The organism is Bradyrhizobium sp. OAE829 (assembly GCF_040546575.1).
In the GTDB taxonomy this organism is placed as follows: domain Bacteria; phylum Pseudomonadota; class Alphaproteobacteria; order Rhizobiales; family Xanthobacteraceae; genus Bradyrhizobium.
The window spans coordinates 1171826-1226653 of the sequence record NZ_JBEPOE010000001.1 but is presented as its reverse complement, the minus strand read 5'-3'; the positions used below and the strand labels follow the sequence as shown (position 1 = coordinate 1226653).

Annotated in this window: 58 protein-coding genes (1 of these 58 running past the window's edge); 28 read left to right on the top strand and 30 right to left on the bottom strand. The window is 62.8% G+C overall.

From position 1 onward, the window contains the following. Positions 1 to 557, bottom strand: partial view of a hypothetical protein gene (locus tag ABIE49_RS06105; protein ID WP_192734032.1) — the 5' portion only. It extends 157 nt beyond the left edge of the window; 557 of the gene's 714 nt are visible here — the first part of the coding sequence; its start codon is at positions 555 to 557; the stop codon falls past the left edge of the window. Positions 558 to 773: 216 nt separating this feature from the next. Between ABIE49_RS06105 and ABIE49_RS06100 the strand changes: the two genes are divergently transcribed. Continuing rightward, positions 774 to 1103: a DUF6949 family protein gene (locus ABIE49_RS06100; RefSeq protein ID WP_192734031.1), complete on the top strand. Its 330-nt coding sequence runs from the start codon at positions 774 to 776 to the stop codon at positions 1101 to 1103. Between the two features lie 89 nt (positions 1104 to 1192). Beyond that, positions 1193 to 1723 (top strand): gamma carbonic anhydrase family protein, encoded by a 531-nt coding sequence (locus tag ABIE49_RS06095; RefSeq protein ID WP_192734030.1) that lies wholly within the window; start codon positions 1193 to 1195, stop codon positions 1721 to 1723. Between the two features lie 8 nt (positions 1724 to 1731). Here ABIE49_RS06095 and ABIE49_RS06090 read toward each other — a convergent pair whose 3' ends face one another. Beyond that, a complete protein-coding gene (locus ABIE49_RS06090) occupies positions 1732 to 1911 on the bottom strand; it encodes a hypothetical protein (RefSeq protein ID WP_192734029.1) in 180 nt (59 codons plus the stop codon). Then, on the bottom strand, positions 1908 to 2144 hold the full coding sequence (locus ABIE49_RS06085) for a hypothetical protein (RefSeq protein WP_192734028.1): 237 nt from the start codon (positions 2142 to 2144) through the stop codon (positions 1908 to 1910). Before ABIE49_RS06085 ends, ABIE49_RS06090 begins: the two co-directional genes overlap by 4 nt. A gap of 114 nt (positions 2145 to 2258) precedes the next feature. On the opposite strand from ABIE49_RS06085, the gene ABIE49_RS06080 reads away from it, so the two are divergent. Beyond that, entirely contained in the window at positions 2259 to 2747 is a 489-nt protein-coding gene (locus tag ABIE49_RS06080) for a hypothetical protein (RefSeq protein WP_354066621.1), read from the top strand. Positions 2748 to 3202: 455 nt separating this feature from the next. Here ABIE49_RS06080 and ABIE49_RS06075 read toward each other — a convergent pair whose 3' ends face one another. The 3 genes from ABIE49_RS06075 to ABIE49_RS06065 all read right to left on the bottom strand — a co-directional run bounded on the left by ABIE49_RS06075 (position 3203) and on the right by ABIE49_RS06065 (position 6267). Beyond that, positions 3203 to 4015, bottom strand: coding sequence for a dienelactone hydrolase family protein (locus ABIE49_RS06075; RefSeq protein ID WP_192734265.1), 813 nt, complete (start codon positions 4013 to 4015; stop codon positions 3203 to 3205). A 671-nt stretch (positions 4016 to 4686) separates the two neighbouring features. Further along, positions 4687 to 5202, bottom strand: coding sequence for a hypothetical protein (locus ABIE49_RS06070; RefSeq protein WP_192734027.1), 516 nt, complete (start codon positions 5200 to 5202; stop codon positions 4687 to 4689). A gap of 168 nt (positions 5203 to 5370) precedes the next feature. Continuing rightward, a complete protein-coding gene (locus ABIE49_RS06065; protein WP_192734026.1) occupies positions 5371 to 6267 on the bottom strand; it encodes an alpha/beta hydrolase in 897 nt (298 codons plus the stop codon). 163 nt (positions 6268 to 6430) lie between these two features. On the opposite strand from ABIE49_RS06065, the gene ABIE49_RS06060 reads away from it, so the two are divergent. After that, complete coding sequence (locus ABIE49_RS06060) at positions 6431 to 6772, top strand: hypothetical protein (RefSeq protein ID WP_192734025.1); 342 nt, start codon at positions 6431 to 6433, stop codon at positions 6770 to 6772. Positions 6773 to 6922: 150 nt separating this feature from the next. Here the strand turns inward: ABIE49_RS06060 and ABIE49_RS06055 are convergent, their stop codons facing one another. The 4 genes from ABIE49_RS06055 to ABIE49_RS06040 all read right to left on the bottom strand — a co-directional run bounded on the left by ABIE49_RS06055 (position 6923) and on the right by ABIE49_RS06040 (position 10258). Beyond that, entirely contained in the window at positions 6923 to 7552 is a 630-nt protein-coding gene (locus ABIE49_RS06055; RefSeq protein ID WP_192734024.1) for a transglutaminase-like cysteine peptidase, read from the bottom strand. 331 nt (positions 7553 to 7883) lie between these two features. Beyond that, on the bottom strand, positions 7884 to 8498 hold the full coding sequence (locus ABIE49_RS06050; protein ID WP_192734023.1) for a PilZ domain-containing protein: 615 nt from the start codon (positions 8496 to 8498) through the stop codon (positions 7884 to 7886). A 96-nt stretch (positions 8499 to 8594) separates the two neighbouring features. Beyond that, positions 8595 to 9758, bottom strand: a complete 1164-nt coding sequence (locus tag ABIE49_RS06045) for an MFS transporter (protein WP_192734022.1) — start codon at positions 9756 to 9758, stop codon at positions 8595 to 8597. A 113-nt stretch (positions 9759 to 9871) separates the two neighbouring features. Further along, the gene (locus ABIE49_RS06040) at positions 9872 to 10258 is read right to left on the bottom strand and encodes a hypothetical protein (protein ID WP_192734021.1); all 387 of its coding nucleotides are present in this window, start codon (positions 10256 to 10258) and stop codon (positions 9872 to 9874) included. A 147-nt stretch (positions 10259 to 10405) separates the two neighbouring features. Between ABIE49_RS06040 and ABIE49_RS06035 the strand changes: the two genes are divergently transcribed. Next, positions 10406 to 11179 carry an enoyl-CoA hydratase-related protein gene (locus ABIE49_RS06035; RefSeq protein WP_192734020.1) on the top strand — a complete coding sequence of 258 codons (774 nt, stop codon included), beginning with the start codon at positions 10406 to 10408 and terminating at the stop codon, positions 11177 to 11179. Here ABIE49_RS06035 and ABIE49_RS06030 read toward each other — a convergent pair. Next, positions 11166 to 11726 carry a PAS domain-containing protein gene (locus tag ABIE49_RS06030; protein ID WP_192734019.1) on the bottom strand — a complete coding sequence of 187 codons (561 nt, stop codon included), beginning with the start codon at positions 11724 to 11726 and terminating at the stop codon, positions 11166 to 11168. The two genes, ABIE49_RS06035 and ABIE49_RS06030, sit on opposite strands and share 14 nt — an antisense overlap. 478 nt (positions 11727 to 12204) lie before the next feature. On the opposite strand from ABIE49_RS06030, the gene ABIE49_RS06025 reads away from it, so the two are divergent. Next, a complete protein-coding gene (locus ABIE49_RS06025) occupies positions 12205 to 13035 on the top strand; it encodes a rhomboid family intramembrane serine protease (RefSeq protein ID WP_192734018.1) in 831 nt (276 codons plus the stop codon). Positions 13036 to 13238: 203 nt separating this feature from the next. After that, positions 13239 to 13667 (top strand): CBS domain-containing protein, encoded by a 429-nt coding sequence (locus ABIE49_RS06020; protein ID WP_192734017.1) that lies wholly within the window; start codon positions 13239 to 13241, stop codon positions 13665 to 13667. Positions 13668 to 13670: 3 nt separating this feature from the next. Here ABIE49_RS06020 and ABIE49_RS06015 read toward each other — a convergent pair whose 3' ends face one another. Then, positions 13671 to 14732, bottom strand: a complete 1062-nt coding sequence (locus tag ABIE49_RS06015; protein ID WP_192734016.1) for a patatin-like phospholipase family protein — start codon at positions 14730 to 14732, stop codon at positions 13671 to 13673. A gap of 233 nt (positions 14733 to 14965) precedes the next feature. Here ABIE49_RS06015 and ABIE49_RS06010 point away from each other — a divergent pair, with 233 nt between their 5' ends. Continuing rightward, positions 14966 to 16033, top strand: a complete 1068-nt coding sequence (locus ABIE49_RS06010) for an RgsD C-terminal domain-containing protein (protein WP_192734015.1) — start codon at positions 14966 to 14968, stop codon at positions 16031 to 16033. A 49-nt stretch (positions 16034 to 16082) separates the two neighbouring features. Here ABIE49_RS06010 and cutA read toward each other — a convergent pair whose 3' ends face one another. Continuing rightward, positions 16083 to 16424 carry a divalent-cation tolerance protein CutA gene (gene cutA, locus ABIE49_RS06005; RefSeq protein ID WP_192734014.1) on the bottom strand — a complete coding sequence of 114 codons (342 nt, stop codon included), beginning with the start codon at positions 16422 to 16424 and terminating at the stop codon, positions 16083 to 16085. A gap of 273 nt (positions 16425 to 16697) precedes the next feature. Between cutA and ABIE49_RS06000 the strand changes: the two genes are divergently transcribed. Then, positions 16698 to 17570: a universal stress protein gene (locus tag ABIE49_RS06000; protein ID WP_192734013.1), complete on the top strand. Its 873-nt coding sequence runs from the start codon at positions 16698 to 16700 to the stop codon at positions 17568 to 17570. A 61-nt stretch (positions 17571 to 17631) separates the two neighbouring features. Here the strand turns inward: ABIE49_RS06000 and ABIE49_RS05995 are convergent, their stop codons facing one another. Beyond that, positions 17632 to 18261: a response regulator transcription factor gene (locus ABIE49_RS05995; RefSeq protein ID WP_192734012.1), complete on the bottom strand. Its 630-nt coding sequence runs from the start codon at positions 18259 to 18261 to the stop codon at positions 17632 to 17634. Then, positions 18251 to 19930 carry an ATP-binding protein gene (locus ABIE49_RS05990; protein ID WP_192734011.1) on the bottom strand — a complete coding sequence of 560 codons (1680 nt, stop codon included), beginning with the start codon at positions 19928 to 19930 and terminating at the stop codon, positions 18251 to 18253. Before ABIE49_RS05990 ends, ABIE49_RS05995 begins: the two co-directional genes overlap by 11 nt. Positions 19931 to 20219: 289 nt before the next feature. On the opposite strand from ABIE49_RS05990, the gene nhaD reads away from it, so the two are divergent. Beyond that, positions 20220 to 21623 (top strand): sodium:proton antiporter NhaD, encoded by a 1404-nt coding sequence (gene nhaD / locus ABIE49_RS05985; RefSeq protein WP_354066618.1) that lies wholly within the window; start codon positions 20220 to 20222, stop codon positions 21621 to 21623. Positions 21624 to 22572: 949 nt separating this feature from the next. On the opposite strand, the gene ABIE49_RS05980 is transcribed toward nhaD, so the two are convergent. The 3 genes from ABIE49_RS05980 to thrS all read right to left on the bottom strand — a co-directional run bounded on the left by ABIE49_RS05980 (position 22573) and on the right by thrS (position 25482). After that, positions 22573 to 23136 (bottom strand): nitroreductase family protein, encoded by a 564-nt coding sequence (locus ABIE49_RS05980; RefSeq protein ID WP_192734010.1) that lies wholly within the window; start codon positions 23134 to 23136, stop codon positions 22573 to 22575. Between the two features lie 100 nt (positions 23137 to 23236). Next, a complete protein-coding gene (locus tag ABIE49_RS05975; protein WP_192734009.1) occupies positions 23237 to 23437 on the bottom strand; it encodes a hypothetical protein in 201 nt (66 codons plus the stop codon). Continuing rightward, positions 23437 to 25482 (bottom strand): threonine--tRNA ligase, encoded by a 2046-nt coding sequence (thrS, locus tag ABIE49_RS05970; RefSeq protein ID WP_192734008.1) that lies wholly within the window; start codon positions 25480 to 25482, stop codon positions 23437 to 23439. The genes ABIE49_RS05975 and thrS overlap by 1 nt, the downstream gene beginning before the upstream one ends. A gap of 189 nt (positions 25483 to 25671) precedes the next feature. Here thrS and ABIE49_RS05965 point away from each other — a divergent pair, with 189 nt between their 5' ends. Both ABIE49_RS05965 and ABIE49_RS05960 read left to right on the top strand, forming a co-directional pair. Beyond that, the gene (locus ABIE49_RS05965; protein WP_192734007.1) at positions 25672 to 26175 is read left to right on the top strand and encodes a hypothetical protein; all 504 of its coding nucleotides are present in this window, start codon (positions 25672 to 25674) and stop codon (positions 26173 to 26175) included. After that, on the top strand, positions 26112 to 27563 hold the full coding sequence (locus ABIE49_RS05960) for a caspase family protein (protein ID WP_192734006.1): 1452 nt from the start codon (positions 26112 to 26114) through the stop codon (positions 27561 to 27563). Before ABIE49_RS05965 ends, ABIE49_RS05960 begins: the two co-directional genes overlap by 64 nt. 13 nt (positions 27564 to 27576) lie before the next feature. Here ABIE49_RS05960 and ABIE49_RS05955 read toward each other — a convergent pair whose 3' ends face one another. After that, positions 27577 to 27891 (bottom strand): GrlR family regulatory protein, encoded by a 315-nt coding sequence (locus tag ABIE49_RS05955; RefSeq protein ID WP_354066617.1) that lies wholly within the window; start codon positions 27889 to 27891, stop codon positions 27577 to 27579. A 181-nt stretch (positions 27892 to 28072) separates the two neighbouring features. Next, positions 28073 to 29362: an alpha/beta hydrolase gene (locus ABIE49_RS05950; protein ID WP_192734004.1), complete on the bottom strand. Its 1290-nt coding sequence runs from the start codon at positions 29360 to 29362 to the stop codon at positions 28073 to 28075. 331 nt (positions 29363 to 29693) lie between these two features. Between ABIE49_RS05950 and ABIE49_RS05945 the strand changes: the two genes are divergently transcribed. After that, the gene (locus ABIE49_RS05945; protein WP_192734003.1) at positions 29694 to 31067 is read left to right on the top strand and encodes an APC family permease; all 1374 of its coding nucleotides are present in this window, start codon (positions 29694 to 29696) and stop codon (positions 31065 to 31067) included. 77 nt (positions 31068 to 31144) lie between these two features. Beyond that, a complete protein-coding gene (locus ABIE49_RS05940; protein ID WP_192734263.1) occupies positions 31145 to 32326 on the top strand; it encodes a hypothetical protein in 1182 nt (393 codons plus the stop codon). Between the two features lie 18 nt (positions 32327 to 32344). Here the strand turns inward: ABIE49_RS05940 and yidD are convergent, their stop codons facing one another. Beyond that, positions 32345 to 32719, bottom strand: a complete 375-nt coding sequence (gene yidD, locus ABIE49_RS05935) for a membrane protein insertion efficiency factor YidD (protein ID WP_354066616.1) — start codon at positions 32717 to 32719, stop codon at positions 32345 to 32347. A 258-nt stretch (positions 32720 to 32977) separates the two neighbouring features. Here yidD and ABIE49_RS05930 point away from each other — a divergent pair, with 258 nt between their 5' ends. Next, positions 32978 to 33898 (top strand): COG3904 family protein, encoded by a 921-nt coding sequence (locus tag ABIE49_RS05930; RefSeq protein WP_354066615.1) that lies wholly within the window; start codon positions 32978 to 32980, stop codon positions 33896 to 33898. A 120-nt stretch (positions 33899 to 34018) separates the two neighbouring features. Here ABIE49_RS05930 and ABIE49_RS05925 read toward each other — a convergent pair whose 3' ends face one another. Further along, the gene (locus ABIE49_RS05925) at positions 34019 to 34462 is read right to left on the bottom strand and encodes an iron-sulfur cluster assembly scaffold protein (protein ID WP_192734002.1); all 444 of its coding nucleotides are present in this window, start codon (positions 34460 to 34462) and stop codon (positions 34019 to 34021) included. 234 nt (positions 34463 to 34696) lie between these two features. Here ABIE49_RS05925 and folE point away from each other — a divergent pair, with 234 nt between their 5' ends. The 3 genes from folE to ABIE49_RS40015 are packed head-to-tail and all read left to right on the top strand — an operon-like array spanning position 34697 to position 36168. After that, positions 34697 to 35401, top strand: coding sequence for a GTP cyclohydrolase I FolE (gene folE / locus ABIE49_RS05920; RefSeq protein WP_192734001.1), 705 nt, complete (start codon positions 34697 to 34699; stop codon positions 35399 to 35401). 28 nt (positions 35402 to 35429) lie between these two features. Further along, positions 35430 to 35858: a phosphoribosyl-AMP cyclohydrolase gene (gene hisI, locus ABIE49_RS05915; RefSeq protein WP_354066614.1), complete on the top strand. Its 429-nt coding sequence runs from the start codon at positions 35430 to 35432 to the stop codon at positions 35856 to 35858. Next, complete coding sequence (locus ABIE49_RS40015) at positions 35788 to 36168, top strand: DUF7684 family protein (protein ID WP_502915866.1); 381 nt, start codon at positions 35788 to 35790, stop codon at positions 36166 to 36168. Before hisI ends, ABIE49_RS40015 begins: the two co-directional genes overlap by 71 nt. A 96-nt stretch (positions 36169 to 36264) precedes the next feature. On the opposite strand, the gene ABIE49_RS05910 is transcribed toward ABIE49_RS40015, so the two are convergent. Next, positions 36265 to 36891 (bottom strand): hypothetical protein, encoded by a 627-nt coding sequence (locus tag ABIE49_RS05910; RefSeq protein WP_192734000.1) that lies wholly within the window; start codon positions 36889 to 36891, stop codon positions 36265 to 36267. A gap of 236 nt (positions 36892 to 37127) precedes the next feature. Next, positions 37128 to 38111, bottom strand: a complete 984-nt coding sequence (locus ABIE49_RS05905) for a Bug family tripartite tricarboxylate transporter substrate binding protein (RefSeq protein ID WP_192733999.1) — start codon at positions 38109 to 38111, stop codon at positions 37128 to 37130. A 285-nt stretch (positions 38112 to 38396) separates the two neighbouring features. Between ABIE49_RS05905 and ABIE49_RS05900 the strand changes: the two genes are divergently transcribed. The 8 genes from ABIE49_RS05900 to ABIE49_RS05865 all read left to right on the top strand — a co-directional run bounded on the left by ABIE49_RS05900 (position 38397) and on the right by ABIE49_RS05865 (position 44584). Further along, positions 38397 to 39185, top strand: a complete 789-nt coding sequence (locus ABIE49_RS05900; RefSeq protein WP_192733998.1) for a FadR/GntR family transcriptional regulator — start codon at positions 38397 to 38399, stop codon at positions 39183 to 39185. Beyond that, positions 39182 to 39628 (top strand): ribose 5-phosphate isomerase B, encoded by a 447-nt coding sequence (rpiB, locus tag ABIE49_RS05895; RefSeq protein ID WP_192733997.1) that lies wholly within the window; start codon positions 39182 to 39184, stop codon positions 39626 to 39628. Before ABIE49_RS05900 ends, rpiB begins: the two co-directional genes overlap by 4 nt. A 48-nt stretch (positions 39629 to 39676) precedes the next feature. Next, positions 39677 to 40471, top strand: coding sequence for a transporter substrate-binding domain-containing protein (locus ABIE49_RS05890; protein WP_192733996.1), 795 nt, complete (start codon positions 39677 to 39679; stop codon positions 40469 to 40471). 8 nt (positions 40472 to 40479) lie between these two features. Further along, on the top strand, positions 40480 to 41289 hold the full coding sequence (locus ABIE49_RS05885; protein ID WP_354066613.1) for a transporter substrate-binding domain-containing protein: 810 nt from the start codon (positions 40480 to 40482) through the stop codon (positions 41287 to 41289). A gap of 19 nt (positions 41290 to 41308) precedes the next feature. Further along, positions 41309 to 41992, top strand: a complete 684-nt coding sequence (locus ABIE49_RS05880; protein ID WP_192733995.1) for an amino acid ABC transporter permease — start codon at positions 41309 to 41311, stop codon at positions 41990 to 41992. After that, a complete protein-coding gene (locus ABIE49_RS05875) occupies positions 41989 to 42645 on the top strand; it encodes an amino acid ABC transporter permease (protein ID WP_192733994.1) in 657 nt (218 codons plus the stop codon). Before ABIE49_RS05880 ends, ABIE49_RS05875 begins: the two co-directional genes overlap by 4 nt. After that, positions 42623 to 43378: an amino acid ABC transporter ATP-binding protein gene (locus tag ABIE49_RS05870; protein WP_192733993.1), complete on the top strand. Its 756-nt coding sequence runs from the start codon at positions 42623 to 42625 to the stop codon at positions 43376 to 43378. The genes ABIE49_RS05875 and ABIE49_RS05870 overlap by 23 nt, the downstream gene beginning before the upstream one ends. A gap of 177 nt (positions 43379 to 43555) precedes the next feature. Then, positions 43556 to 44584 carry a transglycosylase SLT domain-containing protein gene (locus ABIE49_RS05865; RefSeq protein ID WP_192733992.1) on the top strand — a complete coding sequence of 343 codons (1029 nt, stop codon included), beginning with the start codon at positions 43556 to 43558 and terminating at the stop codon, positions 44582 to 44584. 153 nt (positions 44585 to 44737) lie between these two features. Here the strand turns inward: ABIE49_RS05865 and ABIE49_RS05860 are convergent, their stop codons facing one another. After that, positions 44738 to 45970, bottom strand: coding sequence for a caspase family protein (locus ABIE49_RS05860; RefSeq protein WP_192734258.1), 1233 nt, complete (start codon positions 45968 to 45970; stop codon positions 44738 to 44740). 261 nt (positions 45971 to 46231) lie between these two features. Here ABIE49_RS05860 and ABIE49_RS05855 point away from each other — a divergent pair, with 261 nt between their 5' ends. Beyond that, positions 46232 to 47398: a DUF2336 domain-containing protein gene (locus tag ABIE49_RS05855; protein WP_192733991.1), complete on the top strand. Its 1167-nt coding sequence runs from the start codon at positions 46232 to 46234 to the stop codon at positions 47396 to 47398. A 182-nt stretch (positions 47399 to 47580) separates the two neighbouring features. Here ABIE49_RS05855 and ABIE49_RS05850 read toward each other — a convergent pair whose 3' ends face one another. From ABIE49_RS05850 to ABIE49_RS05830, 5 genes are all read right to left on the bottom strand, one after another. Beyond that, positions 47581 to 48159, bottom strand: a complete 579-nt coding sequence (locus tag ABIE49_RS05850; protein WP_192733990.1) for an Hpt domain-containing protein — start codon at positions 48157 to 48159, stop codon at positions 47581 to 47583. 24 nt (positions 48160 to 48183) lie between these two features. Continuing rightward, entirely contained in the window at positions 48184 to 48729 is a 546-nt protein-coding gene (locus ABIE49_RS05845) for a response regulator (RefSeq protein WP_192733989.1), read from the bottom strand. Positions 48730 to 49006: 277 nt separating this feature from the next. After that, the gene (locus ABIE49_RS05840; protein WP_192733988.1) at positions 49007 to 49786 is read right to left on the bottom strand and encodes an NAD kinase; all 780 of its coding nucleotides are present in this window, start codon (positions 49784 to 49786) and stop codon (positions 49007 to 49009) included. Between the two features lie 122 nt (positions 49787 to 49908). Next, entirely contained in the window at positions 49909 to 52062 is a 2154-nt protein-coding gene (locus ABIE49_RS05835) for a CHASE2 domain-containing protein (protein ID WP_502915985.1), read from the bottom strand. Positions 52063 to 52087: 25 nt separating this feature from the next. Continuing rightward, positions 52088 to 52750, bottom strand: a complete 663-nt coding sequence (locus ABIE49_RS05830) for a hypothetical protein (protein ID WP_192733987.1) — start codon at positions 52748 to 52750, stop codon at positions 52088 to 52090. A gap of 327 nt (positions 52751 to 53077) precedes the next feature. Here ABIE49_RS05830 and ABIE49_RS05825 point away from each other — a divergent pair, with 327 nt between their 5' ends. Beyond that, a complete protein-coding gene (locus tag ABIE49_RS05825) occupies positions 53078 to 54664 on the top strand; it encodes a S10 family peptidase (protein WP_192733986.1) in 1587 nt (528 codons plus the stop codon). The last annotated feature ends 164 nt before the right edge of the window (positions 54665 to 54828 follow it).

Genomic DNA, 54828 nt, shown 5'->3' with positions numbered 1-54828 from the left:
GTGCAGCGCGCGTTGAGGCCTGGCGCGCCGGCGGTGAACAGATCCTCGTTGGCATAGGGCGAGCCGTCGCGAAACGCGCGCATCGCCAGTCCGTCGTCGATCGGCGTTGCGGCCTGCTCAAGATAGCGCGGATAGATGGTGCGGACGCGGACGTCGGGCGCCAGCGTGTCGTGGTGCGCCGAGATCGACAGAAAGATCCGGTCGATCGGCTGCACCTTTTCTTCGACCGTATCGGCGCTCATGTGCTTCGGCGCCTCGGGCGCTTCGAGCGAAGGGAATGTGAAGCTGAGATCGACGCGTTCCTGTGGACCGGAATGGCGCTGGATTTTCCTGCGGATCGCCGACGTCGGCACGTTGAAGAGGGTGCCGCCCACGCTGACCGGTAACCGCGACGGCGCGTTGGCTGCACCGTTGCCCCAGGTCGGCCACAAGAGATAGGCCACGAGCCCGATTGCGCCGGCGGTGATGATCGCCGCCACCACGATCAGGACCATGTGCGAGCGCGGGTCTTTCCGCGTGTCGCGGGCGATGTGCTGGGCCGTCGAAAGCAGTGTCATGAAAGAAGTATCGGTCGAGTTCGAGGCTGAGGCCGAATCACCCGGCGAATATGCCACGGGCGGCGGGATTTCCGTATGATTTCACCGGCATCGGGCAAGCGCGAGCCATGCGGGATTGTGGCCTTCGGCTGTTAACCTTTCCTTAAGGATGCTGTGGCGGCGGGTCCCCGATTTTGCGAAAGCAGGGCGCGGTTTGTTCTGTAGCGGATGTGTTCCATGTCGCCCGATGCGTTGAATTCCCTGTTTTCCCTTTGCATCGGTTTTGCGCTCGCGGGCGCGTTGACCAGCGGCTACCAGGCCATGGCGGCGCGGCCCGCCGGTTTCGGGCTGCTCGGCAATGGCGTGGCGCCGAAGACGTTTGCGGCGGTTCCGTTCCTGGTTTTTGCTGCCCCCTTCATCATCATGCGCAATACCCTGCGCGGCGCCAGGATCGAGCGCCGCCGCTTCGAATTCGTGATGATGGCGACCGTGCTCGCGGGCTTCTGGAGCCTGATGTCCGGCACGTTCGTCCTGATGACGCTGCGGGCCGCAGGCCTGTTCGCTTAGAGCCTGGTCGCCTGAGGCGTATCCGGCCCTTTGCTTGATCATGCGCTGGCGGCTGTGCCAAGGTCTTCGCAAACGGAGACCTGATCATCATGGCGATCTACGAACTTGACGGGCAGGGGCCCGATCTTCCCGCGGACGGAAGCTATTTCATCGCCGATACCGCCACCGTCATCGGCAAGGTGCGTCTGAAGAACGGGGCCAGCGTGTGGTTCGGCGCGGTGCTCCGCGGCGACAATGAGTGGATCGAGATCGGTGAAGGCTCCAACGTGCAGGACAATTCGACCTGCCACACCGATCCCGGCTTTCCGCTGACGATCGGGAAAAACTGCACCGTCGGCCACAACGTCATCCTGCATGGCTGCACGCTCGAGGACGGCGCGCTGGTCGGGATGGGCTCGATCGTGATGAACGGCGCGAAGATCGGCCGCGGCAGTGTCGTCGGCGCGGGATCCGTTATCACCGAGGGCAAGGAATTTCCCGAGCATTCCCTGATCATCGGATCGCCCGCGCGCGTGATCCGCACGCTTTCGCCCGAGCAGGCGACGGCAATGGGACGTGCGGCGAAGTCCTACGCCATCAACGGACCGCGCTTCAAAAAAGGTTTGAAGAAGATCGGCTGAACGCAGCGTCAGGTATCTTCGGATTCGTCTTCAGACTCTTGGGCCTCGGCCGCGCCGGCAATTTGTTCGTGCCCGGCGGCCCAGAGCGCATGCTGTTCGCTGCCGTCCTGATACGGATTGGCTTCCGCCGGAATGTTCTCGCGCGCGGCGCGCTGACCCTGCTCGAATGGATCGGGATCGGTCGTCATGACGTTGCCTTCCGGGCTTTTGATTTCTTCTGTTTTACAGGTGTCTCTGTTTTGGCGCCGGAAAGTCTTGCGCTCTTGCGAAGTGCGTCCCTGAGATCGATCGGGATGCCGTGCTTCTTTAAAACGTCGGCAAAGGCTTCATCGGCCAGTTCCTGAATCGTCGCCATCCGGTCGCGTCCAAGCTGGGTCAGCTTGTCGAACGTGTCGTCGTCGAAAGCGATCAGTTTGCGCACGCGTCCTCAGCTCCGGCAAAGTGGCGGATACGTTTGCATAATGGTCCGCCCCCGAAAACGTTCCGGCCGGAACAAGCCTGTTTCGCCGTCGTTGAACCAGGAAAGGAGTTCTCGATGACCAAACCAACCGCATTTGCAGCAATGATCGCGCTCACCATCCTGACCGTGCCTGCCATTTCGTTGGCGCAAAACGCAGGCGGCGGCAGCGGAAGTGCTGGCGGCACAAGTGCCGGCGGCGCCGCGAGCGGCTCGACGACAGGAAGCAGCAGCGCGGTCGGTACGCCCAATGCTGGATCGGCGGGCGCCGGCTCGACCTCCATCCATGGCGTCCCACCCGGCCCGGCAAACCCGGCAGGTCTGAACAATTCGGGCAACGATCCGAGCGGCACAGGCAACGCGGCCAGGCTTCCCGCTGCGCCCGGCACCAACAGCGCCGGCACCGCCCAATCGTCGGGCCCGGCCGTGAACACTGGGGCCGGGGTCACGACCGGTGCTGCGGGCACAGGGTCGATGGAGCGACCGCATGCGGATGTCGATGCCGCCATCCAGCAGGAAAACAGGACCATCGACCGCAAGGTCAAGAGCATCTGCCGCGGCTGCTAGTTGCACGTTGCCGGTCGCGAGAAGTGCGAACACAGGCCGCGCGATTGCGTCGGTTCAGGTTGCAACTAATCCCGGCCTGGCGGGTTATCGGGATGATTTCGGCGGCCCCGGTGTTTAATCGCCGAGGCCGCGTTTGGTTTGCTTGGTTTGCTGGTACGTCGCTTGCATCACCTTGGGGATGCTGAACATGCTCTCAGTCCCGGCTTTGACGTTGGTGCTCCTGGGTGTCGTTGTAAGTCTGGGAGCGGCCGTCGTCTGGATACTCTGGGAAATCGAGCAGACGGTATCCAGGCCGCATCGCAACAGCGATCGCGTCGGATAGGCCGTCTGTTGGAATAGCGCGCAGCCATTTGCTGCGCGCCATTTTTCACGTCTGGTTTGCCCGCAGGTATTCTTGAGTTTTGACGCGTTTTCTTCACGCGAACCGGTGTCCACTTCGCTCGAAAACGCTCTCGCTAGCCCAGCACGCCATATTTCTTGAACCAGGCCTGCATCTGCGCCCACGCGTCGTCGGCCGCTTCCTTGCGATAGCTGGCACGGTAGTCGGCGTGGAAGCCATGCGGGGCGCCCGGATAGATCTTGAACTCGGCGGTCTTCTTGTTCGCCGCCAAGGCGGCCTTCAGGGCTTCCACGGTCGCGACGGGAATGCCGCTATCGGCTTCACCATAGAGGCCGAGCACGGGCGCCTTCATCTCGGGCGCGAGCTGCGTCGGGCTCTTCGGCCAGAGCGGGTTCGGCGGATCGACCGGCGGGCCGTAAAACGCGGCGCCTGCCTTGAGCGCGGGACTATGGGCGGCGTATTCCCAGACCGTCCGTCCGCCGCGGCAGAACCCGATGATGCCGAGCCGCGAAGTATCGCCGCCTTGCGACTTCGCCCACGCCACCGTGCTGTCGAGGTCGGACAGCAATTCGGCGTCCGGTTTCGAATTCACGATCGGCAGCAGTTGCGGGATGTCGGTGACCTTGGTGAGATCGGTGCCCTTGCGGAAATAGTAATCCGGCGCCACCGCGAGCACGCCGAGCTTGGCGAGGCGCCGCGTCACGTCCTTGATGTATTCATGCAGGCCGAAAATCTCCATCGCCACCAGCACGACCGGCGGATTGGCGGCGCCTTCGGGACGGGCGAAATAGCCGGGCATCTCGCCGTCGGCCACCTTGATCCTGGCATCGCCGGCGTTGAGGCCGTTGGTGTCGGTCTTGATGACGTCCGCCCGCACCGGCCCGGCGGCGAGCGTATAGCCGGCCGTGACGGCGGCCGTCGCGGTCATGAAGCTGCGGCGGGAAAACGGCGCGACTTTCGTCAGTCCGATGACATCAGCGGTCGGCAGGGGTTCGGCACTCATTGGGGAGGCTCCTTGGATGGCGTCTTCCGGCGCAAGGGGGTCCTTCGCATAGCGATCAAGTCTACGCAGATTGCGTAGACTTACCTGCGCCGAAACCGCATCAAAAACAAACGATTAGTGTGCGGTCCTCATGTTTCAGGATCGCATGGGTTCAAGAGAGCCGCATTCAGCAAACAATGCCGGCCAAAGGCAAATCACCTGCCTGCGAGCTAAATCTGAATCAGGATTTCGGAAACGCCGGAGCGAGGGATGGAGGGGGGCGCAAAAAACAAGGCCGTCGACGCAGTATACCGTCAACGACCTTGCCAGCCCCGGATATTGAAATCGGCTCACGCCATCCGGTGAACTGCAGCATGCAGGAGATTCCCGCGGCCATATGTGAAGCAGTTCACACTCGGAACACAAAATTGGCAGGAAAGCGGGTTTTTGGTGGCATGTGGTTGAGAACTGCCGCCGCTTTGGCCTGCAGCCGGGCACGGCGGACCGGGCTGAATGTGTCACGATCAGCGACGCAAAGGGGACTGATCACGCTGGCAAGTATCGCGAGGGCGCCCGGTCTTTGCGAGACGGGTCGCGGACCCCGTCCGGGCCTAGCGTCAGCCGTTCGACCTTCCGCGCTTGAGGGCGCTCTTGTTCGCGCGCGGCTTTGCCGCGCTGGATTTCCTGACCGACCGTTTGCGGGCAGAGGGTGGAGCGGCCGGTTCGGCCGCCTGCGCGCTCGCGAACGATTGCCGCAAGCCGTCGATCGATTCCGTCAGGGTGCCGACCTGTTCGGAGAGCTTTCTGGTATCGGCCTGCTGCGCAGCGAGCAGGCGGCGCACCGTCAGCAATTGATCCTGGACCACCTGGAGCTGATCGATCGATTCCTGCTGGGTGGCTTCGAGGCCCTTGGTTTTCTCGACCAGCTGTTCGGACGCCTGCGCGGTACGCGCCTGCAATTGCCTGACCGCAACGACGCGGTCGGTTTCAGGCGCGCTGCCGGTATAGGCCCGCCACAGCGTGATCGAGCCTATTCCCAGCACGACGATGACGAGAGCCGCAGCGCCGATCGCAATCGGCTGGCCACTGATACGCGCAAGCGCACTGGTATTCCGGGGAGCGGGTTCGATCATGAGACTCAAAATCCGGACGTAATTTCAATACCATCGCTTACCACAGGCTTGGCGGCGCCGAAACCCGGGATTCGCCCGATCGAGTTGGGATTCCGGGTAAAACATCAACAATCCCGGGCTTTTGCGCTGGAAAATGGCCTTGGATGGCCCGCGCGGCCTGCACACTCTCTACGACGGTTGTTGCAGATGCGCGCGGATAAATTGCCCCGCCTTCGCCAGGGCCTGGCGACCGTCCGCCAATCTCGCATTCCAGACCGGCCACGCGTGGATCATGTGCGGCCAGATCTCGAGGCTCAATTCGACGTTGGCCGAACCGGCGGCGGCCGCCAGCCGTGTGGCGTCCGCCAGCAGGGTTTCGGCCGAGCCGACCTGGATCAGGAGCGGCGGAAAGCCGGCGAGATCCGCAAATAGCGGCGAGATCAACGGATCCCGGCGATCGAGCGGCGACGGCGCATAGGCGTCCGCGAGTTCGGCGAGATAAGCCCGGTGGATCAGCGGGTCGATCGCATCCTTGGTGTCGAGCGTGGCGCCCGACATCGTGAGGTCGGTCCAGGGCGAGACCAGCCAGGCGCAGCCGGGCAGCGGCTCGCCTTCGCCGCGCAACCGGCCGATCAGTCCGAGCGCGAGATTACCGCCGGCGCTGTCGCCACCGACGGCGATGTTTGCCGCCGGTATGCCTAGCTTGCGCAAGAAGTGCCACGCCGTCAGCGCGTCCTCATGGGCGGCCGGGTAAGGGTGCTCGGGCGCGCGGCGGTAATCGATCGCGAGCGAGCGCGACCGTGCCGCACGGCCGGCTTCCGTCACCATCCGGCGATGGCTCACGATCGAACCGGAGCAATAACCGCCGCCGTGAAAATACAGCAGCACGCGCGACGGGTCGCTGCCTGATAAAAGCGACCACTCGCCGGGCACGCCGTCGCAGTCGACGGCGTCACACTTCACATCAGCAGCCACCGGCCAGGTCGATCCGACCTCGTCGAGCCGCTGGCGCCGCTCCGCCCATCCGACCGGTCGCGGTTTCGAACCCAGCAATGCGCGGATGGCGTCGATCTCGTTGTGGGGCACGGTCGGTTCCTCCGAAGCGCGCCATCATCTCATATCTGGCGCGGCACAAAAAGTTGCGGCATGCCTTGGGCGAGGGCGACTGGAGCTCACTTGTAATGCTGCTCAACGACGCGCAATCTTGCCCTCTCATGGGTCCGACGTTGCCCGATGGCCGGCATCGATCATGATCAGGAATGGAATCTATCTGGCGACCACAAGGTTTCAGGACGGCGTGGAAGCCTACAACCGACACGTGATGGTGCTGCGCGACGGCACGATGCGTGGGGGCGGTGGATTCTATTATACCGTCGGAAGCTACACCTGTTCTGACGGAAGGTGGAAAGGTGAAATGACCAGCCGGGAGCATACGCCGATTGACGGTACGTTTCCCTGGGCAGGAAAGGAAATCAGCATCGGATTTTCCGGAACCTATTCCGGGGAAGGTGCTGAGTTCGACGCTACGGCATTGGCTGGCAAGCGAAGCTTTCGCTTCAAATCGATCTACCGGCTGCTGCATGCCGACTGAACGCGAGCTACTTGCTGAGGGCGAAGCGCTCTTCATCCCCCAAAAAGGTTGCGGCCAGCCATTGGGGGATGGCTGGCCGCGCGCGAACCGGTCTGGGACGGGGAGGGGTGGGGATGTGACCGGGTCGCGGGTTGGTAAATTCCTTTGTCGTTAGCGATCGCGAGAACTGGCGGTGGCGACCGCGGGGCGATTGTCACCGAGCGACACCCACAGATTAGGGTCGCTCTGCGACTGACGCTTGACGAAGCGGTAGCCGGTCTCCGTCCAGGCGAGGACGCTTTCGTTCTGGTTGTCGAGCACGAATTCGCCCTTGTCGGTTTTGACCGTGAGCACCGCGTGGCCTTCGCCCTTCTTGTCGCGCACCACCGTGATCAGCAGCGCCTCGCGCGGCCAGCCGGCATCGATCAGCATCTTGCGCTTCAACAGCACGTAGTCCTCGCAGTCGCCGTAGCCGTCTGTCGGCAACGACCATTTCTCGATCACACCCCAATGATCTATGTCGGTGATCGGCTTGATGGTCTCGTTGACCCACTTGTTGACTCTCAGCAAATCTCGCCATGCCGTCTGCGACAGCACGATGTCCCGCGGCTGTGATGCGCCGCCGCGGCAGTCGCCGGGATTCTCGGCGCAGAATTCGACCCAGCCGATCGGCGAACGCGTGGTATCGCCAAGGCTGGCATAGAGCGCGTCACCGGCTTTCGCCTGATAACTCGTAGAGACGCTCATCCCCAGCAGGATGGCGGCAACCGCCAATCCCTTCCCCTGTCCCCTGAACAACATTGTGGCCCCCGTTTCTTGTTGGGACCATGTTTCGCACAAAGGATTTGCGCCGCCGCTAAGTCAGCCAAGTACATTTGACGCGAATACAAGTAAAAGGCGCAGCGAATTCGATCTATACTTGAATAAAATTCGCCTAAAATTTGAAACAACTGCAATTGATTCAAATTTTACGCATTAACGCGCCAGGCGCTGCCGCAGCGGCATTTGTGACTGCAAAAGCCGCCGGCGTTAACCTGCTCTGGCAGGCGCCAAAACACACAAAGGCGGTATCCGGCAACGCGGATACCGCCTCTTGAGGTCGATAAATCGGGGATTTTGGGCGGCTGGCGCTTTACCGCGCGCTAACCGCGTCTTCGAGCGTGTCGGCAATCTGCTCGTGGACGAACTCGAGCGCGAAGCCTTCTTCGAGATTTCGCACCACGCGCGACTGCACCTTGCCCAGCATGACCAGCGATTTCAGCGGCGGGCGGTTTTCCGCGGCAATCGCCGCACCCGACGCCGAGAGGTCGATGATCCGGCAGGTCATCTTGCTGCCGTCCTCGAGCGTGAGCAGCGCGATCGGGTTGCGCGGCACGATGCGGTCGTGGCGACGGTCTTCCGGCAGATTGAGGATGTCGCGGTTGGCGAGCCAGGTGAGCTGGGCGGCGAGCTTGTCGCGTTTGCGCGCGGTCGCGCCCACGGTCATGGCAAAACCGTTGTCGATGATGCGGGTGATCTTGCCCTCGACCCGGCCGATATGGTCGAGATAGGCGATCACGCGGTCGCCGACATTGCCGATACCGGGCGCCAGCAGGGCCAATCCGCCCGGCGACATATTGATGATCTGGCAGGGAAATTCACGCCGGTCCGGCAGCATGTAGCGGCCGAGCAGGTGGACTTTCACGCGCTGGAAGCGCCGTCGCTCTTCAGCGACCGGGACAGTGGATTTTTTTTGCGCAAACGACATTCTTCGCCACCCGACGTCCGGTCCTTCGGCGTCAGGAAGACCCTAAGGCCGACAGGGTTAATGATGTGTTATCGCCGGTTGCATCAAGTATGTGCATCAAGCTGTATGTGTCCGTGCCGTCGCGATCCGGTTGAACGTCCACAGCAGCAGCGGGCACAGCAAAACCATTACCGCGCCGAAGTCGAATGCGGTGGCGGCGGTCCCGGTCCATTTGGCGAGGCTGCCGCCGACAAACGGCCCCAGCATCATCGCCGCATAATAGACCGTGAAGAACAGGCCCATGCCGATCGCGCGGGTGGAAGGCTGCAGCACCTGCGCCGGCAGGCTCATGATTGGCCCTGACGGCAGCGCGCAGATGATGCCGAGCGCGACGACGGTCAGCAGCACGGCGCCGGAGCGTGGCAGCACCAGCATCAGCAGCGCGAACACGATGCAGCCGCCGACAAGAACAGTCTGCGGGCGCTTGGTTCGATCCGCCAGAAATCCGCCTGCCGGGCCGGTGAGCGCCGCCAGCCACAGCACGATGCTGATGGTCGATCCTGCTGACGCGATCGACCAGCCGCGTTCGACCAGCAACAACGGTCCGAAGCTGAAGATCATTGCAAAGCCGATATTGTAGATGCCCCAGAGCAACCCCGCGACGATCACCGCGATCGTTGCGTTGCGGTCGAGACGCGCGGGAACGCCGGAGACCGCAGCCGCATTCGGCGGCGATCGATAGCCCGCGGCAAGCAGAACGATCCCCGATCCGATCAAGGCTGCGACCGCAAAATAGACCGCGCTGACGCCCCAGGCGGTGCCGGTCGCGGGCAAGGTCAACAACGAAATCGCAATGCCAGCCGGCCATGAATTGACAAAGATCGCCATCGCGGTTGCGATCTCGCGACCGGCGAACCAGTCAGCGACCATCTTGCTCATCTGCACGTTGAGCAGCACGCCGCCGGCGCCCGCGATCAGCCGTCCCGCCATCTGCACGTTCCAGGAATCCGACAGCGCCATCGCAAGGCCGCCGATCATCATCAGCGCGAGCGCGGCAAGCACGGTGGTCTTGTCGCCGAACCTTTGCCCGATTGCGCCGCCCGGCAACGCAATCGCCACGCCCGGCGTGAAATAAAGACCGATCAGCAATCCGATATCGGCAAGGCTGACGCCGAAACTGGTGCCGAGCAGGGGTGCGACCGCGGCCACGCTCTGAAACTGGAAGGCCATCGTGAGGCGAACCACGAACAGGATCGCAAGAACGCCCCAGCGATTGCGCAATGCCCCACTCCCGGAAAAACGCCTCACCTTCAAGAGCTGCAGCGCAAGCTCTGGCCGCACCCGGCCTATGTCAATGCGCGCACGGATTTCGGGTTCGCCGACCGAGCGCGCAGCTACTTCTGGACCAGCTGGTTGAGATCCCGCTTGATCGAGTTCAGCAGCGACTCCAGCCGTTCCTGCCTGAAGGCGGGTTGCTCCGGCAAGACAGCTTGAACGGCCGGCTCCGCGACGGCGGCTTGAACGCGCTTCTCGGTGATGTCGGGCTTCGCGGTGATGTCGGGTTTTGCGGGAAAGACGGGTTTTTCGGGGAAATTCTGCCGAGCCGCTTGAACTTTACGGGCAGGCCGCTTGGGAAATACCGATCGAACGGGCTCTTCGGCCTGCGCACCGGCTTCGACGAACTCGCCGTGCAAAACGTCCTCGCGCCGTCCCATCAGCCACAGGACCGCCCAATAACAAACCGCCAGTAAAATCACGCAGAAAATAATGATCTCAAACATCGCTCACGTCCAATCCGGTCAGTATCCCGGTAAAGGCGGTTTTCGGTCAAGACCGCTGAAAGCGATTGTTTGTCAGTGCGTTGTTTCGGTACCATCATGCTTAATGTCAGGCCCGGCAGGGCCGGCCAAATTTTGGGGAGGGATGCGATGCCGGGAGTGAAGCGGGACCGCGACGATGCCGTCGGCGTGCTGACACTGGACGAACCTGCGACGCTGAATGCGATGACGCCCGATCTGTTGGGCGATCTTGCGCTCGCGATCGGTGAGATGACCGAGGATCCGGGGGTACGGGCGCTGGTCTTGACCGGCGCCGGACGCGGCTTCTGCTCCGGCCAGAACCTCAAGGCCGCCGCGATCCTCGGCGACGACATCGTCGACGGCGTGATGCGGTATTACTGGCCGGCCTTCAAGGCGCTGCGCGAATGCAAGGTGCCGGTCGTGGTAGCGGTCAATGGTGTGGCGGCCGGCGGCGGCTTCAGCCTCGCGATGGCGGGAGACGTGATTGTCGCGGCGCGCTCGGCGAGCTTCATTCAGGTCTTCAGCCGGATCGCGCTGGTGCCTGATCTCGGCTCGACCTGGCTACTGCCGCGCCTCGTCGGCCGGCAGCGCGCGCTCGAACTGATGCTGACCAACGAGCCGCTATCGGCCGAGACGGCCCGGGAATGGGGACTGGTCCGGGAAGTGTTCGATGATGCCGCGCTTCAGGGCGGCGCGCTGGCGCTGGCGCGCAAGCTCGCTAGCGGTCCGACGCGGGCGCTGGTTGCGACACGCCGCCTGATCGAGGAGAGCGAACACTCAAGCTATGCCGATCAGTTCCGGCGCGAAATCGAGATGCAGGCCGAGATCCGCAAGAGCGCGGATGCGCTGGAGGGGCGCAACGCGTTTCTTGAAAAGCGCGCCGCGCGGTTCAGCGGCCGGTAATTCCCTCATACACCATGAAGCCGCGCGCGATGGCGAGCTTGCGCAAGGCGCGGGGAACGAGCTTCTCCGGCCGGTGCAGATAGCGCCACGACGTCAGCTTGAAATCCTTCAGCGTGCCGAGATCGTCCTCGAACGGCGCCAGCAGGCCGGTGACGCTGATCGGCGCGTGCGCGCGGCTGTTGAACGGCAGCAGCAGCAATTCCAGATGCGCGGTCCGGCCGTCTTCCGACGTCGCGGTGATGCCGGCGACGGCGGCCAGCATTTCTTCGGCGACGTAAGTCACGATGTCCTGGACCTCGCGGCGGCTCTCTTCGGCGAACAGCGCCGAGAAGCTGCTGTCCTTTGCATCGCGGCCGAGCAGGGCGCAGACCCGGGTTCCGGCGACGCGGAAGGGGAAGCCGGCTTCGCTTTCGTAACCCAGCACGAAGATGTCGCCCAGCAGTTCGCGTACCGCTGATGGTTCGATCTCGCTGCGGTCAGGTGCCCGCGCGTGGCCGCGTTTTGCGTCCCAATAGGCAAAAAACTGACGGCTCGATGGATGTTTCATACGTTGGCCTCGCCCCCGCCCGTGGCAGGGCGGCACATATCTGTCCCGATTTTGCTCACGTGCTGTCCCTTCTGTGTTGTGCAGGACAGGCTGTGCAGCGTCCATGCCGTGGACGCGGTTTGGCGGGTTTGGCGGCGGCTTTGCGTTGTTAACGTTAAATTAACTATGCGATTGGCGATCCAGCGGCGGCCTGCGTAGAGTGGAACGCATCGGGCCCGGACGGCTTATCTCCGACTTGCCGGCTCGGTTGGTACACAGGTGGCGTCAAACAGTTTGGTCATCGCGCGGGGAGGGGTGGGGATGTTCCCCTAAGCTCCAGGGGCGCGAAAAGATCGGCGACGAGGGAGGATGTTCTCAGCATCCTCCCTTTTTCTTTTTTGGCACAGCAGTTCCGTGTCCCGGACGCAGTGCAGCGCCTTTGACGGTTCGGACGTTTGTGCACTTGCACAGCGCGGGCAAAGCCGCCTATCTGGGCCGAATGCTCCCCAAAGCCGCTCTGAAGGTCCCTGGCCCCTTGGAATCCCAGCCTGAAACCCAGCTTGAAGCCCCGGAAGGTCCGCGCGAGCCGATCCTGACCCTGCCGGGTGCGCTGACGGCCTATGTCGCGCTGATCGCGGTCATTCACCTGCGTGTGCTGCTGCCGCCGGAACTCGAGAACTGGACCATCGACGTCTTCGGTTTCATTCCGAAACGCTACGATTCGACGCTGCTCAACATCGATTTTCCCGGCGGCACGGGCGCCAAGGTCTGGACCTTCGTCACCTATTCGCTGCTGCACGCCAACCTCACCCATATCGGCTTCAACGTGCTGTGGCTGTTGCCGTTCGGCAGCGCGCTGGCGCGGCGGTTCGGGGCGGTCAGGTTTTACGTGTTCATGGCCGTGACGGCCGCGGCCGGTGCGCTTGCGCATCTGCTCACGCATGAACACGCGATCGCGCCGATGATCGGCGCGTCGGCGTCGGTGTCCGGCACCATGGCGGCCGCCATGCGCTTTGCCTTTGTGAAGGGAAGCTTTCTGTCGTTCAGCCGGGGGGACGCGGATGCAGCGGCGAAGGTGCCGGCGCTGTCGCTCGGACAGGCCTTTCGCGACACCCGCGTGCTGGGATTTCTGGCGGTGTGGTTCGGCGTCAACATCATCTTTGGCGTCGGATCGATTTCGATCGGCGCCGACGGCGGCACCGTGGCGTGGCAAGCGCATATCGGCGGATTTCTCGCCGGCCTGATGCTGTTTTCGCTGTTCGATCCGGTGCCGCGGATGGCAACGCATGCTGCAGATGCGTCATCGCAAGACGAGGCTGACCGCGTCTGATCGTCGCTTGCGGCGCACCGCGATTTCATTCATCATCTTCACATGTCGTGACACAAGACAAAGCCCGCTGCCGTGCAGGACAGCTGAGCTTGTAAACCGTGCCTGAAACGCTCTTGAAGCCAATACGGCGCGGAACTGTTGATTGAAGACTCGCGAACAAGTCGAACCCCCAAAAGGGGTGCGCACCGATTCAGGAGGCGGCAATGACGGTACGTGCAATTCTCGATTCCAAAGGCCATCACATCCTGAGCGTCGAGCCGGACGTCAAGCTCTCGGCCGCGGTCAAACTCCTTGGCGAGCGCAAGATCGGCGCCGTGCTGGTCATGAACCAGGGACGCCTCGAAGGCATCCTGTCGGAGCGCGACATCGTCCGCGTGCTCGGCGAGCGTGGCGCCAAGGTGCTGGACGAGCCGGTCAGTGCCGTGATGACGCGCAAGGTGGTCAGTTGCCGGGAGTCGGACACGGTCAGCGGCATCATGGAAATGATGACGCTGGGCAAGTTCAGGCATCTGCCTGTCGTCGAGGAGGGCAAGGTGGTCGGCCTGATCTCGATCGGCGACATCGTCAAGCGCCGTGTCCACGAATATGAAGCCGAGCAGGAAGCGCTGCGCGACTACATCAAGACCGCCTGAGCGCTATTCTTTCTCTGGTTCGGCCTTTTCGGTAGGCGTGGCGGTGCCAGCCGCTGGCGGCGCCAGAATGTGGATCGCTTCCTGGATGGAATCGATGGCGCGCTCGGCGGCGCGCGCGCCATGGGCGATCAGATCGTCGGCGCGGTGAAAATCGAACAAGCCGATCTTGGCGACACGGGGCGAGATCAGGAGATCCGGCGGATCGCCTGCCAGCCGCGCGCGGGTGATGCGGTCCTGCATGATGTTGAAGGCGTCCACCATGACGGTGGAGATTCCCGGCCGTCCGCCGCCGCCGAAGAACTCGCGCTTCATGGTGCGCTCTGCCGAGAAAAACCTGCCGAAACCGCGCTTTGCTGGTTCGGCTTCAGGTACTGCCTCAGGTGCGACCGAGACGTTAAGGTCCGCCGCCGCGCCGTGGGAATAAATCGTTGTTGCGTGGGTGAAGATGTCGCTGGAGAGATTGGCGGCGATGACGATCTCCGCGCCGAGGGCGCGTGCCGCCGACACCGGAACCGGGTTGACCAGCGCGCCATCGACCAGCCAGCGGTCGCCGATCAGGATCGGCGAGAATATTCCCGGCAGCGCGTATGAGGCCTGCATCGCGTCGATCATGCGGCCATGGGTCAGCCAGATCTCGTGGCCGGTGCGCACTTCGGTTGCAACAGTGGCGAATTTCACCGGCAGGTCCTCGATCAGGCCCTGGCCCATCGTCGTCTCGAGTTGGGCGGCAAGCCTGCTGCCGCCGATCAGGCCGGAGCCGTTGAGACGGATATCGAGATAGCCGAAAATATTGCGCGGCTGCAGGCCGCGCGCCCATTCTTCCACCTTTTCGAGATTGCCGGAGGCGTAGCCGCCGCCGATCACCGCACCCATCGACGTTCCCACGACGACATTGGGATGGATACCGTGCGCGACCAGGGTCTTGATGATGCCGATATGGGCGAAGCCGCGCGCGGCGCCACCGCCCAGCGCCAGCCCGATCACCGGCCGGCGGATGCTGCCGAGTCCTACCTCGTCACGGCCGTCGGAGCCCTTTTGGCCGCGGCCCATCCAGTTATCCAACACGAAAAACTCTCCTGCGGCTCAAGCATATTCGCCGCGGCATGGCCGCACCAGAATCATGTCAATCAATTCCAGATGCTTGGTTTATGCCCGGCCAAAGCGGCCTAGGCGGGGATTATGACTGGACCACGACCGCGGGATCAACATCGGGTTTAGGTGCGGGTTCCTCGCTTAGGGGGTACCCCGGGACGCTCTGCAGGCTTGAATTTGCCGCGTTTTCAGTGAAAAGCATGGCCATGGCTTGGCGAGGCAATGGCATCGGCGGGGACGGGAGCGCGTGGCGGCTTTTCCCGCGGCTTCTGCTTGCCCCAATGCTTGCCTTGGTGTTGCTGGCACCTGGCCCTGCTTCGGCCCAGATGTTCTCCGATCGCCCGCCGCCGGTGCCGCCGGGTTCGATTCCGGATGCGCCGTCGGGCCCTGCGATGAACCTGGCGCCGCCCGGCTCTGTACCCACCCTGCCGCCAACGCTGACGCAGCCGACCCTGGTGCCGCCGTCGATCGCCACCGTCCCGCCAGCGGCGCCGCCGCCGGGCGCCTCGCCGCCCGGCCAGGCCGTGCTGTCCCTGACGGCGCGCTACGGCAAGGATTTGCCGGTCATCAATAGCGGACTGGTGTGGCGGGTATTCGCCGACAAGCCGGACGATAACGGCACCTTCCGCCTGATCCGCGAGGACCGCGGTGCGACCCCGAACATCGTGCTGCCGCCGGGCAATTATGTCGTGCATGTCGCGCTCGGCCTCGTCAGCGCGGTGCGGGCGGTGAGCCTGAAGTCGGAGACCGATCGCGAATCCTTCGTGCTTCCGGCCGGCGGCCTGCGCATCGAAGGCCGCGTCGGCACCTCCAAGATTCCGCCGAACCAGATTTCGTTCGCGATCTACAAAGGCAGCCAGTTCGACGGCGCCGAGCGGACCTCGCTGTTGCCCAACGTCGCCGGCGGCGACGTCGCGCTGCTGCCGGAGGGCACCTACTACATCATCTCCAACTACGGCGACGCCAATTCCGTGGTCCGTTCCGACATCCGCGTGCAGGCCGGCAAGCTGACCGACGTGATCGTCACCCATCGCGCCGCGGTCATCACGCTGAAACTGGTCAGCGACAGGGGCGGCGAGGCGCTCGCCAACACCGCATGGTCGGTCATCACGCCGGGCGGCGACGTCATCAAGGAATCGATCGGCGCATTTCCCCGCGTCGTCCTGTCCGAAGGCGAATACCGCGCCATCGCCAAGAACGAAGGCAAGGTGTTCGAGCGCCCGTTCAACGTGGTGAACGGTGTTGATGGCGAGGTCGAGGTGGTGGCGCGGTAAGTCGTGAGCAGGGTCGCTGCTTTGCAGCCCTCGCTCCATGCTTATCAAGTCAGGACACCTGTTCTTCTATCCATCGAAGATAGTCGTCCGAGCCGTTCTTGATGTCGAGCATGATGATTTGCGGGATATCGTAGGTGTGCTCGCGCTTGATCAGTTGTTCAATCTTGGAGAAGTGGGCCGCGATAGTCTTGATTGTGAGTGTGTATTCATTGTGGTTGTGAATTGTTGCCTGCCAACGATAGAAACTGTCGACTTCTCTTATCTGCACGGCGGCGGCGAGACGTAAATCGACAAGCTGCTTGGCGATCTTGCGCGCAAGAAAATCTTGCTTTGTTGACGTGAGAATAAGGACGGGCAATTTGCGTAGCTCTACAGTGGCGGGCGCGGGCATTTACGCCGTAAAGGGCATTGCTCGTCAAGCACGAAAGCTATGAGCGTGGAGAGCTTGGCCGCGCGCCTGACTTCGTACGCAAGCGCGTAGGTAGTTCTCACCATAAGCGCGCGAGCATTAATACCTACGCTGAACTGGACGCATTTCGCGCCGCCGCGTGCTACGTACTATCCACAGCAGGCAAGGCGGAGCATCAAGATGCACCGCTGAAAGCCCAACGAATTGGTGCGTCCCGAACGACAGGAGTGCGCCGGCGTGAATGCGCCAAGTCGAATGAGCAGCAAGAAGATTCTTTTGGCGACGGATCTCAGTGCGCGCTGTGACCGCGCGCTTTGCCGGGCGGCCATGCTTGCAGCCCAGTGGCAATCGTCGCTGATCGTCTTGCATGTAGTTGAGGACCGCGACGTGAGTATCCCGAAGACAGCAGGTTTGCCGTCGTGGAGACGCTCGCCAGATCCGCTTGATACAGCCAGAAAACACCTCCTGGCCGATGTCGACGCACTTCCGGCCCGGCCAACGGTGCGAATCGCCGAAGGAAATCCGGTAGAGACCATTCTGTGCAATGCCGACGCTGAGAATTGCGATCTGATTGCAATCGGCATCGGAAGAGACGAGTCGTTCGGCCATTTCATTCTGGGCAGGACCGCGGATCGACTACTTCGTCGGGCTCGGGTTCCGCTCCTTGTTGTCAAGGAGCGTCCTCGCAGGCCCTACAGGAATATTGTTTTCGCTACTGACCTCTCCGCTTCCTCCCGTTATGCCCTGGAAACAGCCGGACGCCTTTTCACTGGACAAAGGCTGACAGTTTTTCATGCGTACACCCCAGCGTCCGAATTGATAACTGAATCAGTATCGCATCGACAATATCGTATGGAAGTCGAGCAGGAAGTGCAGGCGTTCTTGGCAGGAGTCGACAAAACAGCACCCGGTTGGCAACAGCCTCATGTGCTGATCGAGGATGGCGCACCAAATTTATTGCTGCGTGACTATGTGCGAGACAAGGATGTCGACCTGATAGTGCTTGGTACGCACGGGCGGAGTTCCTTCCTCGAGTTGTTTCTTGGGAGCACGGCAAAGGTGATCATGGATGACGTGGCCTGCGATGCGCTCGTCATCCGGGAACCGCGCGCATCGGTCGATACGTAACCGAGTATGTTGTCTGCACGGAATTGCATTGATCGCCTTCCCCTGAGATGGCGATGATTACCTACGGTTTTGGAAGTGCACTCCGTCCCTGTAGGCTTATGCTCATGCGCGCCAGATGCGACAGCGTCCGCGCGCCCATCTTCTGCAGCACAGCTGCGCGATGATGCTCAGCTGTCCGCGTGCTGATCCCGAGTTTTGTAGCGAGCACCTTCGTCGGCATCCCTTCAGCCAGAAGGACCATCACTTCCTGTTCGCGGGCCGTGAGCGATCGATACCTGGCTTCGATGGCCGCATACGCTTCTTCCTCGGCGGCGATTTCGCTGACGCGCTGCTGTGCTTCCTCCAGAGTCTGAAGGAGTTCGGCCGGCTCGAACGGCTTCTCGAGAAAGTGCAATGCGCCCGCCCGCATGGCCTTGACGGCGAGCGGCACGTCGCCATGGCCGGTGATCATGACCACTACCGGACTCATCGGCCCCTGTTGCAAGTGATGTACGAGATCCAGCCCGCTCATTCCCGGCAAGCGTAGATCAACCAGCAGGCACAACGGCCTGCTCAGCTTGACCTCCGAGAGGAACTCTTCGGCCGAGGCATAGGTGCGCGCTTCCATGTCAGCCGTATGCAGCAGCACTTTGAGGGCTTCGCAGACATCGGATTCATCGTCGATGACGTGTACGACGCGCTTATGTCCCATGGCCCACCTCTGCGCTCAGGGGAAGGTCGATCGTGAACCGCGCGCCGCCATCTGGCCGGACGCGCTCCCAATCGATCGTCCCTCCATGCGCGCTGATCAACTCGCGTGACAGCGCCAGGCCGAGCCCCATACCGCTCGGCTTTGTCGTGACGAACGGCTCGAACAGGTGTTTCGCCACGACGTCGGATACGCCCGGCCCATTGTCCTCGACCTCGATCCGTACCCCCTTGTCCAGCGTTGCCACGCGAATGGTAACGCAGCCGGGCAATCGGCTCGCTTCCGCGGCGGCGTCGATGGCGTTGTTGATCACATTGATCAGGCTTTGCTCGAGTTGAAGCGCATCAACGGTGATCGGTGGGACGGACGCAGCTTCAAGCCGCACCGAGACGCCGTGCGCCCTTGCGTCATCCTCGGCCAGAGCCACCACCCTTCGTGTCAAGGCGCCGAGATCAGTAGGAGTTGGCCTGAGCGTACCGCGCGAGACGAAGTCCCGCAGACGCTCGAGGATGTCTTTCGCCTGGCGCAGCTGAGCCGTTGCCTTCTCAAGGGACGCCGCAACCGGCGCCGGCTCCGCAGGCTTGTCAGCCAGAAGCTGCCGGCCGACGTGAAGGTACATGGCGACGTTCGACAGCGGCTGGCTGATCTGGTGCGCCAGGGAAACGCCCATCGCGCCGGCCGTCGCATGCCGCGTCATGCGCGCCACTTGGGCATGCTGCTCGCGCAGCAGCTCATCCGATTTGCGGCGTTCGTCGACGACAGCGCCGAGCAGCAACCCATTGAACGCGAGCGCCAGCACCAGGAGCTGGTAACCCATGAAGGTGCTTGCGGGATAGCCGCCCCAGCTGATGAAAGCCAGCAGCAGAAGATGGACCACACATACGCCGATTGCCGCTCCCGCGAACCCGGTGCGCATCGCGATCCAACTCACCGGGAGGAACAGCAGATAGAAGAAATGGTATTCGTTGGCTCTCTCGAAGGAGAAGATCAGCCACAATGCGACCAGGACCCCGGCCAGAAAGACTCCGGAGTCGATCAGCAGTACTGTGGGTCGTATCTCTCCCAAACGCTGGACTGACCCGAACACGGTCATGGCAACAGGCAGGATGATGATGATACCGACGGTGTCTCCGACCCAAAGATGCGGTACCGCTTCCCAATACTGCCTCACCGGCAGGTCGCCGAACCACACGAGAAAACCGCAATAGAGGCAGGCTATGACGAAGGTGCCTGCTGGCGCCGTCACCAGCAGCGCAATGACATTGCGCAGGTCGGATCGACCGACTGCGAAGCGGAGGCCTCGCGTGAGACCCGCGGCCAGTGCGGCATACCCAATCGCAACAACTGCGCTCGTTGCAACGGTGGAAGCGACGCTTTTGGCGGCTCCGTAGATGAAGAGATCGACCAGCAACGCGGCCAGGAACAGCACCGGCGCATAAGCGACGCCTTTGAGCAGCAACAGACCCAGGCTTAGCGCCTTCACCGGATTCCACAGCGTGATGCCGAGGCCTTCGAGTTCATGGACGCGCGTGAGCCATTCGAGCCCGATATAGGCGGCAATAAAGACGCCGCCGATCGCGACGTACTGCGCCGACGCCAGTTCCTGCGGCCAGCCAGCACTCCAGCGCGAGCCCGCAGTCGCGCTAGCTGATTTGCGGACGACGTCGCCCAACGCATTCCTCCGTCGTCCAGTGAACGATTTTTTGCTCCGGCAAGAATGCGCTTCCTTCAATCGGCGCGCAAGCGCGTGCGTACTACTCACCATGAGTCCGTAGGTAATATTCCCTACGCGGCGCCGGGCGCATGTCGCGTCGCTGCATGTTACGCCTTATGCCCAGCAGACACGATCCACTCACGCCAGCAACGGCACCCGCCGTACTCGAACGCGATAGTGGAAAGCCGCAGGGCGGAGGTACATGACCCACGCAGCCTACTTCATCAGATCATCGTCGACGGGCCTGATGACGCCGCGTCTTGCTGAACGGCTGCGGATGCTCGCCGTTCCGGTATTTGCCTTGCTCCTGTCCGCTCCCGCGCCGCTCCATGCTGCCGAGGCAGCGGCGGTGCGTATCGACCTGACACAGCATCCCGTCGGCTATCTGGCGCTGCTGATCTTCTTCGTGGCCTACGGATTCGTGGCCGTCGAGGAAGCCATTCAACTGCGCAAGTCGAAACCCGTCATGCTGGCGGCGGGCCTGATCTGGGCGCTTCTCGGCGTAGTCTACGCCGCGCATGGTCAGAGTGCCGCGCTCGAAGCCGCTGCCAAGCATGTGATCCTCGACTATGGCGAGCTGATGCTGTTTCTCGTGGTGGCGATTACGTATGTCAACACGATGCAGGAGCGGCGCGTCTTCGCTGCGGTGAGGGTAAAACTGACCAGTACGAAGCTCTCTTATCGGCAGCTTTTTTGGCTGGTCGGCGGGCTCGCGTTTGTCTTCGGCCCTATCATCGACAATCTGACCACGGCGCTCGTCATGGGAGCCGTTGTGGTGGCCGTCGGGGTCGGCAACTACCAGTTCATCGTTATGGGCTGCATTGTCATCGTGGTGGCCGCTAATGCCGGCGGTGTCATCTCGCCGTTCGGCGACATCACCTCGCTGATGGTCTGGCAGAAAGGCAAGCTGGGGTTCCTCGAATTCTTCCATCTCTTCCTCCCGGCGCTGGTGAACTTCGTTGTACCGGCGGCGCTAATGCATTTCGGCGTGCCGAAGGGAATGCCGGAACCGGTAAGCGAAACCAGGCGACTCAAGCACGGCGCGGGCGTTGTGATCGGACTGTTCGCGGCCACCATCGCGACCGCCGTCTCGTTCAAGACCTTGTTCAGCTTGCCGCCCGCGCTCGGGATGATGCTGGGTCTCGGATACCTGCAAATGTACAGCTATATCCTCCAGCGCATCGGGCGACGCCGCGGCGACCAGGACATGGCGTTCGACTCCTTCCGGGAGATCAGGCGTCTGGAGTGGGACACGCTGCTCTTCTTCTTCGGCGTCATCTTCGCGGTCGCTGGGCTTGGCGTCGCCGGCTATCTCGCGCTGTTGTCGAATTTTCTCTATGGCGATCTCGGACCGACCGTTGCGAACATCGCCATCGGCGTACTGGGCGCGGCGTTCGACAACATCCCGCTGATGTTCGCGGTGCTCACCATGAACCCGGATATGTCGAGCGGCCAGTGGATGCTCGTCACGCTGAGCACCGGTGTCGGGGGGAGCCTCGTGTCAATCGGCACGGCGGCAGGCGTGGCGCTGATGGGATTGGTGCGTAACCACTACACGTTTCTCAACCATCTTCGATGGTCCTGGGCCATCGCGCTCGGTTACGTGGCAAGTATCCTCACCCATCTGTGGATCAACGCCGCGCTCATGTAGCCTAGCGCAGCGTGGAACACCTGCTTCGAATTCGTCACGGATTGCCTCGGAGATATGATCGCGGCAGCTATTTTTGCCACGGCTTAATTCGCGATGACTGAATGCATAATACCATCACAATTTTTTGCAGGTCGGAAACTGCAAAATCGTGGCCTGCGTCGCGTCGCGCGCAAGCGAAATCTCACGGGCCGGGTGCGACAAAACAACCCGACGGGCAAATCAGTTCTGTTTTACGGAAATCATGTCAACTCCATAATTTCCGAAAATCAAAAACATTTCCCTTTCCTTCGACCCAAATCAGCGGCACATTCTCATCCATCCCGTCCCACTCAGAAGGGCGTCGGCCGTCGTCACGACGAGGGGCGGGTTGCGGTGGACGTTGAGGTTGCGATTGACGGTCGTGGCTGAAGCGTACGGCGAAAGCGTGTGGTCCTGGCGCCCGTAACGGCGTCAAGTCTTTCGGGAGCTAACGCTTCCGAGGGGCGACGGTGGCAATAGAGGCCGTCTCACCGGGGAGAGCGCGTCATAAGCCGTAAAGCCATTGCGCAGGGAATGTCGGATGTTCTCCGCTGCCCTGTATGCTCGTGTGCAACCTACTTAGCACAATCGCACACGAGACCGCGGGTGCAGCGCGCATCCGGCATTCCCTGCGCCCTCTGAATTTCGAGGGCGGGAAGTTTCTTGCAAAGCTCGGGCGCAATGTGCCGCGAGAAGGCGAAAGTGTATCTTCCGTCATTGTCTGCAACAAACGCGGAGCGTTTGTGCATGAGAGCGCAGCGAAGCAATCCATGGCGTCAAGCCGAAGTATGGATTGCTTCGTCGCTTCGCTCCCTTGCGCAAACGCCTTTGCGTTTGTCGCAGGCAATGACGAGCCTGGCTGTTTGAAACTTGAATCCGAAAATTGGCGTTCAGATTCAACTGAAACGGAAATGGCTCCGGCCGATGACGCCTAAAACCGCGTCACGATATCCGACAGCGCCGGGCGAGGGCGGTCCTCGGCGGGTTTTGATGGGGTGCCGATATGGATGAAGCCGGCGAGTTTTTCGTCCGGCTTCACGCCGAGCCCTTCGAGCACGTCGCGGTCGAACGCGAACCAGCCGGTCAGCCAGTTGGCGCCGTAGCCGAGCGCGGTGGCCGCGGTGACGATGTTCATGGCGCTGGCGCCGGCCGACAATTCCTGTTCCCACGCCGGCACCTTGGGGTGTGGCTTGACAAAACTCACCACGGCGATGACCAGCGGCGCGTCCATCATCCGGCGCTTTTCCATTTCGACGTCGGCTGCCGGTGCGCCCGGATTCTTCCGCGCGAACACGGCTGCGATGACGTCGCCGGCGCGGGCGCGGGCGTCGCCTTCGAACACGATGAAGCGCCATGGCGTCAGCTTGCCATGATCCGGCACGCGCGAGCCGATGGTCAGGATGGTGTCGAGTTCGTCGGCCGAGGGGCCGGGGCCGCTCATCTCGCGCGGTTTGATGGAGCGGCGGAGTTTCAGGAGTTCAAGGGCGTCGGGCACGAGCATCTCTTTCGTCGGACAGGATTGGGCAATGGCCTAACACGCAGATAGGGAGGCAAGGAGGCCACCGAAAGCCAGTTTAGACCGATTGTGACGAGCCTTAAGGCTTGCGGGGCGGCATCTTTGCCGCCCGCTCCAGAAGATCCTTCCCGAGGTCTTCCAGGATCTCCCGCGTGGCCAGGAAGAGGCTGTGTCCCTGCTCGGTTTCGATCGCCAGCGCGACCACCGTCGGCCGGTTGGGATCCGGGATCAGCTGGTAAGCCCGGATCGGAAAGGCGGGAAGCTCCTGCTCGTCGGTCATCAGGTCTCGAGCCTGGCGCGCTTGACGTCCGGCGGGGTGGCTTCCTCGACCAGCGCCGCCAGCGCCTCGTCGGTCGGCATCACCTTCTGGCCTTCGCTGCCGAGCCGGCGGACCGAGACCGAATGGGTCTCGGCTTCCTTCTTGCCGACGACGAGAAGCGCGGGGATCTTCGCCAGCGAGTGCTCGCGGACCTTGTAGTTGATCTTCTCGTTGCGCAGGTCGATCTCGACGCGCAGGCCCGCGCGCCGCGCCGCGGCGGCGACCACCTTGGCGTATTCGTCGCCTTCGGAAGTGATCGTGGTGACGACGGCCTGCACCGGCGCCAGCCAGAGCGGGAAGTTGCCGGCAAAATGCTCGATCAGGATGCCGATGAAGCGTTCCATCGAACCGCAGATCGCGCGATGCACCATGACCGGCACCTTCTTGGAGCCGTCGGCGTCGATGTAGAACGCGCCGAACCGTTCCGGCAGGTTGAAGTCGACCTGCGTGGTGCCGCACTGCCAGTCGCGGCCGATGGCGTCACGCAGCACATATTCGAACTTCGGCCCGTAGAACGCGCCTTCGCCGGGATTGATCGCGGTCTTGATGCGGTTGCTGCCGCTGGCCTGAATCTCCGACAGCACGGTGGCCATCACGCGCTCGGCGTGATCCCACATCTCGTCGGTGCCGACGCGCTTCTCCGGCTTGGTCGAGAGTTTTATCGTCAGCTCACCCTCGAAACCGAAATCGGCATAGGTCGACAGGATCAGGTCGTTGATCTTGAGGCACTCTTCTGCGAGCTGCGCCTCGGTGCAGAACACATGGGCGTCGTCCTGCGTGAAGCCGCGTACGCGCATCAGGCCGTGCATCGCACCGGACGGCTCATAGCGGTGCACCACGCCGAACTCGGCGAGCCGCAGCGGCAGGTCGCGGTAGCTCTTCAGGCCATGCTTGAAGATCTGCACATGGCCGGGACAGTTCATTGGCTTCAGCGCAAACCAGCGCTTGTCCTCGGCCTCGTCGCCGGCCGATTGCGCTGCGAACATGTTCTCGCGGTACCAGTCCCAATGGCCGGAAGTCTCCCACAGCACCTTGTCGAGGATCTGCGGCGCGTTGACCTCGCTGTAGTCGCCGGTCAGGCGGCGGCGCATATAGGCGATCAGCGCCTGGAACACCGTCCAGCCCTTCGGGTGCCAGAACACCACGCCGGGACCTTCTTCCTGGAAGTGGAACAGGTCGAGCTCGCGGCCGAGCTTGCGGTGGTCGCGCTTCTCGGCCTCCTCGATCTGCTTCAGATAGAGGTCGAGGTCTTCCTGCTTCGCAAACGCCGTGCCGTAGATGCGCGTCAGCATCGGGTTGTTGCTGTCGCCGCGCCAATAGGCGCCCGCGACCTTCATCAGCTTGAACGCGTTGCCGACCTTGCCGGTCGAGGTCATGTGCGGCCCGCGGCACAGATCGAACCAGTCGCCCTGGAAATAGATCTTGATCGGCTCGTCGCCAGGGATGGCGTCGACCAGCTCGACCTTGAAGGCTTCGCCCTTGTCGCGGAACACCTGTTTGGTCTTCTCGCGCGACCAGACTTCCTTGGTGAAGGGTTGGTCGCGCGCGACGATCTCGCGCATCTTCTTTTCGATCGCGGCAAAATCTTCCGGCGTGAACGGCTCGTTGCGGAAGAAGTCGTAATAGAACCCGTTCTCGATCACGGGGCCGATGGTGACCTGCGTGCCCGGCCACAGCGACTGCACCGCTTCGGCGAGCACGTGGGCCGCGTCATGCCGGATCAGTTCCAGTGCGCGGGGGTCGTCGCGGTTGACGAACTCGATCCTGGCGTCGCCCGAGATCGGATCGTTGAGGTCGGCGACCACGCCATCGAGCGCCATCGCCACGGTGCGCTTGGCCAGCGACGGCGAGATGCCCTTGGCGATCTCGAGCCCGGTAATGTCCTGGGGAAATTCGCGCCTGGCGCCATCGGGGAAGGTGAGGGTGATTTTTTGCACGGGTTCGGCCGGTTTCAAGTTCGCAAGGCCAAATTGGAATCCCGGTGCGGGTGCATTGCTGTCAGGCATTGGCGTCTCCTAAAGCTCACTCCTGCGAACGAGCGCAGGTAAGCGGGAACAGGCGGTATAGCAGGGGATTCGGCTCCTGCAATCGGGCAATATCAAGAAAATCGGCGGCCCGTCCCCGCGGTTGGGGGCCGCCATCGTGACAAGACCAGGTTCGCGTGCTCTTCTTGGCGCGGGGATTGAGAGGGCATCGTGAGGGCAGGCAATACCGCGGCATATGTCGCTTTAGTGGCGCTTCAGTTCGCGGCCATGGGGCTGGTGTCCCCGGACAGGGCGATGGCGCGGGGGCCGTCTGACGGTTGCAAGGTCGGTCCGCTGAAAAGCAACAGCGAACTGGACGACCGCGTCGCGGCCTGCACGATCCTGATCGATACCAGCCGGTCGCCGAAGCAGCTGGCGCTGGCGCTGTCGTACCGTGCGCAAAGCCTCCTCAACCAGAAGAAATGCGACGCCGGGTTTGCCGACCTGATGCGCGCCAAGGACGTCTCGCCCTCCAAGAAGAGCTCCGACTATTACGATCTGCATTTGTGGATCTCGTACTACTGGCAGCACTGCAAGGGCGATTTCGATCGCGGCCTCGAGGTGTTGAATGAAGCCGCTGCGATCCCGCGGTCTATAACCAGCGGGCCAACATGCTCAGCGACAAAGGTGATCACGCGGCGGCGCTTGCCGACATCAACAGATCGATCGCCCTGATCAACAACGATCCCTATCGCGCCTCGGCCTATAACAACCGGGCGCTGATCCTGAAGACGATGGGGGAGTATGAAAAGGCGGCAGCCGATTTCGGCGTTGCGATCAAGCTCGCGCCCAAGAACGCCAAATATTACGCCAACCGCGGCGACGCCTGGCGTCGCACCGGAAACCTCGAGCGTGCGTTGCAGGACCAGGACCGCGCCATCGAGCTTTACGCCGGCGGTCCCGGCATCGCCCTTGGCCTGACGCTGCGCGGCGAGACGCTGCGTTACATGGGCGAATACGACCGGGCGCTTTCCGACTTCAACCAGGCCGTCCGGATCGAACCGGACTTCGCGCCTGCGCTCACCGGACGCGGACTGACGTTCGAGCGCACCGGCGATCTCGAGCGCGCGAAATCCGAGTTCCGAATGGCGTTGTCGATCAGCGAGAATTCCGGCCGGGGCGACCTGTCGAAATCCGCGCGTGAAACCGCCGAGGCGCGTCTTGCGGCGCTTTCCTCCGGCGTGCCGCAGCCGACCATCCTTCCAGTCCCCAGCAGGGCGGCCTCGACGAATTCGGTGCCGACCCCGGCCGTTGCGATACCCGTCGTGGCACCCGCAGCGGCCAAGGCTACAGCGGCAAAGCAAGGCCGCCGGGCCGCACTGATCATCGGCAACTCCGCCTACAAATCGGTGAGGGCGCTCGAGAACCCAGGCCGTGACGCCGAAAAAATCGCGGGCACATTGCGCGCGATCGGCTTCGACAGCGTCACGGTCGCCATCGACGTGACGCGCGAGAAAATGACCGAAGCGCTGCGCACGTTTGCGGCGGCCGCCGACAAGTCCGACTGGGCGATGGTCTATTATGCCGGCCACGGAATCGAGGTGAATGGCGTCAATTACCTGATACCGGTCGATGCCAAACTGGCATCCGGCCGCGACGCCCTGTTCGAGGCCATGCCGCTGGATCAGGTGATGGCGGCCATCGACGGCGCAAAGAAGCTCAAGCTCGTGATGCTCGATGCCTGCCGGGACAATCCGTTTGCGAATGCATCAACGGCAACTTCGCTGACGGCTGCCGCTGCGCCGGCGCCGGCTTCGAACGAAGGCGACACGCGCGGCGCGAAGACGCGCTCGGTCGGCCGCGGCCTTGGCGAGGTCAAGGTGCAGGGCGCGTCACTGGTCGTCTACGCCGCCAAGCATGGCGAGACCGCGCTGGACGGCGAGGGGGATTATTCGCCGTTCGCCGTCGCGGTCGTGCAGCGGATCGCGACGCCGGGCGTCGAGATCAACAAGCTGTTCCGCCTCGTCCGCGACGACGTGATGGAAGCGACCGCGGGACGGCAGGAGCCGTACACATATGGTTCGCTGCCCGGACGCGAGGACTTTTTCTTCGTGAACAGGTGACCCGCAACAGTCCCTAATCCGCCATCCGCGTCAGCACGGCCTTGAAGGTGACGCCGGGCAATTGCAGCGCGGTGCCTTCGAAGTCGATCATGCTGCCGTTGTCGGCCCCCTTCAGCGTCAGCGTGATCATGTCGATCCCGAACAGCGGTTTGAAGGCCGGATCGGGGTTGTGACGCTCTGTGGTGACCCTGGCCTGAATGCAGTCGCCCTTGTCGGTATAATTGCCGATGAATGCGAAAGCCGAATTGCCGCCCCGAAGCTTGCCGCCGCAGGCGTAAATCACGCCGGTGCCGGTTCCATGAACCGTATGAAATTCAACCTTGTACAAGCCGTCCTGCAAAATGATCCCCGAAAGTTGTATCTCCTAATGACTGCACCCTATGGTCCGGGGCTGCGTCGGACAATGCTGCGCGCCCTAAATCGTTGGGCCATCAACATCACAATTCGATCAGTGGAATTCAGCGTTATGACGGGAAGGATCAGCGAGGAAGCCTCGCTGAGGCGACCGATTACCGGTTCGCGGGTGACGGCGCGCTGGCGATCCGGGTCAGCTGTGGCGAAGCGGCCATCTTGACCAGCACGTCCTTGACCGGATGCTCGGTCCAGGCCTGCGTGACGTAGCTGCGATGGGTGATACCGTCGCGCGTCTGCACGAATACGACGCTGCCGGGCCGCAGCGGCCCGTCCATGTTCTCGGTGACGGTGATGCCTTTTTCGCGCAGCATCGACATCAGTTCCTGATCGCGTCGCTTGGTGTAGCGGGTATAGGAGCTGACGAAGAAGCCGGTGCGGTTCTTCTCGATCCAGGACGCAAACTTGTCGAGTTCGCCATAGACGGCATCGAGAAGGAACACGCCGCGGACGCGGTTGGGAACGCCGCCGACCTCGAGGCTCCAGGCGGTGGGAACGAAACCGCCGCTATAGCCGATGATGACGATGGGCATGTTGGCGAACGCCTGCGCCGATTTCGGGTCTCCGGTCAGGCGGGCGAGGTGGGTCGCCGACTCGTCCATGAAGCGCTTGAAGCCGCCGGGCTGCCAGAACTTGCCCGCGCTGGAATCGGCGGCGTTCACCGCCAGCTGCGGCGCCAGCAGCACGGCGTTCACACCTGAATCCGAAATCTGCTGCGGCACCAATTGACGGTCGCGGACATCTCGTTCCAGCGTCGCGCCGTTGCCGTGGAAGAACACCACGATCACGCCGGGCTTGCGGACATCAAACGTCTCGGGGACGTGCACCAGCACGCGGCTGTCGTTGTAGGTCTGATCCTGCCAATAGACCCGGCCGCCATAGCTGCGGCGTCCCTTGCGCTCACCATTCGAGATGTTGAGGAACGGCGCATCGGTGCGCGGATTGTTGCCGAAATAGGGGAAGGCGGAGGATTTCATGCTGACCAGCGTGGTCAGCTCTTCGCGCTCGGTCTGGCGCGGAAGCGTCAGTGTGGGATTGAGCGAGGCGACCCTGACCGGCTCGGTCCGCACCTTGCGTTGAGTCGGGGCCAGCGCAACCTGCTGCACCAGGCTCTCGCTTGGGGTCGGGAAACGGTCGGCGAATTGCGGCTGCGGGAAGCGGTCTTCAAAACTGTCGCCGGCGGTGGCGTGGGCGTTCGCGGCCAGCATGTCCGCGCTGGGCGCCTTGCCGCATTGAACCAGGACAAAGGACAGGGGTACAAAAAGCGAAGCGACCGCGACCCAGCGCCAACGATGAGCATGACGGGGCTGGGCATGGCGCTGCGTCGCCGGGGAAATCACCCGGTTCGCGCGATGATGTATCTGGAATTTCGGATCCGCTCCGACCATCCACCCCGTGCCCCAAGGACCACCTGAGAACCACCCAAGATCCACCGTTAACCGGCGTACCTCGATCGTGTTTAGGCGACGTTAAGCTTCCGGAGAAAACTCCCCATATCCGGAAGTCCGGAAGGAGACCATCCAATCGTGTCCTGATTGTGAGCCCCGCCATCTTGTCCTCGCAATGTCGGGGTGCACTGCAAAGGCCAGCGAGACTTTTCTGGGTATCTGGATACCCAGAACGTTACCTGATTTAAATCATTGTTAACGCTGCTTGAATTGGGCGGCGCCAGCCTGCACCATGAGGGTTCAGGCGTGCGGCGCTGAAGGTACGGTCGAAATGGCGGCATCAGAAACGGGCAGCGCGGCATGGTCCGGCCCGCGTCCCGGCGGCGGCTCGACCATTTCGGTGGTGGTAGCGATCTCCATCGTCGTTGCCGACATGGTCGGCGTTGGCGTCTTCACCAGCCTGGGCTTTCAGGTCAAGGACATCCCCTCCGGCTTCTCGATCCTGTTGCTGTGGACCGTCGGCGGTATCGTCGCGCTGTGCGGGGTGTTTGCCTATAGCGAGCTCGGGGCGATGTTTCCGCGCTCGAGCGGCGAATACAACTTTCTCGGCCGCGCCTTTCACCCGGCCTTCGGTTTTGTAGCGGGCTGGGTGTCGGCGACCGTTGGTTTTGCGGCACCGGTCGCACTCGCCGCGATGGCGTTCGGCGAATACGGCAAATCGGTCTTTCCGGACGCGCCACCGCTGGCGCTCGCCATCGGCGTGGTCTGGCTGGTGTCGCTGGTGCAGCTCACCGGCGTCAGGCACTCCAGCACCTTCCAGTTGATCGCGACCATCCTCAAGGTGCTGCTCATCGTGGCCTTCCTGGTCGCCGGATTTCTGATGGCGACGCCGCAGCCGTTGTCGTTCGCGCCGTCGGCGTCCGACTTCTCCCACATCGTCAGCGCGCCGTTCGCGATCAGCCTGGTGTTCGTGATGTATTCGTTCTCGGGCTGGAATGCGGCGACCTACATCATCGGCGAGGTGCACGATCCGGAGCGCAACGTGCCGCGCGCGATGCTGGCGGGGACGCTGATCGTGCTGGTGCTGTATGTGGCGCTGAACGCGGTGTTCCTGCACTCGGCGCCGATCGACAAGCTGGCGGGCCAGCTCGACGTTGCCCGCGTCTCCGGCAGTTACATCTTCGGCGAGTTCGGCGGCCGCATCGTCGGCGCGATGATCTGCTTCGGTCTGATCTCCTCGATCAGCGCGATGATGTGGATCGGGCCGCGCGTGATGATGACGATGGGCGAGGACATTCCGGTGCTGCGCCCGTTCGCGCGCCGGTCGACCGGCGGCGCGCCGGCCTGGGCCATTCTGTTTCAGCTGACCGTGGCGAGCCTGATGCTGTTCACGCGCAGTTTTGAAGCGGTGCTCGAATTCATCCAGTTCGCATTGTTGTTCTGTTCGTTCTTCACCGTGCTCGGCGTCATCAAGCTGCGCATCACGCACCCCGACCTGCCGCGACCCTATCGCGCCTGGGGATACCCGGTCACCCCGCTGGTTTTCCTGCTCGTGACCGGCTTCATGATGTACTATCTCTTGACGGAACAACCGCTGCGCGTGTTCCTTGGTGTTTTGATCATGCTGTCAGGACTTCTGATTTACGCCGTGTTCCGCAAGCGGGCCGATCAAGGCCCGGTGGCCGCGTCTGCGGGCAGCGAATGAAAATGAAGATGCGTGCCTCGTTGAAAATTGCCGCGGTGAGAATTGCCTCGTTGAGAATCGTAGCGCTGGTGGCCACGATGTTGTTCGTGGTGACGCTGCCCGCGCGTGCCGCCGACCCGGCAACCGCCGACGATACCGCCAGGTTTCTCGCCGGCATGATGCCTTCGGCCGACTCGCCGCTGATGCCCCTGACCAGGGAGCCGGCCTGGCAGCGCCACGCCAAATTCCTCGACAATGCGTTTGCGCAGCTCGAGCTACGGCAATTGTCGAAGATCCGCGCCTGGGCGGACGGCAATCTGGCGGCGCCGCGGCCGACCATGTTCTACATGTTCTCGGGGCCGGACTTCCTCTATGCCGACGCCTTCTACTCGAAGGCGACGACCTATGTGCTGAGCGCGCTCGAGCCGCCGGGCTCGGTGCCGGATCTGACGAGACTGCCGCGCGGCGGCGTTGGCGCCGCGCTCTACAGCGTGGAGCGTTCGCTGAGTTCGATCCTGAGCTTCAGCTTCTTCATCACCAAGCAGATGAAGACCGATCTGAGCGCCGGCCAGATTAACGGCACCTTGCCGGTCCTCTATGTGTTCCTGGCGCGCTCGGGCAAGACCATCCGCAGCGTCACGCCGGTGGCGCTGGACGACAAGGGCGCGGCGTATTTCGGCAACGAGAACCCCGGGCCGAACGCGGTGCGCGGCACGCGCATCGTCTTCGCCGGCAGCGACGGCGCGGAAAAGACGCTGTATTATTTCTCGACCGATCTTTCCAATTCCGGGGTCAAGGTCACGGGCTTCCTGAAATTCTGTTCGACGCTGGCGCCCGGCAACAGCCTGATCAAGAGCGCGTCCTATTTGCTGCACTCCGGCAATTTCTCCACGGTGCGCGACTACATCCTCGCCAACAGCGCCACTATCATCCAGGACGATTCCGGCGTTCCGCTTCACTACTACAGCCCGAAGAAATGGCGCTTCTTCCCGTTCGGCCGTTATGCCGGCCCGATCGACGAGTTCCCGGGGCGATATCAGCCATCCTATGCCGAGCTGTTCAGGCGCGCGCAGCCGATGGATTTCGGTATCGGCTATCGCTGGCGCACGCATGAATCGAACTTGCTGCTGTCGGTCAGGTTGCCCGACGACGGCTCTGGCAGCCAGGAGACGACGTCATCGGCCGAGCCGCCACCACCGTCGCCACCGCGTCCCAGAAAGCCGCGTCCGCCGGCGCCTATCGAACCGCAGCCGAGAGGCGGATTCTTCTTCTGGCGCTAGTTCGCCAGCGCGCAACGACTACGGCGCGTTGACGCCGCGCCATCGGCCGTAGCGCCACGGCAGATACCATCGCGCGCCCGGCGGTTTTGCGGTCGGGACGTTGTCGATGCCGGACGTGCCCCAGGGCTGACAGCGTAACATCCGCGCCAGCGTCATCCATCCGCCGCCCCAAAGACCAAAGCGTTCGATGGCCTCGTCGCCATAGACCGAGCAGGTCGGCAGATGCCGGCAGTTGTAGCCGACGAGCGGCGAGAGCGTGTGCCGGTAAATCCAGATCAGCCCGCGCCCCGCGTTGCGGGGCAGGCGCCGGACCGTCGTGGCACAATCTATGCATCGTGATTTTGTGCAATGTGATTTTGTGCAATGTGATTTTGTGCACTGTGATGACGGCATGAATGACTGTTCCATATGGCTTGCCCGAATGATCTCCGTACTCTTGCGGGGTTCCAAGGTAAGGAACTGAACATACGCAGATATTTACGCCACAGTTGGAAATTATCCGATGGTTTATGGGCGATGCAGCAAAGGTACTATGGACGCTCGCAAGGCGCACGGTTACCTTTTTCATAACGCCAGCATGACAGAATCATGTGGCGTTGAAGTGGGGCCATTGCCGTTGCTCGCCGTTAGGGCTTGGGGGAAGGAACCAAATTGAGGTTTGTGACGTCGGCTAGAATTCGCGGCCTGGCGCTGCTCGGTGCCACCGCCCTTTGTATCGCATTGCCTGGCGCGATCACGACGCCGGTCAACTCGGCGCACGCCGGCGTTTCCCTCGAAGAACGCAAACTGCCGATGCACTTCAAGTGGGTCGCATGCCAGCCGGACTGCAAGGGCTGGGTCTCCGCCGTCGGCATCGTCACCGCGGACAGTCCCAAAGAATTCGAAGAGTTCGCGCGCGATCGCCAGCTTGGCGGCGCCACCATCGTGCTCGATTCCAGCGGCGGGTCGGTCAATGATTCCATTGCGCTCGGCCGCAGGTTCCGTGCCCTCGGCGCGCTGACGACGGTCGGCACCACCGTGCGCACGCAGACGGCGCAGGGCGAACGCGCCCATGTCGTTCCGGAAGCCTATTGCGAGTCGATGTGCGTGTTCCTGCTGCTGTCTGGCAAGACGCGTTATGTGTCGCCGGCCTCCCATGTCCGCGTGCATCAGATCTGGATGGGCGATCGCGCCGATGACGCCAAGGCGGCAAGCTACACCGCGCAGGATCTGATGATCGTGGAGCGCGACATCGGCCGACTCGCCAAGTTCACCTTCGACATGGGCGGAACCGGCGATCTGTTGTCGCTCGCGCTCAGCGTGCCGCCGTGGGAAGATCTGCACAAATTGTCCGCGGCCGAATTGCGCCTGACCAATCTGATCACGACGGACGCCCTAACCGACGTGCTGCCGCGTGATTCATCGACGCCGGTTGCCGAACTGAAATCCAAGCCGACGCAGGATCGCTTCGTCAGCTCCGCGGTCGAAGAGCAGGCGCCTGTGCATCCGGCGAAGTCGACCAAGACCGCTGAAGCCGCGGTTCCCACCGGCGGCACCGCCGCACCGGCGCCGGCTCAGCCGCAGCAGAAGTAAATACTCAAGCTGTCATTCCGGGGCACGCGAAGCGTGAGCCCGGAATCTCGAGATTCCGGGTCTGGTCCTTCGGACCATCCCGGAATGACGACCTTGGAGCTGCGGAAGTTGTCCCTGCGCCTACGCCGGCTGCTTCGCTCTGGCCTCGATCTGGCCGATGGCATCGACCACCGCATCGAAGGTCAGCATGGTTGAGGCGTGGCGGGCCTTGTAGTCGCGCACCGGCTCCAGCAGTGCGATGTCAGCCCATTTGCCCTGCGGCGGCTGGCCGTTTTCCTTCAGCATCTTGCGCACGGTCTCGCGCAACTCGCGCAGTTCGCTCGCGGTCGAGCCGATGACATGGCTCGCCATGATCGAGGAGGAGGCCTGTCCGAGGGCACAGGCCTTCACGTCATGGGCGAAGTCGGAAACCACCGGACCGTCCATCTTGAGGTCGATCTTGACGGTGGAACCGCACAGTTTGGAATGGGCGGTGGCGCTGGCGTCGGGGTCGGGGAGGCGGCCCAGACGGGGGATATTGCCGGCCAACTCGATGATGCGCTTGTTGTAAATGTCGTTCAGCATGGAGCGAGGTCTCGGGCCCGTGGGCGGAACCGCCCTTGGCGGCAGGGTTTCACCGTCCTATATATGGACGGTCATGGCGGAAATACAGTCCGGCCATGTTGCCACGGCGGCCTGATTGGAAGCCAATTCTACCCCGGTGGTGCTAGGTTCAAGGGGACTCAGGCGTCCGGCGGCGAAGCCGCCCCGTCTGCCCGGTGACACTCCGGTCTGAAAGACCGGTCGAACGGAGAAGACATGGACGCATTGATCAAATCGCTTCGCCCCGGCAAGACTGAGGTCAAATCGCCTGACGTGGCGCCGGACACCCGCCCCGCCGAACTCGATCCCGCCGAATTCCTGGCCGCCGCCGTCCGTGCCGATCAGCCGCGCCCGTCGCGCGCCGAGGCCGAGGCGGCCGTCCATACGCTGCTCAGCTATATCGGCGAGAATCCCGGCCGCGAGGGCTTGCTCGACACCCCGCGCCGGGTCGTCGAGGCCTTCGACGAACTCTACCAGGGCTATCACCAGTGTCCGGCCGAAGTGCTCGACCGCACGTTTGGTGAAACCGCGGGCTATGACGATTTCGTCCTGATCCGCGACATCGAATTCACCTCGCAATGCGAGCATCACATGATGCCGTTCTACGGCAAGGCGCATATCGCCTATACGCCGGTCGAACGGGTCGTGGGGTTGTCGAAGCTCGCGCGCCTGACCGACATCTTTGCGCGCCGCCTGCAGACGCAGGAGCATCTCACCGCGCAGATCGCAGCCGCGATCGACGAGGTGCTCAAGCCCCGCGGTGTTGCCGTCGTGATCGAGGCGGAGCATACCTGCATGTCGGTGCGCGGCGTCGCCAAGCACGGTGCGATGACCTTCACCAGCCGCTATACCGGCATGTTCCGCGACAATCCGGCGGAGCAGGCGCGTTTCCTGTCCATGGTGCGAGGACCGGGCCGGTAACCTCGCCTGAATCTTCGCGAGGCAACCCGTGTCCACATCCGCAGATATCAACGACCGCGAGGAAGGGCTGGCGTTCCAGCCCAAATTCGACGCGTCGGGTCTCCTGACCTGCGTGGCGACCGACGCTGCGACCGGCGACGTCTTGATGGTCGCGCACATGAACGACGAGGCCCTGCGCAAGACCGTCGCCAGCGGCGAGGCCTGGTACTTCAGCCGCTCGCGCGGGCGCCTGTGGCGCAAGGGCGAGAGCTCCGGACACACCCAGCGCGTGGTCGAGATGCGGATGGATTGCGATCAGGACGCAATCTGGATTCGCGTCGAGCAGCATGGCGCCGCGTGTCACACCGGCCGGCAGTCATGTTTCTATCGCGCCGTGAAGACGGGCGATGGCGGCACGCAGTTGTCGTTTGTCGATGCGGACCGGCTGTTCGACCCGAACGCGTTGTATCGGAAGTGATCCGTTGCTCCGCAGCGAGAGTCAGCTATGCGTCGACGATTCCTCTCCACCTGCCACTATCGAACGAAGACCTGTTGGATGCCTTCGTCGAGGGGGCCTTCGCGATAACGTTGCTCTTATCGCAGTCGTCGGGGAAGGCGCTGCGCGGATAGAGGACATTATCGACGAACCCGTAGTAGGCGACGGGTCGGATAACACGCGCTTTGTTACCACCACCTCGCATGCGAATGAGACGGTGGACGAGGTCTTGGAATTCGCCGGTTGGTGGAATGACGGGCGCAATCAGCCGGTCCAAATAGTAAGGTTATAGTCCGCAACAACGTTCATTCGGTCACCAGCGGACGTCACTCGGTATCGGCTCGATGTCGGCTTCGTGCCAACTGCAGACCACATTATTGCTTGCGGATCATTGCTTCACTTCGGGAAGCGACCAGCGCGGCGCTTTCCAGATCGTAGTCCATTCGTCGTGGCCGGGCATGCCCCTAACCTCAACGCGAATGACGACAAAGCTCCAAGTCTCATCGAACTGATAAGTGTGACGCACTTCCCACGATGGCTTCAAGTCTGATCCAGTTACAGCTTGAAAAATCAAAGTCTCTTTATCCCAAGTAATCCCGCCTGGCCGGTCGGTCATGCCGAAGCCTTCGGGCATTGTGAGTACAGGAAACTCAAGCAGTCGAGGTCTATGCAAGGTCGAAAGGTCAAACACCTTATGCGTGCCGACAAAGCCCCAACAAAACATAATTGCAAGGCGGCGGCCTTTAGGTTTTATGAACTTAACTGGATTCTTCTCGATATCTTCCGTGAAGCGGCAACCTGCATGGTTGGCTGCGAGTGCCAGTCTGCTGGGCAACAAGGCTGGGTCCGAGACTTCAAATTCCGTTCGTCCCTTGGCGAGATTCGACCACTCTAAACCTGCCTCACCGCGGTCGCGCACGATATTTCTCTCCTCACCATGAGCGGGTAACATTGAGGTAGATACTAACATTCCGACGACGAGAAGCCGGAGCAGAAGAGAAACGAGGATAGTCACAGCTCACTCCTTCGGCAGAGGCACCAGCGCGTTAGCGTCCCTTTGCATCTAATCGTCTTTGAAGCTTCTGCTATGGGGGTCATCAACGGACCTGACGGCACCGAAATTCGACTTCCGCGCTTCGCCCGAAACCGGACTCAAGTCTTATGCGGTCACGTCCGCTTCGTGAGACAGCGGAAGTTTCTCAAGATCAGGAGTGCCAGAAGCGGAGGGCGGCCTCATTGGCCGCTCGATGTTTACTCCGATGGCTTGACGCCAAGATCGCGCAGGATGCCGAGCATCACATCACTGTCGCGCTTGAAAATACGAGCCGTCGTTTCAAGACTGGCAGGCGAACTCAGAATAAAGTTGTTTAGCATCTGCTGCACCTTGGAGTCGGATCCGGCCTGGATCAATAACTCCGAGATCCGCTGGACGATATCCTGCGGCGTGCCGGTTGGTACGGCAAAAGTGGTGAATGCGCGCAGGTCGTAGAAGTCGCCGACGGCACCCTGTTCAGTCATTGTAGGCGTGTCCGGATAGGGCGGCAGGCGGCTGCCTACCACGCCGATCAGGTTTCCCGTTCCCGCCTGTATGACGGGTGCTGCTGCGGCATAGCTTCCCGCTGCGCCATCCAGCGTCTGCCCCGCGATGTCATTCCACATCGGCGCCTCGCCGCGATATTGGATGACTTGAAATTGAATGCCGTATTGCTTCGCCATTGTCGCTATCAGGACGTGCGGCGTCGAACCCACTCCGTACGATCCCCAGTTCAGGCTGCCGACTTTCTTTCCATACTCGATGAACTCACGGAGATTTTTCGCTCCCGTCTTCTTCGCCGCCACCACCGGACCCCCGGCGCCGCTAACCATCGTCAGATAAATGAAGTCCTTCTCAGGATCGTAGGGAAGGTCTTTCACCGTAAGACGGTTCTGGATGAGTGACGAAGAAATCGTGCAGAGGATGGTGGTACCGTCAGGTTCTGCGCGTTTGGCTTCCGCCACGCCGATGACGCCGCCTGCGCCGGCCTTGTTTTCGACGATGACCGTCTTTCCCAGCTGCCGCGCCAGGTAGTCGCCGAAAGCGCGCGCGATGCCGTCCGTCTGGCCGCCGGCCGGATACGGCACGAGAATTCGAATCTGGCGCGTGGGCCATGAGGATTGCGCCTCCGTCTTCATGGACGGGGCACACAACATCACCGCCGAACCAGTCACGAACGTTCGCCGTGTCAGCTTTTTCATTTTCCTGCCCTTGGTTTCTTGTCATTCGCCCGGCTGTGAACCCCGGGCGGGAGGCAGAAGTAGCACGGGACGCGCCATCCTGGCTTGGTGGCGAAGTGTAGCGGCGATGTAGTTCAGGCGAGGCTCGCTGAGGCTGATATTCCGCGCGGTGGATTGTGTCCGCTTGGGTCAAAGCTTGTCCGGCTCGAACGATCGCTTTTAGCGCCAAAGGGAAATCGAGAGCTTGACGACGCCATCTGGTCTGCTTACTGGTCTTACCAAGGTAAGATCAGCGAAGGAATACGGGTGGAACTGAAGCGAGCAGACGAGGGCGAGAAGGGTTTCGAGAAGGTGTTCGCCTTCTTGCGCGACCGCTTGCTCGCCGGCTCGCTGAAACCCGGCGATCGGCTGGTCTCCGAGCGCGATCTGGCGATTCAACTCGGCGTAGGTCGGCCGCTCGTTCGCGAAGCACTGCGGGCCCTCACGATGCTCGGCATTGTCGAGATCCGGGATCGCATCGGCACTGTTGTGACGCGACCGGACGTCTCGGTCCTCAATGACTTCTTCACCTTCGCGCTCGCCCAACAGGCAGACATGCCTGATGACGTGATGCAGGCCCGCGTCGCGATCGAGTGCCAGGCGATCAGGCTCGCCTGCGAGCGCGCTGATATCGCCGATTTCGAACGCCTGCAGACGGCACTCGGCAAGATCGCGGAAACGATCGACAAGGCCGACGCCGGAGGCGTCGCCGATTACGAATTCCACCGCACGATCGTGCTGGCATCGCATTCGCAGACGCTGGCCGTCCTTCACAATTCGATGGCGGGCCTGCTGACGCATGTGCATCGCAATCGCCGCGAGCTCGTGCAGGCGTTCCCTTCGATGAAAACCTATCTGATCGATGATCACCGGCGCATCTTCGAGGCGATCGTCGCCCGCGATCCGGACCGCGCCGATGCAACGCTGAGAAAGCATTTTGAAATCGGCAACGAATACCGAAGGCGCGCCATCATCGGTGAAATAGGCGGCATCACGGCCTCGTCGGCGGCAAATCTACAACCGAAGAGACGAGCGAACAGCAGGAAGACCACATGAAGATTGTCGTAGGTTCGGATCACGCGGGCTTTCCCATGAAGGCGGAGGTGCTGGCCTTTTTGAAGGAGGGCGGCCACGAAGTGCTGGATGTCGGCAGCTTCGATCCCGCTCCGGTCGACTTCCCGGATATCGCACGCAAGGTCGCTGCTGCCATCACGACGGGGCAGGCGGAGCGCGGCCTCATGGTGTGCGGCACGGGCGTCGGCGCCTCGATTGGCGCGAACAAGATGAAGGGAATTCGGGCTGCCGTGTGCCACGATGTCCACTCTGCCCATCAATGCGTCGAGCACGACGACGTCAACGTCATGTGCATCGGCGCCCAGATTGTCGGTCCCTGGCTCGCCAAGGATTTGATCGCGGCCTATTTGGGCGCCACGTTCTCTACATCAGAGGAATTCCGGCGTCGGGTGGCCAAGCTCGCGATCATGGACAACGAACGCTAGGACGCCAGACAAGTAAACGCCAAGAAACAAGACAAACGGGAGGAGGCAATGTTGAAAAAGATCGTAGCTTCGACGGCACTCGCCATCACGGCCATGGTAGCCGCCATGTCCCTCGGCCACGCGGACGCGCTGGACGACATCAAGAAAGCCGGCAAGATCCGTATCGCCATCGATCTTGGCGTGCCGCCCTATGGCATGACGGATGACAAGCTGCAACCGACCGGCCTCGACGTCGACACGGCACGGCTTCTCGCCAAGGATTGGGGGCTCGAATTCGAGCACGTGCCAACCACCGGTGCCACTCGAATTCCAGCACTTCAGACCGGCAAGGCCGACCTCGTGATCTCGAGCCTCTCCTACACGGCCGAGCGCGCGAAGGTCATCGATTTCTCGTTGGGCTATGCCGTGCTGCGAACGGTCATTGCGGCCCCAAAGTCCGTCTCCGTGAAGTCGCTGGCCGAGCTCGATGGGAAGACGGTTGGCACGGTGCGCGGCACGACTCACGACACGCAGCTGACAAAGGAGGGGCCGAAGGGGATGAAGCTGGTCCGCTACGAGGATGACGCCACCGAGACGCAGGCCTTCCTTAGTGGACAGGTCGACATCTTCTCGACGGCGGAAATGATGGTCCCGCAGATCGACAAGAAAAACCCGGCGCGGCAGGTGGAGCTGAAATTCGTACTCGACAACTTCAAGCTCGCTGTCGGCGTGAAGAAGGACGAGAAGCGCCTCGTGGACGAGGTCAACGCCTGGATTTCAGCCAATCTAAAGAACGGTAAGCTCAACGAGCTGAACAAGAAGTACTTCGGTGACAACCTGCCCGATCTCATTCTGAAGCAGTAGGACCAGCCATGACCAATATGATCATCTCTCGCCGCCTGATCGCAGGTCTGGCGCTCGCAGCTCTGTCGCTATCGTTTGCATCGGCACAGGCCGATACGCTCGATAACATCAAGAAGGCGGGCAAGGTCCGGATCGCCATCGACACGGCCATCCCTCCGTTCGGCATGACCGATGACAAGCTGCAGCCGACTGGATCGGACGTCGATACTGCGCAGCTTCTCGCCAAGGATCTCGGGGTCTCCCTGGAACTCGTGACCACCACGGGCCCCACGCGCATTCCGATGCTGCAGACCGACAAGGCGGACCTCGTCGTCTCCACGCTGTCGATCACGCCCGATCGTGCCAAGGTGATCGACTTCTCGATTCCCTATGCCGATCACCCGTCGGTCGTGGCGTCGCTGAGCGCGGTCCCGCTCAAGGAAATGTCCGATCTGGCCGGCAAGAAGGTCGCCGTCGTGCGCGGCACGACGCAGGACAGCGACCTTACCCAGCAGGCGAAAGGCGCCCAACTGGTGCGCTACGAGGACGACGCCACGATGGCGCTCGCATTCGCGTCGGGCCAGGTGGACATCCTCGCGACGGCGCGCTCGCTGCTGCCGGCGATCAGCAAGAAAAACCCGGCACGCACGGCCGAGTCGCGGATCACCATGCAGACGTTCTACCTCGCCATCGGCATGCGCAAGGAAGAGCCCAAGCTGAAGGAGTGGGTGAACGGCTGGGTGAAGGACAACCTTCAGAACGGGAAGCTCGGCGCGATTTACAAGAAGTATCATGGCGTCGACATTCCGGTGGAGCAGTTGCTGAAGGCAGCCAACTAAACGGCAGGACCGGGCGGCGATGCTCTACAAGTTCGACTTCTCGTTCCTGCTGGAGAAGTGGCCGGCCTTCCTGAACGGCGCCTGGCTTACGATCCAGCTTACGGTACTGTCGATCGCCCTCGGCTTCGTCGTTGGCACGCTGTGCGCGGTCGCCCGGGTTTACGGCGGGCGTCCGTTGCGGCTGCTGGTCGGCTTCTATGTGGAGCTGATCCGCAATACGCCGCTGCTGGTGCAGATCTTCATCGTCTATTTCGGCCTATCGAGCATGGGCCTCAAACTCTCGGCCGAAACATCTGCCGTCATTGCGCTCGTGGTGAATATGGGCGCCTATACGACGGAGATCATGCGGGCGGGCATCCAGTCCGTCCACCGAACCCAACTCGAGGCGGCGGATTGCCTGGGCCTGACGCGGCTTCAGTCGATCCTGCACGTCGTTCTCTTGCCGGCCATCGAGCGGGTCTATCCCGCACTCTCCAGCCAGTTTGTACTTCTCATGCTGGCATCGTCGATCACGTCGCAAATCTCGGCCGAGGAGCTGACCGCCGTCGCCAATAACGTGCAGTCCGATACGTATCGTAGCTTTGAAGTCTACATCATTGTCGCGGTCATCTATCTCGCTCTTTCCCTTCTCTACAGGCTGGCGTTCAAGGCCATCGGCCTCGTGATCTTCGAGCGTCGCCGGCGGCTGGGCACCGCCCTATGATCCAGCTCAACGCTCACCACATCTGGTATCTCGTCACAGCAGCGCAATGGACGGTGCTGCTGTCGCTGATCGCATTCGCGGGTGGCGCCCTCGTCGGCCTGCCGATCGCGCTGATGCGGGTCTCGCCGAGCCAGGCGCTGCGCATCGTCGCCGGCGGGTACATCCAGCTCATCCAGGGCACGCCGCTTCTGATCCTACTGTTCCTGACCTATTTCGGCCTCGGCATCCTCGGCTACAAGCTGGCGCCATTGGTCGCGGCCGGTTTGGCGCTGACGTTGTATGCCGCCGCCTTTCTTGGTGAGATCTGGCGTGGCTGCATCGAGGCGGTGCCGCGCACGCAGTGGGAGGCTTCGGATTGCCTCGGCCTCGGTCGCTTCCAGCAATATGCCTATGTGATATTGCCGCAGGCCGTCCGAATAGCCATTCCGCCGACCGTGGGCTTCATGGTCCAGATCGTGAAGAATACGTCGCTGGCTTCGGTGGTCGGCTTTGTCGAACTCGCGCGCGCCGGCCAGATCGTCAACAACTCGACCTTCGAGCCCTTCATCATCTTCTGTATCGTGGCCGCAATCTATTTTGCGATGTGCTACCCGCTGTCGCTGGCCAGCCGTTTCCTCGAAAGGAGAGCCAATGCAGGCCGCGCCAGCCACTAGCGCCACCGTCGTTCAGGTTACGGGCGTGGTGAAAGAGTTCGGCACGTTGCGCGTTCTCGACGGTGTGAGCCTCGAGGTGGCGCGTGGCCAGACCGTGGCCATCGTCGGCCGCAGCGGATCCGGCAAGAGCACGCTGCTGCGTTGCATCGCGGGACTCGAGACGATCCAGGCCGGCAAGATCGAAGTTTGCGGCCATGAAGTCGGCCGGCCCGGCAAGGCCGCTCGCGCCCAGTTGCGCCACGATGTCGGCATGGTTTTTCAGGGCTACAATTTATTCCCGCATCTCACGGTGCAGCGGAATATCACGTTGGCGCTGACCTTGGTGAAGAAGCAGCCAAAGGACGCCGCGCAGGCCAAGGCTGCCGAAGTGCTGCGACTCGTCGGGTTGACCGACAAGATCGATTCCTATCCCGAGCAGTTGTCCGGCGGGCAGCAGCAGCGGGTCGCCATTGCGCGTTCGCTCGCTCTGTCCCCCCAGGTCATGCTTTTCGACGAGGTGACTTCGGCGCTTGATCCAGAACTTACCGCAGAAGTTCTCGCCGTCATGGAAGATCTCGCGGCACGCGGCATGACGATGATCACCGTCACCCATGAAATGGGCTTCGCGCGCAAGGTCGCAAACCAGGTCATTTTCATGCATCGGGGAAAGATCTGGGAGAGCGGGCTGACGTCGGAACTCTTCGCCCGGCCGCAGACCGCCGAATTCAAGCAGTTCATCTCGAGCGAGCTGTAGCCGAGATGCCGGCTGAAATCGTGGCGCGCCTCCGCCAACAGCGCATCCCGGAAAGACCCGGGCATCTCTTAACCTCCCGTTAACCATACCTGTCCCAGTGTGGCGCCGTATTGGGCGCTGATTGCGATTTCGCACAGGCCGCGCGGTCGTTTCGCGGGGAGCGGGGCACCAGGAAACATGTCGGTCGACACATTGAACGCCACGGCAGGTGTCGATCCCACGCGCGCGAAGATCGCGGGCTCGATCAAGCAGGCCGCCTCGAGCACCGGCGCGAGCTTCGAATATCTGCTCACCACCGCCAAGATGGAATCCAACTTCAACCCGAAGGCGGCGGCGACCACCTCGTCCGCACGCGGGCTGTTTCAGTTCATCGACCAGACCTGGCTCGGCACCGTCAAGGAAGCCGGCAGCCAGCTCGGCTACGGCAAATATGCCGACGCCATCACCAAAAATCCGTCCGGCAGTTATTCGGTCAGCGACCCCGCGGCGCGCGCGGAGATCATGAAGCTGCGCGACGATCCGCAAGCTGCGTCGTCGATGGCGGGGGTGCTGACCCAGTCGAACAGTTTCAAGCTCACCGGCAAGATCGGCCGCCGGCCGAGCGACGCCGAACTCTATATGGCGCATTTCATGGGCGTCGGCGGCGCGGGAAAACTGATCTCGAGCGCCGAGGACAATCCGCAGGCTTCCGCGGTGCAGATGTTTCCGGCCGCCGCCGAGGCCAACCGCTCGATCTTCTACGATCGTTCGGGCCGCGGCCGCAGCGTCTCCGAGGTCTATTCGGTGCTGAACTCGCGCTACGCCAGCGCCGCCAGTTCGCCGGCCACCCGCACCGCGATGGCGGCGGTCGGCGGTGACCTGCCGCGTCGCGTGACCGTTGCGAGCGCCACGCAAGCGACGCCGGCAGCACCTGCGATCGATAACGCGGCCTACCTGTCGAGCTTCCCGGATACCCGCAGCGTGACGCCGGTCGCCGTGACATCGCAGACCGCCTCCGCGCAGCCCGAGCCGATCTTCCGCTCGCTGTTCCAGGCCGGCGCACGCAGCGAACCGATTTCGCCGGCGGTGCAGGAATTGTGGGGCAGGGGATCCTCGCTCACCACCGTCGCCTCGGCGACACCATCGATATCGGGACAGAAGCCCGAAGTCCGCGCACCGGGCCGGCTCGATCTGTTCAGCGATCGCAACGGCACGTTCTCAAGCTAGCATTTGCACGATCAGTGCTGCAGCCCATCCTTCGAGACGGCCGCTTTGCGGCCTCCTCAGGATGAGGTCTAGCTTGCGGAAACACCACAACCTCATGCTGAGGAGCGAGCATCGCGAGCGTCTCGAAGCGATCTCTCTCATCGTCAACACGAGCTACCACTGCGCCGACAGCGTCTTGCCCTGCTCATAGAATATCTTGCCGCCATCGGGGCCAAACCTGATGCCGTATTCGAACGATGCGGTGCCCGAGGATTTCTTGCCGTTCGACGGATTGGAATGGCTGAATTCCAGCGCGCCGCTGATCTGGCAGCTTGATCTCGTCTGGTCGCACGAGGTTCGTATCGTATCCATCTGCAGCCGGTACGATCGGTTCGGCCAGTTCTTGACGTATCTCTCCTTGTCTTTGAGGACTTCGTCGCGAGTTGTTGATTTTCCATAGTAATCAATTCGCTCGTCGAGCGACCGGCGGGCGTAGTTCATGAAATCGGCGGCGCTGCCCTGCGACTGCTTCATGGCCTCGATGACAAAGGCGGTCGCGCGCTGCTCCAGCGCGGGATCGATCGCAATCGGCCGCGGCGGCGCAGACGGCGCCACGATATTCTGCGGCGGCGCTGCGACCGGCGCGTTCGGCGTCGTGCTTGCGAAATAGAACGAGCCATCGATCGGCGAGGAGGAAACCCAGGGCTGCTGCGAACCGCCGGTCGCGCGTTTCACCTGCAGGCCGACCTGATTGAAAGTCTGGAAGATGTCGAGCCCCGGCTTCTGGATCGCCTGCGCCAGCGCCGAGGTATAGGGGCTGTTGCTGCCGGTGCCGTCGAGCGCGACGTTGCCGGGCTGGGTGGCGTAGGACAGCAGCGTCCCCTCGGGCGCGCGCAATTGTGCAAGCCCGCTCTCGGTACTGCGCAATCCGCGTCCACCGAACGGATTGTTGCGGCAGGCATCGAGGATCACGAGGTTCAGCTTTGTCCCCGATCCCTCCATCTGCCGAAGCACCAGGTTGACGTCGACCATCTGGAAATCGACATCGGCTTCCTTCACCGGATTGGCCGAAATCGGCACCAGATAGTTGACGTTGCGGACCTGGACGCCGTGGCCGGCGTAATAGAACAGCGCGACATCGGCGCCCGTGAGCTCGTTACCAAAAGTCTGGATCGCGCGATCGAACGCCAGCTTGTCGAGATCGATCTGCGCCCGTCCGCCGACCAGGATGAAGCCGACCTTGCGCAACGTCTCGGCGATCAACGCCGCATCGTTCCTGGGATTGGCGAGCGGGCTCACGCTTTGGTAGCTGGAATTGCCAACCACCAGCGCGATGCGCTTCTCCGCCCGGCAGTTCACGGTCGAAAAGACCAGCAGGAATATTGATAAAGCAATGGTTGAGCGCATGCTCACGCCTCGCTCCGCAAGAAATATGACGGCGATAATAGGCAAGGATTGGCGGCGCTTGTCGAGATGGCGGGGCCGGTTTTGGCGGTCGGCGGCGAGGCGCTCTAACCGCCCGTTTCGGGACCCGCGCGCGTTCCCTTAACGAAACGTCAATAATCCCAAACGTTTATGGTGAACCCTTTGTTAAGCGTCATGGTTTATTTTCTATGACAGTGGCACCGCGTCACGGTGTCGTTTCGGGTTGCGTAGGCCGGCTAGACCATGATCGTTCGGCAGTTCATCAGTTGGATACGTACCGCTCCGGCAGGCGAGCGGGCAGAGGCGACGCGGTCTTTGGCGCGGGCCTGGTTGATTTCCGATCTCACCGAGGACGACCGCGCCGCCGCCGAAGGCGCGCTTCTGATGCTGCTCGACGATCCGTCCCCGCTGGTCCGCCAGGCGATGTCGCAGGTGTTTTCGCGCAGCGCCGAAGCGCCCGCCGCGATCGTGCAGGCGCTCGCGCTCGACCAGGCTTCAATCGCGCTGCCGGTGCTCGAACATTCCCCGCTGCTGATCGACGCCGACCTCGTCGACATCGTCGCGACCGGCAACAGCGAGACGCAATGCGCGGTCGCCCGCCGGGTCAATCTGCCGCCTTCGGTATCCGCCGCGATCGCCGAAGTCGGCTCACCGGCCGCCGCGCTCGAGCTGATCGAGAACGCCTATGCCGAGCTGGCGCCATTTTCCTGGGACCGCATCGTCGAGCGGCACGGCCATCTCGCCGCGATCCGTGAATCGATGCTGGTGCTGGAGGGCTTGCCGTCGGCCACGCGCCTGGCGCTGGTCGCCAAGCTTTCCGACACGCTGGCGCAATTCGTCGTCGCCAAAAACTGGCTGAGCCCGGACCGGGCAGGGCGGCTCGCCTCTGAAGCGCGCGAGCGCTCGACCGTCAACATCGCGGCGCGTTCGCGCGGCGAGGACATGCAGGGCCTGGTGCAGCATCTGCGCGCCACCGGCCAGCTCACCGCGGGCCTGATCCTGCGCGCGCTGTTGTCGGGCAATCTCGAACTGTTCGATGCATCATTGGCCGAATTGTCCGGCCTGCCGCACGCCCGCGTCACCGCGCTGCTGCACGATCGCGGCGGCGCAAGCCTGCAGGCGCTGTTGATCCGGGCCGGCCTGCCGGAATCCACCTTCGCCGCCTTCCGCATCGCGCTCGAGGTCAGCCACGAGACCGGCTACGTCGACACGCCAGGCGGTGCGGCGCGGTTGCGTCGCCGCATGGTCGAGCGCGTGTTGACCCATTGCGAGACCGACCGCAAGGCCGCCGAGCCGCTCTTGATCCTGCTGCGCCGTTTTGCAACGGAATCCGCACGCGAGGAAGCCCGCCAGTTCTGCGACGAGCTCGCCGCAGAGGACGCGATCGCGCACGATCTGATCGCGGCGTAGCCCGACTTTCCAACATCAAATTCGGTGTCGTCCCTGCGAACGCAGGGACCCACAACCACCGTCGCGAATTGTTGGAAAAGGCAACCACCACATCGCCCCACGGAGAAGCCGCGGCGTATGGGTCCCTGCGCCCGTGCGCAATTGCGCACTAGGCAGGAACGACGAGCTGATGAAGCTCGCGTCTATTCCACCGGAATAATGCTCGGCGCCAAAATCGCTTCGAGATGTTCGGGGCGGTCGCGGTTGGCGTAGGTGAGGAATTCGTCGGCGATGCCGCGGAGCGAGCGGCTGAGCACGCCGGCGGTGGCCGCGGTGTCGAGCTTGGTGCGCTCGCGCACGATGGCCTGAATGGCGTTGATGTGATGCCTGATCAGATCCGACGGCACCAGTTCGAGATCGGGCGCGTGTTCGATGATGCGGCACAGGCTTTCGGCGGCGGCGCCCGCGGAGGGAAAGCCGAACGTCGCAGCATCGCCCTTGATGTCGTGGGCGGCGCGAAACAGCTCTTCGCGGGCGTCGTCGGTGAAGCCACCCTTCAGGATGGCGGCGTGGGCGTCGGAAAGCCGGTCGGCTTCGATCGCCATCCAGTTCTTGAATTCACCCGACAGCCCGGCCAGCGCTTTTTCGGCGCGCCCGACCGGATCGTCGAGGTCGGATTCCGGAACGCGCAGCAGCACCTTGCGCAGCGGATTGGGCTGCGTGATCACGTGGTGATCGGCGAAGCTCTTGACCTCCAGCTTCCCGGGTTTTTCCTTCGCCATGATGGTTCCTCAGCGGTTCGCGCGTTAGACGCTGGATCGCGCCTTGTCGAGCAGCGACGGCTGCTGCATCACTTCCATCTCGCCGCCGATGCGGCGCTCGGGGCCGATATAGGCATTGTTGGTGTTGCGCCGGCGGTCCGGGCCGAAATAGGTCTTGGTCTTGATGAACGGCCGCGGATTGGCGACGACGTTGAGGATGCGCTGATAGAGCCCCTTGGCCGAGATCGGCTTGGCCAGGAATTCGGTGACACCGGCGTCGCGCGCGACCGTGACGCGGCGCTTCTCCGAATGGCCGGTCAGCATGATGATCGGCGCGTAGGGATTGCCCTTGGATTCCGGCTGCCGGATCATCTGCGCCAGTTCGAGCCCGTCGAAGATCGGCATCGCCCAGTCGGTGATGACGATATCGGGAACGTAGTGGGTGTACATTTCGAGGGCGGTGGCGCCGTCCTCGGACTCGTAAGCCTCGCGCGCGCCGAACGAGTGCAGCAGCGTCCGCAGGATGCGGCGCATATGCGGGTTGTCGTCGCAAATCAGAAACCGCAGCTTGTTGAAATCGATGCGATACATGGTCCGGTCCTAAGCGCATACCGGGCAACACGGTACACCCGGCGTTAACCATATCGCGGGGCCGGTTAACGAATGGTTGCGAAAGGGGGGCCGGCAGGGGATCTGGTGGCAGCTCATGTCACCGCTCTATCAACACGTCGTCCCGGCCTTGAGCCGGGAATCATACCGCGTTGTGCTATCGGTTGGGGCGAAGTGGCCGACGCTTTGCGCAACAACAACGTTCGGTGGTTATGGGTCCCGGCTCAAGGCCGGGACGACGGGGCAGCCGGGACGACGGCTAATGCCCGAACTGCTCGCGCAGGATGCGCTCTTCCAGGCTGTGGCCGGGGTCGAACAGCATCCGCATCGAGATCGACTTGTCGGACAGCACCTCGACACGGCGCACGTCGCGCACTTCGTCATGGTCGGCCACGGCTGCGACCGGACGCTTGCCGCCCTCGAGCACTTCGATGACCACGAAGGCGGTGTTGGGGAGCAGCGCGCCGCGCCAGCGCCGCGGCCGGAACGCGCTGATCGGGGTCAGTGCCAGCAGCGCCGCATTGATGGGAAGGATCGGCCCCTGCGCCGAGAGGTTATAGGCGGTGGAGCCGGCCGGCGTCGCCACCAGAATGCCGTCGGCGATCAGTTCGGCCATGCGTTCGTGCTCGTCGATCAGGATGCGCACATGCGCGGCCTGATAGGTCTGACGAAACAGGTACACTTCATTGATGGCGTGGTGCAGATGCACCTGATCGTGAATATCGGTCGCGCGCATCAACAGCGGATTGATCAGCGTCTCGCGCGCCGCGGCCAGCCGGCCATGCAGGTCGTGCGTCGAGAATTCATTCATCAGAAAACCGACGGTGCCGCGATGCATGCCGTAGATCGGCTTGCCGGTCCGCATGTACCGGTGCAGCGTTTCCAGCATCAACCCGTCGCCGCCGATCGCCACCAGGATATCGGCCGTATCCGGGGCGTGATTGCCGTAAAGCCTGGCGAACTCGGCCAGCGCCGCCTGCGCCTCCGCGGAAGCGCTCGCAACGAAGGCGATGCGGTCATATCGCTTGGGGCTGGCCATCGGACTACGGGCTCATGGTGGCGCCGGATTGCGCCGCGCTCGTCTATACACCTTGGCGGCGCTTGTCGAGATGGAAGGGCGCCACGCCCGGGATGGTAACCCAAGCCGAAGGGCCGGAGCGGCTATTTCTCCTGCAGGGTTCGGATCGGGTCCCAATCCTTATCAGGCAGATTTTCAGCCAACTCCCGGGCGCGCTGCCTGAACAGCGCTGCCGGCCGGTCGATATCGGCCGAACGCTCGAAGCATTTTGCGGCAAGCTCGAATTCCCGGGCGCGCCAATGCGCAAGTCCGTCGGCGTAATGGGCGATCAGCACCTGCCGGGAAGCGCCAAGCCCGGTCGAGAGCGCCAGCAACTCGTAGATTTTCAGCGCCTGGTTGCGTCCCTTGACTCTGATCGCATCGAGTTCGCGCCAGGCGAAAGCGTCGCCGGCAAGGGCAACCGTCGTTTCCGAAGCGATGACGGTCGTGCCATAGAATTTGTTGGCGCCCTCCAGCCGCGAGGCAAGGTTCACCGCATCGCTCATGACCGAGTAATTGAAGCGGCGCCGCGATCCGAAATTGCCGACCAGCGCCTCGCCGGAATTGATGCCGATCCGCTGAGCCAGTTTGTGTTCGTGAAAGAGCGCCGAAGAGGCGTTGAGCTCGGCCAACTTTGTGCAGCAGTCCAGCGCGGCGCGCGCCGCATTGGCGGCATGGTCGGGATCGTCGGCCGGCGCACCAAACACCGCCACGACGGAGTCGCCGATATACTTGTCGACATAGCCGCCATGGCTTTCGATGACGTCGGTCATGACAGAGAGATATTCGTTCATCAGCTCCATCAGGCTGTCTGGCGACATCTTCTCGGCGATCAGCGAAAACCCTTCGATGTCGGAGAAGAACACCGTCACCTCGCGGGTCTCGCCACCAAGCTCCGGCAGTTTGTTCGACGACAGCATCCGGTTGATGACGTGCGGGGCGAGGTACAGCGCAAAGCTCTTCTGCAGCAGGCGGCGATCCTTGTCGGCGACGACAAAGCGGAAACCGATCGTCGAGGCCAGCGCCAACAGGCTGGCGAGGAACGGCTCGGCGACCGGGAGCGCCAGCGCGTGATTGAAGGCGAGGGTGGCGCCGGCGATGCCGGCCACGACCATGACCGCCCAGGTCGTCGCCGCGACGAGCGGTCTGAGCTGCCACGCGGCGATGGCCGCCAGCGCCGCGAACAGGGCTGATATCAGGAAGCGCGACAGCGGCCCCGGTTCGACCACCGCATTGCGCGAGATCAGGTTGTTGACCGCGGTGGCGTGGATATAGACGCCGGCGATAGTGCTGGTCCTGAAGGCGGCGGAGACCGGCGTGCTCCCGGCCGCGCAGCGCGGCGTGCGCGCGCCCTCGATGCCGGTCGCAAAGCGCTTGGACGTCATGCGCCGGTCCTCGATATCGAGAACGGTGCCGAAAATGACGACCTTGCCGTCGAACCAGCGCCGAAAATAGTCCTTGTCGTCCTTGACCGCGCAGTTGCGCAGATCGGCGAACGAGAAGGTCGGAATGTCGGCCGCGCCGCCCTCGAAATTCAGCGTCAGCGTATTCGGCACCCGGCCCGGAATCCGGTAACCACCGAGTGTCATCCGGCCATTCTTGTCGAATTCGGGAGCCGCGCCCATCGCGCGCGCCGCCAGCTCGACCGCCATCGAAGGCACTTTCGCGCCGTTGCTGGGGAACGTCAGCGGCATGCGTCGCACCACGTCGTCATGGTCGGTATGAACGTTAAGCGGCCGGATGTTCTGCTGCTGCCGCACCGCGATGCGCTGTCCGGCCGAGGGCCTGACCGGCTGGTTGCCGCCGAGCGTCTCCCCCAGCACCACCTTGCCGGTGGCTGCCGCGCCGGCCAGCGCAATCAGGAAGTCTTTGTCGAAGCCGCGCACCCTCGTGCCCAGCATGTTGTCGCCGAACGGGATCTCCGACTGCTCGATCGACGTCGGGATCACCACGTCGAAGCCGGCGACCTTGGCGCCGCCTTCCAGGGTCGCGGTCAGCACGCGGCCGATCTCCCTGGTCCAGGTCAGCATCGGCGAGTCCTTGAAGGGGGCGGTGCGCAGGCTTTCCTCGTCGATCGCGACGACGACCGTCGGAGACGCGGCCGGATCCTGCCTGCGGCCAAACACCTCCCACCGCAGCGCCGTGAGAATGTCGAGCGAGAGCCCGCGGATCGGCCTGACGACGGGAGAAACCGAGGCCGCGGCGCAGACCAGCGCGATGGCGGCGATCACCATCTGGTTGCGCGTGCTGCGCCTGATTCTCAAGCGCGGAGGTCCGGCACGCCTAGTCCAGCCGCAGCAGCCGGCCGACGATCGGCGTCGCGCCAGGTTGGGCCTGGGCGTCGACCCGGAACACGATTTCCGACGATTTGAACGAGGCGGCGTAGAGACCGCCGGGGACCAGCGCGACGTTCTCGCCGGCGAAATCGACGAACTTGCCCTTGAGCTGGGTGCCGCCGAGCGCGATCTGGTGACGCTCGCCGGCGAGGTCGAGCCGGCGCACCACCAGCGTGCCGCGGCCCTTGGCCTGCACGAACGGCGAGGCGCCGTAAAGCGTGAGCTGCGGCGCGGGCAGCGAAGTGGCTGTGGCGCTGCGGAGCAGGGTGGCGGCGACGGCGCTGGTGTCCTTGGTGGTGGCGTTGGCCTGGTTGGAATCGCAGTTCGTCTTCTCCGCCTTGAGGACGGCTTGATCGACGATGCTCTCTTCGTTGCCGACGACGACGGTGCCGGCGCCGCTGATGGTCTCGCGTCGGCAGGACTTCAAATAGCTGAGCACGACGGAGCCGCCGTCGGCGATCTTGATGACGGACCGGGCCGTCACATAGTCCATGAATTCAGCGCCGGTCACCTTGCCCTTGACGTCCTCGACCACCGCAACCGGTGAATCCGCGGCGGCGGGACAAGCCAGCGTCAGCAGGCCGAGGCAGGCAATAATCGCACGTTTCATTTTGGTCCCCATTGGAAAGCGCAGGTTCTTTAGTCTCGCCAGCGCCAAAATGGTTTCATGGATGAATCAAAAAATAATTGGCCGGGTCCGCCAGCGGAACCGACCGTTATCACCTAACGGTCGGCGAGGACAACCATGGCGGTGCGGCGGACCAAGCCCATACGGATTGCTTTCACGCAATACTGTCGGGATTGTGATGCCAGCGGATTTCGTCCTGTTGTAGCACAGCCCTTCTGTCGCCATCCCAGGCTGAAATCCGTAGCCCAACGGATCTCGTGGCAAAGGGATCAAGTGGCACCGGGAGCAAGTGAGAGGGAGCAGGACGTCATGGCTTTTCGCTTCACCGCGCGGCGTCATATGCAACTGGCCATCACGCTTGTGATGCTGGCCTGCGTGGCCGGCGCGCGCGCCCAGGACGCAAGCCCGACGGCCGTGCAGCCACAACCCGCCGCGACGCCGACGCCGGGTCCAACGCTGCCGCCGCAGGGACAGAAGGGCGGCGGACGGCGCGGCGACGCCGCGGCCCCGCAGCCGGTCTCCGATCAGCATCGGCTGCCGCCGGATTCCACCACCAGACAGACGCTGGCGCTGCCCGGGCGCACGCTGGCCTTCACCGCGACCGCAGGTTCGATCCGGCTGTTCGACGAAAAAGGCGAGCCGCAGGCCGACATCGCCTACACCTCCTTCCAGCTCGACGGCACCGATCGCGGCGCGCGGCCGGTCACGTTCCTGTTCAATGGCGGGCCGGGCGCTTCCTCGGCGTGGCTGCAGTTCGGCACTGCCGGACCGTGGCGGCTGTCGATTACGGGAGATGGCGCGATTGCCTCCGCTTCGCCCGAGCTTGTGCCCAACGCCGAGACCTGGCTCGACTTCACTGATCTGGTCTTCATCGATCCCGTGAGCACCGGCTATAGCCGCTTCGTCGCGACGGGCGAGGACGCGCGCAAGCGGTTCTTCAGCCTGGACGGCGACGTCAGTTCGATCGCGCTGGTGATCCGGCGCTGGCTCGAAAAATACGACCGGCTGCTGTCGCCGAAATATGTCACCGGCGAAAGCTATGGCGGCATCCGCGGCCCGAAGATCGTTCGCAACCTGCAGACCCAGCAGGGCGTCGGCGTGCGCGGGCTGATCCTCGTCTCTCCCTTGCTCGACTACCGCGAGTTTTCCGGCTCCAGCCAGCTGCAATACGTCCACAGGTTACCCACCATGGCCGCGGTGGCGCGCGAAGCGAAGGGACCGGTGAAATGGTCCGATCTCGCGGACGTCGAACGCTACGCCCGCGGCGAGTTTGTGGCTGACCTGCTGAAGGGGCAGGCGGACACCGAGGCCAGCAACCGGCTCGCCGACAAGGTCGCGTCGTTGACCGGCATCGATCAGGCCGTGAGCCGCCGGCTTGCCGGACGCTTCGAGGTCGGCGAATTCCGCCGGGAGTTCGACCGCCGCAACGGCCGGGTGACCGGACGCTATGACGCGTCGGTGTCGGGCTTCGATCCCTATCCGGATTCGGATTCCTCGCATTTCGGCGATCCCTCCGGGGATTCCCTGATGGCGCCGTTGACCAGCGCCGCCGTCGATCTCACCACGCGCAAGCTGAACTGGCGGCCGGACGGCTCGTACCATCTGCTCAACGACAGCGTCTTACGGTCGTGGGATTTCGGCCGCGGACCCGCCGAGTCCGTTTCTCAATTGCGGCAGATTCTCGCGCTCGACCCGAAAATGAAACTGCTGGTCGGCCACGGCCTGTTCGATCTCGCCACGCCGTATTTCGCCTCGAGGATCATCCTCGATGGGTTGCCTGCCTTCGCCAGCCCCGCCAGAGTGAAGCTCGTCGTCTATCCCGGCGGCCACATGTTCTATTCGCGCGATGCGGCACGGCAGGCGTTTCGCGGCGAGGTTCAGGGGATGATGAAGTGAGGGGGCCTTCTCAACTCGCCGTCTTTGCGAGGAGCGAAAGCGACGAAGCAATCCATAGGCCTGCTTGGCGCGGTATGGATTGCTTCGCTTCGCTCGCAATGACGCCTGTGCGTCACCGTAATTCTTCTTGAAAGATCGAGTTAAGAATCCGCGCGAAGCGTGAG

Coding starts and splice junctions, on each gene's coding strand:
- ABIE49_RS05960 (WP_192734006.1), top strand. CDS start 26,112: ATGCTCAGCGACAAAGGTGATCACGCGGCGGCGCTTGCCGACATCAAC.
- ABIE49_RS05860 (WP_192734258.1), bottom strand. CDS start 45,970: ATGCGCTCAACCATTGCTTTATCAATATTCCTGCTGGTCTTTTCGACC.
- ABIE49_RS05825 (WP_192733986.1), top strand. CDS start 53,078: ATGGCTTTTCGCTTCACCGCGCGGCGTCATATGCAACTGGCCATCACG.
- ABIE49_RS06000 (WP_192734013.1), top strand. CDS start 16,698: ATGAGCAGCAAGAAGATTCTTTTGGCGACGGATCTCAGTGCGCGCTGT.
- ABIE49_RS06095 (WP_192734030.1), top strand. CDS start 1,193: ATGGCGATCTACGAACTTGACGGGCAGGGGCCCGATCTTCCCGCGGAC.
- ABIE49_RS06090 (WP_192734029.1), bottom strand. CDS start 1,911: ATGACGACCGATCCCGATCCATTCGAGCAGGGTCAGCGCGCCGCGCGC.
- ABIE49_RS05995 (WP_192734012.1), bottom strand. CDS start 18,261: ATGGGACATAAGCGCGTCGTACACGTCATCGACGATGAATCCGATGTC.
- ABIE49_RS06075 (WP_192734265.1), bottom strand. CDS start 4,015: ATGACCGCGACGGCCGCCGTCACGGCCGGCTATACGCTCGCCGCCGGG.
- ABIE49_RS05845 (WP_192733989.1), bottom strand. CDS start 48,729: ATGTATCGCATCGATTTCAACAAGCTGCGGTTTCTGATTTGCGACGAC.
- ABIE49_RS06035 (WP_192734020.1), top strand. CDS start 10,406: ATGCCGGGAGTGAAGCGGGACCGCGACGATGCCGTCGGCGTGCTGACA.
- ABIE49_RS06050 (WP_192734023.1), bottom strand. CDS start 8,498: ATGTCGTTTGCGCAAAAAAAATCCACTGTCCCGGTCGCTGAAGAGCGA.
- ABIE49_RS05950 (WP_192734004.1), bottom strand. CDS start 29,362: ATGGTCGGAGCGGATCCGAAATTCCAGATACATCATCGCGCGAACCGG.
- ABIE49_RS06020 (WP_192734017.1), top strand. CDS start 13,239: ATGACGGTACGTGCAATTCTCGATTCCAAAGGCCATCACATCCTGAGC.
- cutA (WP_192734014.1), bottom strand. CDS start 16,424: ATGCCCGCGCCCGCCACTGTAGAGCTACGCAAATTGCCCGTCCTTATT.
- ABIE49_RS06055 (WP_192734024.1), bottom strand. CDS start 7,552: ATGTTGTTCAGGGGACAGGGGAAGGGATTGGCGGTTGCCGCCATCCTG.
- ABIE49_RS06010 (WP_192734015.1), top strand. CDS start 14,966: ATGGCTTGGCGAGGCAATGGCATCGGCGGGGACGGGAGCGCGTGGCGG.
- folE (WP_192734001.1), top strand. CDS start 34,697: ATGGACGCATTGATCAAATCGCTTCGCCCCGGCAAGACTGAGGTCAAA.
- ABIE49_RS06100 (WP_192734031.1), top strand. CDS start 774: ATGTCGCCCGATGCGTTGAATTCCCTGTTTTCCCTTTGCATCGGTTTT.
- ABIE49_RS05880 (WP_192733995.1), top strand. CDS start 41,309: ATGCTCTACAAGTTCGACTTCTCGTTCCTGCTGGAGAAGTGGCCGGCC.
- ABIE49_RS05925 (WP_192734002.1), bottom strand. CDS start 34,462: ATGCTGAACGACATTTACAACAAGCGCATCATCGAGTTGGCCGGCAAT.
- ABIE49_RS06040 (WP_192734021.1), bottom strand. CDS start 10,258: ATGTTTGAGATCATTATTTTCTGCGTGATTTTACTGGCGGTTTGTTAT.
- ABIE49_RS05940 (WP_192734263.1), top strand. CDS start 31,145: ATGTTGTTCGTGGTGACGCTGCCCGCGCGTGCCGCCGACCCGGCAACC.
- ABIE49_RS06080 (WP_354066621.1), top strand. CDS start 2,259: ATGACCAAACCAACCGCATTTGCAGCAATGATCGCGCTCACCATCCTG.
- ABIE49_RS05890 (WP_192733996.1), top strand. CDS start 39,677: ATGTTGAAAAAGATCGTAGCTTCGACGGCACTCGCCATCACGGCCATG.
- ABIE49_RS05975 (WP_192734009.1), bottom strand. CDS start 23,437: ATGACCGACGAGCAGGAGCTTCCCGCCTTTCCGATCCGGGCTTACCAG.
- yidD (WP_354066616.1), bottom strand. CDS start 32,719: ATGCCGTCATCACAGTGCACAAAATCACATTGCACAAAATCACATTGC.
- ABIE49_RS05830 (WP_192733987.1), bottom strand. CDS start 52,750: ATGAAACGTGCGATTATTGCCTGCCTCGGCCTGCTGACGCTGGCTTGT.
- ABIE49_RS05870 (WP_192733993.1), top strand. CDS start 42,623: ATGCAGGCCGCGCCAGCCACTAGCGCCACCGTCGTTCAGGTTACGGGC.
- ABIE49_RS06060 (WP_192734025.1), top strand. CDS start 6,431: ATGATCAGGAATGGAATCTATCTGGCGACCACAAGGTTTCAGGACGGC.
- ABIE49_RS05945 (WP_192734003.1), top strand. CDS start 29,694: ATGGCGGCATCAGAAACGGGCAGCGCGGCATGGTCCGGCCCGCGTCCC.
- nhaD (WP_354066618.1), top strand. CDS start 20,220: ATGACGCCGCGTCTTGCTGAACGGCTGCGGATGCTCGCCGTTCCGGTA.
- ABIE49_RS40015 (WP_502915866.1), top strand. CDS start 35,788: ATGGCGGCACGCAGTTGTCGTTTGTCGATGCGGACCGGCTGTTCGACC.
- ABIE49_RS06070 (WP_192734027.1), bottom strand. CDS start 5,202: ATGATCGAACCCGCTCCCCGGAATACCAGTGCGCTTGCGCGTATCAGT.
- ABIE49_RS05875 (WP_192733994.1), top strand. CDS start 41,989: ATGATCCAGCTCAACGCTCACCACATCTGGTATCTCGTCACAGCAGCG.
- ABIE49_RS06030 (WP_192734019.1), bottom strand. CDS start 11,726: ATGAAACATCCATCGAGCCGTCAGTTTTTTGCCTATTGGGACGCAAAA.
- ABIE49_RS05885 (WP_354066613.1), top strand. CDS start 40,480: ATGACCAATATGATCATCTCTCGCCGCCTGATCGCAGGTCTGGCGCTC.
- ABIE49_RS05865 (WP_192733992.1), top strand. CDS start 43,556: ATGTCGGTCGACACATTGAACGCCACGGCAGGTGTCGATCCCACGCGC.
- thrS (WP_192734008.1), bottom strand. CDS start 25,482: ATGCCTGACAGCAATGCACCCGCACCGGGATTCCAATTTGGCCTTGCG.
- rpiB (WP_192733997.1), top strand. CDS start 39,182: ATGAAGATTGTCGTAGGTTCGGATCACGCGGGCTTTCCCATGAAGGCG.
- ABIE49_RS05840 (WP_192733988.1), bottom strand. CDS start 49,786: ATGGCCAGCCCCAAGCGATATGACCGCATCGCCTTCGTTGCGAGCGCT.
- ABIE49_RS05905 (WP_192733999.1), bottom strand. CDS start 38,111: ATGAAAAAGCTGACACGGCGAACGTTCGTGACTGGTTCGGCGGTGATG.
- ABIE49_RS05850 (WP_192733990.1), bottom strand. CDS start 48,159: ATGGCGAAGGAAAAACCCGGGAAGCTGGAGGTCAAGAGCTTCGCCGAT.
- ABIE49_RS06025 (WP_192734018.1), top strand. CDS start 12,205: ATGCTCCCCAAAGCCGCTCTGAAGGTCCCTGGCCCCTTGGAATCCCAG.
- ABIE49_RS05855 (WP_192733991.1), top strand. CDS start 46,232: ATGATCGTTCGGCAGTTCATCAGTTGGATACGTACCGCTCCGGCAGGC.